A 57,436-nucleotide genomic window follows, 5' to 3' on the forward strand; every position below is an offset into this window, starting at 1 on the left:
GGTGGCGGCATAATCGCGGCGGAAATCCACTTAACGAAACGCCCGAAACTGTTCAGACAAACCGAACCACCTCTATGCGCCGGATGTGCTCGTCAACAATGCAGGCATTCAGACCTGGGGATCCTTGCTTGAGCTTTCGGAAGATGATTGGGATGATGTTATTCACACCAATCTGAAAGGCTGCTTTCTCAACACCCAGGCTGCTGCACGACGGATGATCGAAGTGGGTAAAGGTGGTTCGATCATCAATATTGGATCTGGCTGCAACAAGCTCGCTTTCCCAAATCTCGTTTCCTATACCGCATCCAAAGGTGGCATCGAGCAATTCACCAAAGTTTCAGCCGTTGAACTTGGGCCAAACAGCATCAGAGTCAATTGTGTGGCGCCGGGAGCCATCCTCAATGAGCGCACTATGGAAGAACAGCCAGACTACGCAGCAACCTGGAGCCGGATAACCCCTTTGCGCCGTGTTGGTCGCGTTGAGGATATTTCTGGCCCGGTACTGTTTCTGGCTTCTGACGCTGCAGGTTTTATTTCCGGCCAGACGCTTTGGGTTGATGGAGGGGTATTTTCTCAGGCTAACTGGCCCTATGGGTCTTGATGCAAAATATTCCAGATCACGTGCACGATTGGCCTGTTAATGTGGTGGATTTGAAGTTCCCATCATTATGATGGCATCTGAGCGCATCTGCGGTAGATAAAATTCATCATGGCAGGAGCGCAAATGAACGACTGGACTGAACATTTCAAAGAATTAGACAAACTACCTGCCGCTATGCGCAACGCACTTCTATGCAATAGCAAAAAGTTGAACTTCCCCCATGGCACCCGACTGTTCGGCGCAGGCCAGCCGGCAGAATATCTGCTTATGCTGATTTCGGGCAAAGTAAAGGTCACACAGATTTCCAGCAATGGTCGCGAAGTCGTCCTGTATCGCATCGGTGCTGGCGAAAGCTGCGTGCTGACCTCAGCCTGTATGCTGGCCTATGACGATCTGGCGGCTGAGGGCATCGCGGAAACGGATATCGAGGCCATAGGTATCCCCCGCACCACTTTCGACAATATGATGGCGCTATCAAGCGACTTTCGTGAATTTGTCATGAGAGCCTGGTCACGACGGGTAACCGATCTCCTGTTGGTCATTGACGACCTCGCCTTTCAACGCATCGATCTGCGGCTGGCCACGCGCCTTCTGGCCATGGCTGAAGGCGATACTGTCCACGCGACACACCAGCAACTCGCGACAGAACTTGGTTCAGCACGCGAAGTAATAAGCCGGACTTTGTCCGAATTTCAACGCCGGGGCTGGCTCGAACAGGCCCGGGGAGTGATCAGGATGATCGATCGGCGCCCGTTTGAAAAACTCAAACAAGAACAGGAACTGTAACTAAGTCACAGACATGAATGATCAGGCTATGGCATCAACAACCGCATAAACAGATGACTGAGGTGCCCTGATGATCAAGAATATTGGACAGACCGAACGTATATTGCGACTGATTGCCGGTATTGCCGTCGCAGTGATCGCCTGGTTTTATGGTGGCGATGGAGCCTTATTGGGCTACATCCTGTGGATCATAGCAGCCGTTCTGGTCCTGACATCCCTCTTTGCCGTCTGCCCGGCTTATCGGCTGTTCGGCTTCTCCACTTGTCCGCTAAAAAGAAAATGACCAGCTTTACCCCCCTGACTTCCTTCACCGGAGGCATGCTGATCGAATTGGCTGCCGTTTTGCTAATGGCGCTCCATGGTCGAATTTTGGGCGTAACCGGCATTCTTTCCGGCCTGCTGCGCACAAGCAGAACGCCCGACTGGTCACTACGCGCAGCACTTCTTCCAGGAATGGTGCTCGCGCCCGGACTGATATTTCTGATAACCGGGAATAAGCCTGCAATAGAGATACCAGTATCGATCTTCGCAATAATCAGTGGTGCTTTATTGGCAGGAATCGGCGTCAGCTATGGTGGCGGCTGCACTTCTGGTCACGGGGTCTGCGGCAATGCCCGCTTCTCACGCCGCTCAATCATCGCAACGCTCTGTTTCATGTTGGCAGCCTTTATCACCGTCTATATTAACCGCCACCTGATTGGAAAGTGATATGCGCCTTTTTTCCGCCCTTCTCATCGGCCTGATTTTCGGTATTGGCATCGCTATCTCAGGAATGATGAATCCGGCAAAGGTTCTCAATTTCTTCGATATCACCGGAAACTGGGATCCAAGCCTGGCCTTTGTCATGGGGGGTGCAATTTTAATCGCTATTCCGGGTTATCATCTGGTTCTGGCACGCAAGGCACCCCTGTTTGAGACAAAGTTCCAATTACCGGATACAAAACTGATCGATGCAAAACTTATTGCCGGATCAACCCTTTTTGGTATCGGCTGGGGAATTGCAGGTTTCTGTCCCGGTGGTGCTCTGCCCGCTCTTGGCACCTTGCACCCAAAGGCTCTTGTCTTCGTCGCGGCTCTGATCATTGGCTTGCTGATCGCAAAGGGTATGAAAGCACTCACGGCCCGTTATCTCGCCAGATCTGCCTGAACTTCAGAGGTTCCAGACCATTTGTCCGACGCACCCTTTATACAGGCCGCACAATGCTTTCAATATGCAGTCGGACCATATCCTCAGGGCTGGAGCTATGTCACATGCGCAAGAGCTATCGCATCGGCAACGTCTTCATAACGCTCATCCAGCGTTGCTGTTGCCACGCGAATGTGATTGCTTGGACCTATATGAAACTTGCTTCCGGAATTGACCGCAATGTTTCGTGCCGCAAGCGTAACCATTGCAAATGACTCAGAAATAACCGGCACCCATAAGGATAATCCCTCACCCTCCTGAATATGAACCCCCCGTAATTGCAATGCATCTACCAGCCTGTCGCGTCGTTGTTTATAGATTGAGCGGGCTGATGCGAGGGATTGTGCCGTTTCAGGCTGTCGTAAAAGCCACGCTCCCGCCGCTTGCAGGATACGGCTGGTCCATGCTGCACTAAAACTGCGATAAGACTGTATCTGCTCGACGATCGTCTTGCTGCCTGAAAGAACAGCCAGACGCAAATCCGGGCCCAGTGTTTTTGAAAAAGAAAGAACATGAATCACCCGATCCGGGAATTCATTGCCCAGCGAGTGACGTGGCGAGCTTGCAATATCTCCGACACCATCATCCTCAATAATCAAGACGTCACTGTCACGCAGAACATTGGCAAGTTCCATAAAACGATCCGGCGTTACCGTACGGCCTGTCACAGAATGAAGACGTGGCTGAAACAAAAATGCAAAAGGCTTATAACGCATTGCCTCCCTGAGCGATGAAGGAATTGGACCGTGCTCGTCGCATTTGACTGGAATGATGGGGGTGCCCTGATGCTCAAGAATATCAAGAAGACGCATTGCGGTCGGCTCTTCAATCGCAACCGGAGCGCCGGAAATTGCCAATGCATGAATCGCAGTATAGATGGCATTATAGCCACCATTCATTGCCAGAAAAGCTTCTGCATCATAAGGCCATGTTTTGCGCATTTCAGCTTCCAGCTCAGGCAGAATACGGCTGCGATGATAGCTATTGAGTTCTTCTGCCGAAGCAGCATAAGCTAGCGCTTTTTCTAAAGGCGGCAAGATCGCTTGATCAGGAACTGCCATGGTCAGATCCAATGCGCCGGCAGCATATCGCCCCGAACTTGCAAAGCGCTCAGGCTTGGCGACAAACCGGTCCCCGCTTACCCATGTGCCGTTTCGCCCCCTGCCAGTGATAATTTTCTGCTTGCGAAGCTCGCTCCATGCTTCCGAAAGAGTTGCCGGACTGACACCGAGTGAAAAAGCAAGATCACGGATCGGAGGCAGCTTTGCACCCACCGGAATCACGCCAGCCCGGATCAAGGCACTGGTTTCTAATGCAATTCCGCGAATTGTACGGTTGTTTATCTTTTCAGCAAACCAGTTTGAATCATAAATGTTGTTCATTTTCGGACCATATTTAATGTTCAATAACGTAATAACATTTGATCATTATAGAGTGAACATTTTAATCTGGCTTATTGACATTTTTTTGAGACGGTAACTTAAATGAAACTGCGTCTACGAATTGCCCTGCGTGACTGGGATTATATGACGCCACTGGTTCTTGGCGATATTTCTTCGAGCAAGCTTGATCTTCAGATCGACCGGGTTGGCACACTGGTTTCGCATCTGGGCAAGGATAAGGACCATGAGGCGGCGGAAATTTCATTCAGCCGCTACACGCAATTGCGCCATGATGGCGATGACAGCATCGTGGCTATTCCCAATTTTATCATGCGCGGTTTTCGTCATCGCTGCATCATAACCATGGGTGATAGCCCTATCACGTCTCTCGGCCAGCTTGCCGGCAAGCGCATCGGCGTTACCGGCTGGCGCGACTCAGGCAATACATGGACCCGCGCTGCCTTGCGCCGTGAGGGCGTCGAAGTAAAAGATGCAATGTGGTATGCTGGCCGCCTGACAGAAGCCCACCCGGTTACGGATCGCCTTGACGGCTTTGGTCAGCCCGGCTTGATCGAAGCCTGCCCCGAAGAACGCCCGATGGTGGATCTGCTGCGAGAAGGCTTCCTGGATGCGATCTTCACGCCATTTATGCCTAACGGCTATTTCGAACCAGGTTCGCCATTCCGTCAGGTTCTGACCAATTTCCGCGATGAAGAGCGCCGCTATTTCGATGATGTCGGTTATGTACCGGGCATGCATCTGATCGGCTTTAAAGCTGAGGTCGTGGAAAAAGATCCATGGATAATCGCTGAAGTGAGCAGAATGATCGATGCATCACAGCAAATGTGGACGGAAAAACGCCGCAAATATGCTGAAACCACACCATGGATGTTTGATGAAGTGCTCAAAACCTCGCGCGATCTGCCTGGCGGATGGGATGCCAATGGTTTTGCCGTCAACCACAAGATGATCAACGATTTTGCCGCAGAACTCCACGCGCAAGGCATTATGAAAAATCATATGTCGCCTGAAGAACTGTTTTCATACGATACAGATGGAAATCGGATCTGACACCATTCAGGCATTGGTAACATTGCAGAAACTTGGCTTGTTAACACAAGGAAAATGAACATGTTGCGTATAAAACTCATTGCTCTCGCTTTAGCTGGTGTGGCTCTCACTGGTATCGCCAAAGCGCAGGAAACAGCCATCAAGCTGGAAGTGAACAAGGAATTGCATGAGCGTCTGCCCGCCGACATCAAGGCTGCTGGCAAGATGACATCCGTCAATAACGGTTCGTTTCCACCCTATGAAATCGTAACCGGAACCCAGATGACAGGCGCCAGTGCCGATCTGACTGATGCGCTCGGTCAAATCCTCGGCATAAAGATCGAACATGCCACCGTAGGCGGCTTGCCTGCACTTCTGGCTGGCGTCAACTCCAACCGTTATCAGCTCGCTTTTGGTCCGGTAGGTGATTACAAGGAACGTGAAGCTGCTAATGATTTCGTCGACTGGGTACAGGAATATGTCGTTTTTGCCACGCTGAAGGGAAACCCGAAAGGCATCACGTCACTTGACACAGCCTGCGGTCAGCGGATTTCAGTTATGGCAGGCGGTTCTGCCGAGCGCGTAATCAAGGTTCAATCGGAAAAATGCGTAGCTGAAGGCAAAAAGCCGGTTGAAGTCCAGTCCTATACCGATCAGCCTGCTTCTATCCTTGCAGTCCGCTCCAAACGCGCCGATGCTTTTTTCTCTTCACAGGCTCCTTTGACCTATTTTGTTTCTCAGGCAAATGGCCAGCTGGAACTTGCAGGTGTTGGACAGCATAACGGATTTGGAGACATCTATCAGGGTGCTGTCGTGCCGAAAGGTTCACCCCTCGGTCCATTGCTGCTCGATGCCATCAAGGTTCTGATGAATAATGGCGCCTATGCAACGATCATGAAAAAATGGGGCCTTGAAAATAACATGATCAAGGAACCCGGTATCAACCTTGGTGGACAGCTTCCCAAATGAGCGTGGATAACAATATACAGGCAGCATCTTCGGGTGCTGCAGATTTTCGCGATGTTGTAACAGCCCATACACCTTTTCGGTATGGCCGCCTTGCCCTCTGGCTGATCGTAGCGATCATCGTCATTGATTTTGGCTGGATCGTTGCCAAAAACGAAAATTTCGGCTGGCCCATTGTTGCACAATATTTCTTTGATCCAACTGTTTTAAGCGGCCTTTATATCAGCCTTGGACTGACAGTCATCGCTATGGTGCTTGGTGTTGCGCTCGGTTTGCTGATTGCCATCATGCGCATGTCCAATGATCGGCTGGCGAGCGGCTTCGCCTCGCTGTTCATCTGGTTTTTTCGCGGCACACCATTGCTGGTGCAGCTGATTTTCTGGTATAATATGTCAACGCTGTTTCCAGAAATTTCGATTGCAATTCCCTTCGGCCCTGCATTGGCGAGCTGGGATACCAATTCATTGATTACGCCGATGACTGCTGCAATTGTCGGTCTTGCGCTCAATGAAGCGGCCTATATGGCGGAAATCATCCGCGGCGGACTGCTCTCGGTTGACCGCGGACAGGCCGAAACGGCTGAAGCCTTTGGCATGACAAAAGCACGCGCCTTGTGGCGGATTATCATCCCGCAGGCCATGCGTTCAATCGTGCCACCCACCGGCAACCAGCTTATCAGCATGATCAAGGCAACATCACTTGTCAGTGTCATTGCCATGGCCGATCTGCTCTATTCTGTGCAGTCGATCTATAATCGCACTTTTGAAATCATCCCGATGCTGATGGTCGCAGTTATCTGGTATCTGCTCATCACTTCGATCCTCAATATTGGCCAGAACTATATTGAAGCCTATTATGGCCGCAGTGATCGCCGCAATTCAACAGCGCTGAAAGCCGATGCATCCACACAGGAGGCAAGCCATTGACCCCCGTTATGAATGCAAAGCCCCTCGTACAGGCGCGTAATGTACATAAATCCTTTGAAGACCTCGAAGTGCTCAAAGGTATAGACCTCGATGTCATGCCGGGTGAAGTTGTTGTCATTCTCGGGCCGTCTGGCTCGGGTAAATCGACTTTTCTGCGTTGTATCAACCACCTTGAAACCATCCAGAAAGGCTTCATTGAGGTTGATGGCGAACAGATCGGTTATCGGGTCAGGCATGACCGGCTGGAAAAACTGTCCGCCAATGCCATAGCCAAACAGCGCCGCAAGATTGGCATGGTTTTTCAACAGTTCAATCTCTATCCGCATATGACTGTATTGCAAAACATCATTGAAGCACCGGTCGGTGTTCATGGTGAAAGCCGCAAGGATGCGATTGCAAATGCCCGTCAATTGCTCAAGCGTGTCGGCTTGTCGGATAAGGAAGCAAACTATCCGCGCCAGCTTTCCGGTGGGCAGCAACAGCGCGTTGCAATTGTCCGCGCATTGGCGATCAAGCCGAAACTGATGCTGTTTGATGAACCGACTTCGGCACTGGACCCGGAACTTGTCGGAGAAGTTCTTTCAACCATGCGCGATCTGGCAAGTCACGGCCTGACCATGATCGTCGTCACCCACGAAATCGGCTTTGCCCGTGAGGCAGCGGATCGGGTTGTCTTCATGGATGGTGGCATTGTCGTTGAACAGGGCAAGCCGGAAGATGTGATCGACAACCCCAAACATCCGCGCACACAGGCATTCTTGTCGCGCTTCCTCTGATTTTACGTTCGGCCCCGCTCTCAGGAACGGGGCCTTTCTCATAGAGAGCGTTCTGGCTGATCCAATCAGATCGCAACGCGCTCTAATGCGCAAATTTTTCCGAAGACTGGATTTATCATGCTCGCACAAGACAATCTTTACGCTCGAATTGCTGATTTCGAACCAATGGAAGCGGAACTCAAGGCGATACGGCAGCATTTGCACGCGCATCCGGAACTTTCCTTTGAAGAAGCTGAAACAGCCCGTTATGTCGCTGAAAAACTTGAAAGCTGGGGCTACACCGTTACCCGTAATGTTGGTGGTCATGGCGTCGTTGCAACGCTGAAAAATGGCACTGGTACAAAAAGCATCGGTATCCGTGCCGACATGGACGCCTTGCCTATTTTGGAGGAAACGGGCGCACCATATGCCAGCACAGTATCAGGGAAAATGCATGCATGTGGACATGACGGCCACACGACAATGCTACTGGGGGCGGCCCAATATCTTGCGCGTACCAGAAATTTCGACGGCACCCTGACACTGATTTTCCAGCCTGCAGAAGAAGCAGGACAAAACAGCGGTGCCCAGCGGATGATTGCCGACGGGCTGTTCGAGCGTTTCCCAATCGATGCAATCTTCGGCCTGCACAATCATCCGGGCATGCCTGCGGGTGCACTCCTGACCCGATCAGGCCCGATCATGGCAGCAGGCGACACTGTAGAAATCACTGTCATTGGCAAGGGAGGACATGCATCGCGCCCTCATCTGACCATTGATCCGGTTCTCGTTGCCTGCAATCTCGTCGTCACATTGCAATCCGTTGTCTCGCGCAATATCGATCCTACGCAAACAGCAGTTGTTACCGTCAGCACGATTCATGCCGGTGAAGCTTCGAATGTCATTCCAAATACAGCGAAAATCGCAATGAGTGTTCGCTCTTTTAACCCGGCTATTCGTGCTTTTCTTGAACAACGTATCCGTAAACTTGCGACAAGCGTTGCAGAAGGCCATGGCGCATCTGTCGAGATTGATTATGAACATGGCTATCCGGTTGTGGTGAATTCGGAAAAAGAAACTGCTTTTGCCCATCAGGTCGCAGAAGAGCTGATAGGCAGCGAAAATGTTTCGACTTGTCCTTTGCTTCCTGGCAGCGAGGATTTTGCCTATTTTCTGGAACACCGGCCCGGAAGCTTCTTGCGGCTTGGTAACGGGATAGATTCCAGCATCCTCCACAGTTCAAAATATGATTTTAATGACAACAGCCTGACAACCGGAGCTGCAATGTGGGCGCGTCTGGCGGAACGCTATCTTGGCGCATAGACGCATAAGGACTGGACATATATCCAAAAGTAAAATCAGGGTGATTATTTAGGGTCAGGACCCATTAATTTAACGGGAATGGTGTGAGGCCATCCGCTCGGATTTGATAAGAAAAGACGAAGAAAATGTGGTTCATTTTCAAGACTTTTCGACGAAGTAGGCCGGGCGGATGAACCACATCCTTCGGACATCGAAATGACGTGACGATCTGCTGCGTCGAGCCGCTCAACCGGGGGAACTACCCCGGTCCTCACGTCTCTCTCTTTGAATGTTCGGGCAAATCTGGTCATTTCAGATGCCATTCTCATCAAATTAATGGGTCCTGACCCTAGCACCGGCATTTGCTGGAAATAGCACCTCAAATGACCAGTCCTTTATGCAATCGATTTGCTTATTTTCTGTTTGTGTTCCATGTCCTCTGGAAAGATATCGCTTTAGTTTCTATCATATCAGTTCGATCATCTTATCCAGAGGACAATTTTGTTATTTGAAATAGTTACGGTGGTTCTGCTGACGATTCTTAATGGCGTTCTTGCAATGTCGGAACTCGCAGTTGTTTCCTCGCGTCCTGCTCGTTTGCGCGTTCTGGCTGATAAAGGCAGCCGGGGCGCACTCATAGCAATCGAGCTTGCTGAAAACCCGGGCCGGTTTCTCTCCACTGTGCAAATCGGTATCACCCTGGTCGGCATCCTTTCCGGCGCTTTCTCCGGTGCAACACTGGGTGCACGTCTGACCGGGTGGCTTCTTGGTCAGGGCATATCCCCTTCCATCGCCGATGCGCTCGGTGTTGGCTCTGTCGTGGTTCTGATCACCTATCTCTCGCTGATTGTCGGTGAACTCGTACCCAAACAGATTGCATTGCGTGCACCGGAAATCGTAGCAAGCCGCGTTGCGCCAACAATGAAACTGCTTTCAAAATTGGCAGCCCCCCTTGTCTGGTTGCTCGATACTTCTGGCCGTCTGGTATTGAAAATGCTCGGTCAGTCAGGAAAATCAGGTGACGGAGTAACGGATGAAGAAATCAAATCGGTCCTTGCAGAAGCCCACAGCGCAGGCGTGATCGAAACGGAAGAATCACGCATGATTGCTGGCGTGATGCGGCTGGCCGACCGCAATGCACGCGGATTGATGACCCCGCGCATGGATGTGGAAATGATTCATATCAATGATAGTTTCGACGAAATCCGTGAGCAATTACAATCCAGTAGCCGATCCCGCCTTCCAGTGCGCGGAGAGGATTCAGATGAAATTATCGGGGTTTTGCAAATACGCGATTTTTTCAATCAATTGTCTTTGAAAAATGAAGTAAATATCCGTGACATAATTAAAGAGGTCCCGGTCGTATCCGACTTCTCCGATGCGCTTGACGTTGTTGAGGCCATTCGCGGAACACCAATCCATATGGTTCTTGTCTATGATGAATACGGCCATTTCGAAGGCGTCATCACAGCTGGCGATGTAATGGAAGCCATTATAGGCGCCATGCAGGAAGACCATTTCGAGGAAAAACCTATCGTGCGCCGCGCTGACGGCTCCTATCTTGTATCCGGCTGGATGCCAATCGACGAGTTTTCGGAGTTTCTGCACTTTGAAGTCGATGATGACCCTGAATACAATACTGTTGCAGGTCTTGCGCTGGAAGAATTCAAACATTTGCCGGAAGTCGGTGAAACTTTCACCAGGAACGGCTGGATTTTTGAAGTTGTTGATCTTGATGGACGCCGTATCGACAAACTTCTGGTTTCAGCCGAAAATCCGGTTGTGGAAGTAAAATAATATCTTTTTTTCAGATGCTTAAAACCATATACGGCCTCTTTTTCAGAGGCCGTAATCACTCCATTTCCATCAGTCCTTAACGAATTATTTACCACGTTTGTAGGAAAGTGATTTCAGCAAATCATTGCGTCGATCCGTTCGTGAATTCGACTTTCGGCTGTTTCTGTTTTTGGAAAAGTGAATTTCACATGGCAAATAATCATCAGGAATCCGGTTCTCGTTCTATTATCGAAGAACTAAACGCCCTGCGTGAGCGTCATGTCTCGCCAAAATCAAACGCAATGAATGAATTGCACAATACACTGACCGAGCTGGAAAAACGTCTGAGTCAGATGGGAAAATTCACGTCTGAGCCGGACCATTATGAAGCGGTGAAACCCGACCTTTACGCCTGCCCGGAACCAGACCGGGCACACCGTTTTGCCAAGCCCGCAACACAGCCGGCCGAGACAGACAGCCTTCGCCAGATCAATTCACGTCTGGACGAAATCAGCCATGCAACTATTGCCGCAACGCGCTACCAGAACACAGATCATGAAGATGTTTTGAGACTGGAACGTATTGAGCGCCGGTTAACTGAGCTGACACAGCAGCTGGACAATTCTGTCGCCGAGCAGAATGCGGATATGCTTTTTCGCCGTCTTGGCGAACTCTCACAGCGTATTGATTCACTCAATGAAAATGCGCATCTGCCGGAACAGGCAATCGACCAACTGGCGCAGCAGATCAATCTTCTTGCGCATCAGCTTGCTAAGGTTATGGAAAATCTTAGCAATGCTGATTATCAAAGTGTTGATGCACGCCTTGAAGCAATTGCTCAGAAACTTGCAGCAGCGGAAAACTCTGCACAGGAGCCTCATCCCGCCCTGCTCGAAAAAATGGACAACCGCTTTAAGGACTTGACCGCGCGTCTGGACGCCCAATATGCAAGCCATTATGCGCAAGGCGGCATGCTTCATACACTTGAAGGCCGTCTTGATGACATTTCGCAGCAAATTTCGCTCAATCTTTTACAGACACCACAATCAGCAGAAATAGCGCTTGCTGAAAATGAGGCTATTCGTAACCTTGAAGGCCAGATTGCAAATCTCGCTCATCAGCTGGGCAAGCCATCGTCTGAATTTGCAGAAATAAAGCCTCGCCTTGATGCAATAGAACGCTCCATATCAGATAATCGTGAAACGCTACTGGATGCAGCACGCAAAGCGGCAGAAACTGCTGTGGCCCATGTCCTCGAACATGGATCAAAGCACGACACCACAATTGCATTGCAACTTGCCAACGATATGAAATCGCTGGAAGCCATCGCTCGCAATGCTGAAGAGCGGAATGGCAAGACATTTGATACCGTGCACAGCACATTGGTCAAGATCGTTGATCGGCTGGCCAATCTTGAACAGCATATTGATGCCCTGCCGCGTGCCGCGCAAGAAACATTCAAAGCAAAACCTGTTGCTAATCCATATTCAACAGCACCACACGCAGCCACATTCCCCGCATCTTCAATTGCAGATAAGGCGACAACACAGCATAACAGGATGCCAGCTTCGGATGAAAAGCTGGGTAAACTGACACCAAAAAACCGTAAGGAACCAGAACTCAACACCTCTGTGGATTCAGCACAGCCAGACAGTGACACTGTTCTTGATCTCAACACGATCATGAAACGGGTCCGTGAAGAACGCAAGCTGACCGACAGCGTGAAACACGACACTCATGCAAAAGCCGATCTGATCAGTGTTGCACGACGGGCCGCGCAGCAAGCTTCCGAAGAAGCTGCCAGGATTGATCAGGCGTCTGAAAAAGAAACAGAGAAAAAGAAAAGCTCCATCACGGATATTTTCAACCGTCAGCGTAAGCCTATCCTTATGGCCATTGGCGCAGTCGTGCTGGCAATTGCAGGCTTGCAGGTTGGAACGGCTTTCATAAAGCAGAATGAACGCTCAGATATCATCACGCAAACCCTCACACCCGAGATTGATAAGAACACAACAGCTTCTGTCACCCCTGCTCAAACAAGCCTCACTGCCCCTGTCGAGCAGCCGGTACCAGAGGCCGTTTTGCCTCAGACCACGATTGTCAAACATGAACAGGAAAGCAATCTGGCTATTCCAGAACAGCAGCAACTGAACCTTTCGGATACGCCATCCGTTCATGAGCCGGATACTTCTGTTCTTGATGTTCCGGCTGATGTGGGAACTTCAGCTCTGCGTGAAGCGGCAGCCAATGGCGATGCGCATGCGCTGTTTGAAATCGGCAATCTCTATATGGAAGGCCGTGGCGTTAAAGAAGATCTGGCAGAAGCAGCAAAATGGTATGCAAAATCAGCCGCACGCGGTTTTGCTCCGGCGCTTTATCGGCTTGGAAACTTCAATGAAAAGGGGCTTGGTATGCCCCGGAATATCAGCAAGGCTATCGACTGGTATCAACAATCCGCACAAAAGGGCAATGCCAGCGCCATGCACAATCTCGCTGTGTTATTTGCTTCCGGTGCCAATGGCTCAGCAGACAATGCGTCCGCTGTTCGCTGGTTTACTGAAGCGGCAGAACTTGGCGTCAAGGATAGTCAATATAATCTTGGTATTCTTGCCGCTCAGGGACTGGGAATGCCGGTCAATCTTGAAGAAAGCTATAAATGGTTTGCACTTGCAGCCCAGGCTGGCGACAAGGATGCCGCTGAAAAACGCGATCAGATTGGTGCAGCCATGAAACCTCACCAACTCGAACGCGCAAAGAACATAGTTGAACTCTGGAAAGCCAAGCCACTCAATCAGGAAGCCAATTCGCTCGAAATTCCTGAAAACTGGTCGGATTCCAAACCGGTTGCCCATGCACCGATTGATATGAAAAAGGCAGTTCGCAATATCCAGCTCATTCTACAAAAGAATGGCTATGATGTCGGAACAGCCGACGGCATCATGGGTAACAAAACCCGCAATGCCATTTCGGAAATTCAAAAGGCCAATGGACAGGAGCCAACCGGTGAGGTCAACCAGCAGCTTGTCCAGCTTCTACTTGAAAAAAATAAATAATTATTCAATCAGCAACGAGGCAATCAATATCAGGGCCATAATAATTCACAATACTGGCCCTGATATCAAAATAAGACAAAGCTTTAACTCTGCAAGCGACGGCAAATTTCATCCAGCTGTTCAAGTGAACTATAACGGACTTTCACTTCTCCGCCACGTTCACGGTGATTGATCTCAACTTTCATACCAGTGACATCAGACAGCAACTTTTCAAGGGCTTTGGTGTCAGCATCTTTTTCAGCCGGTGCAGTTTTGTTCGGCTTGGATTCTACGCCATTGCGTGCTTGCGACAAGGCTTCAACCTGCCGCACAGACAGACCTTCCTTGACAATGCGTTCCGCTAATGCGGTCGGATCATCCATAGTAATCAGACTGCGGGCATGACCGGCAGACAAAGCACCATCCGAGATAAAATCCTGCACACGTTGCGGCAATTTGAGAAGACGCAGCGTATTGGCGACATGGCTGCGGCTCTTGCCAATAACTTGGGCAAGATCATTCTGTGTATAATCATGATTATCAATAAGCTGTTGATATCCCATCGCTTCTTCGACTGCGTTGAGATCCGCACGCTGTACGTTTTCAACAATTGCAATTTCAAGCGCTACACGATCATCCACATCGCGGATGATGACCGGAATTGTATCAACCCCTGCACGTTGTGATGCACGCCAGCGACGCTCACCGGCAATCAGTTCATAACGATCCACCTCTCCCGGCGCTGGACGAACCACGATAGGCTGAACGACGCCATGCTCCTTGATCGACTGAGCCAGATCTTCCAGCTCCACCTCTGAAAACATCCGCCGCGGGTTACGCGGATTTCGGGTTACGAATTCAATGGGAACATTCCGTTCGCTGGAAACAGGAATTTTACGCTCTTCCGCCGGGCGGTCGATTTCACCAATCAGTGCGGCCAAGCCGCGGCCAAGGCGCTTTTTTGAAGGATCATCGTTCATCGTCGGCAGTTCCTGAAATTGTTACGGTGTCGAATCAATTGTAAGCATCATATCAATGATACTGGCTACTATGCAGCTTTAAGCTGCCGCTCACGCTGAATTACCTCGGAGGCAAGCTGCAAATAAGCCTGGCTGCCTGCGCATTTCAAATCATAGAGAATTGCTGGCTTACCATGAGATGGCGCTTCCGATACGCGTACATTACGCGGAATGACTGTACGATAGACTTTTTCACCCATAAATGCACGAACATCATCAACAACCTGCGAGGCAAGATTGTTACGGCTATCGAACATTGTCAGTACAATACCCTGAATTGTCAGCTCGGAATTCAGGCTTGAGCGCACCTGATCAACGGTCTGCAAAAGCTGGCTAAGTCCTTCCAGTGCAAAAAATTCGCATTGTAAAGGCACCATAACGGAATCAGCCGCAGCCATTGCATTAAGTGTCAGCAAGTTGAGAGATGGCGGACAATCGACAAGAATATATGAAAATTTACTGGCGACAGCAGAATCAAAGCGTAATGCATCGCGCAGGCGACGAGTACGATCTGGTGCCTGAGCTATTTCCATCTCAATCCCAAGAAGATCAAGTGTCGATGGCACAATATAAAGATTTGGGACATCGCTTTGCATCGCAGCATCATTTGCAGAAGCATTTTGCGTCAGCACATCATAAGACGACAATGGCCGATTAAGTCGATCAATACCAAGCCCTGTACTTGCATTTCCCTGCGGATCAAGATCAACAATCAGCACCGTTTCACCAATCGCGGCCAGAGCTGTTGCAAGATTAATGGCAGTCGTGGTTTTGCCAACACCGCCCTTTTGATTTGCAATGGTTATGATCCGGGATCTCTTGTTCATTACCGTCGCCCTACTGGTTTCCGCCATATCAATACTGATTTAATCAGAGATACGTTTTAGATTGCTAACCTCAAGTATCACCGAACTGGTATCGATAGCACTTTCATGTTGTATCAGATCATAACTCCAACCGACACGGCTTTCATCGATTTCCCTCTGATAATCCCGACCTTTTTGAAAAAGCGCCTTTGAACCATTGCTCAACCATGGTTCAGCAAGTTCAAAAAGAACACTCAGAGACGCAAGCGCACGGGCTGTAATTACGTCTGGCGCCTCTATTTTTTCCCACATAGCTTCAATTCTTGCGCCGTGAATACGGGCTGGCACGCCCAGATGCCCGGAAGCAGTGCGCAAAAATGCAGCCTTTTTGCCAGCGCTCTCAACAAGATCAATAGAAGCACCCGGCTTATCTTTCAAAAAACAAGCCGTCACAATCCCGGGAAAACCACCGCCGGACCCAAGATCGAGCCAGCGTTTTGCATCAGGGGCCAATGGATATATTTGTGCACTATCGAGAATATGGCGGTTCCACAAATCCGCAAGCGTAGAGGGAGATGCCAGATTGATCGCTTTTGACCACTTGCGAAACAATTCCTCGAAAGCGATCAAACGCTCAGTTGTTTCACGTGAAACAACCGGAACAATCTTTTTCAAGTTCAAATATCGGCTATCCACAATCATGCTACGCCTTTCACATCGCTCAATTCTAAAGCGACATGCTCAGCTGCGCCCTGTTTCTTGATATGCGTGATCAACAAGGCAAGCGCCGCAGGTGTGATGCCTTCCAGACGCTGCGCCTCGGCCATAGTCGTAGGCCTGCGTTGCTTGAGCTTAAACTTAAGCTCATTCGAAAGGCCGGAAATTACATCAAAATCCAGAGTTTCAGGAATAAGCAGGCGCTCTTCCCGCTCCATCACTGCAATGTCAGTTTGCTGGCGATCCATATAAACTGAATATTGCGCTTCAATTTCCAGCGATTCACATGTGAACCTATCAATCTCATTCAGCTCTGGCCAAATAGTCTGCAACTTCTGCAAATCAATATCCGGATAAGAAAGAAGATCATAAGCTGACCGCCTCACCCCATCCTGATTAAGATGAAGATTATAACGAGCTGCCTGATTTGGCGTTATCGTCAATTGCTTTGTGATATCCTGAGCAGCCAATAATGCATCTTGCCGTGCAGAAAATTTCTCGCGACGTTCAGAACCAAGAATCCCAAGCTGATCAGCAAGCGGTGTCAGACGCTGATCAGCATTATCTGCTCGCAGCGACAGACGAAACTCAGCCCGTGACGTGAACATCCGATACGGTTCACTGACACCACGCGATATCAGATCATCAATCATAACGCCTATATAGGCTTCGGTCCGTTGTATAATGACTGCTTCGCTGCCCGCTGCCCGTCTGGCAGCATTCAGCCCTGCAAGCAAACCCTGCGCACCAGCTTCTTCATAGCCGGTCGTTCCATTGATCTGGCCTGCGAGAAACAAACCTGCCACACGGCGGGTTTCCAAACTGCGTTTCAGCTCTCTCGGATCGATAAAATCATATTCAATTGCGTAGCCTGGCTGCAACATAATCGTTTTTTCAAGACCCGGAATGGTCTTGATATATTCAAGCTGAACCTCTTCAGGCAAAGAAGTCGAAATACCATTGGGATAAACAATATGATCATCCAGACCTTCCGGTTCGAGGAATATCTGATGTCCGTCTCTATCGCCAAACTTGACAATCTTATCTTCTACTGACGGGCAATAGCGTGGTCCAATACCCTCGATTGAGCCGGAATACATTGCCGAACGATGCAGATTGGCCCGGATAATCGCATGTGTCTCAGGCGTTGTGCGTGTAATACCGCAGTCAATCTGCGGCGTTGTAATCTTGTCAGTCATCAGCGAGAATGGAACAGGGTCATTATCTGCTGACTGCATATCAAGACTTTGCCAGTCAATAGTCCGTCCATCCAAACGCGGTGGCGTGCCGGTCTTTAGGCGCCCTACAGCAAAACCCAGTCCCCGCAAAGTATCTGACAACCCAAGCGCTGGATTCTCACCCATACGACCAGCCGGGATTTTCTTTTCACCAATATGGATAAGACCATTCAGAAATGTACCCGTGGTCAAAACAACCGCAGCACAGGAAATCTCACGGCCATCTGTAAGAACCACACCAGCAATGGTGCCATCAACAACGTGGATATTCGATACACCGGCTTCAACAACTGTCAGATTTTCTTGCGCCGAAATAAGTTCCTGCATCGCAAGTCTGTAAAGCTTTCGGTCAGCCTGTGTACGCGGACCACGCACAGCCGGACCTTTGCGGCGATTGAGAAGCCGAAACTGGATACCGGCTTTATCCGCAACACGACCCATCAAGCCGTCAAGAGCATCTATCTCACGGACAAGCTGCCCCTTGCCGAGACCGCCGATCGCAGGATTACAAGACATAACGCCTATTGTATCAAAATGGTGCGTCACAAGTGCTGTACGTGCACCAGCACGTGCAGAAGCTGCCGCCGCCTCACAGCCCGCATGTCCACCACCGATAACAATGACGTCGAAAGCAGTCGCTTCGGCAGAACTTTTGATGTTCATCCTGATACATCCGAATCCAATTTAGAAAGAAATCTCTTTGACATGTTTATGCTTATAACGAAAGGGAAAACCCCTCATGTCATGATCAACTCTTTGATAATTTTTGAAAGAATCCGACTCACGGATTGATATTGGAGTCAACAAGCCATCAAAGATTCCACAGATGTTTCACGTGAAACATTTCTCACAGTCATTGCCGATCCAGTGGCTGTTTCACGTGAATCACTCATTTTCCGATACAGAATTGCGAGAAAATAACACCCAGAATCTCTTCAACATCAACATCTCCTGTAATGCGTCCAAGATAATGTGAAGCCCTGCGCATATTCTCGGCACGCAGTTCCAAGGGCAAGTCTGCACGCTCAACGGCTATATCAATTTCTGAAATCGTTGATTGCAAAAGATTGATATGTCTCTGCCGCGTCGGTACCGCATCATTAATCTGGCCAATACGCTCTTCTGCAAATTGTTTCAAAGCGTCAATTAATAGATCAAGCCCATCTGTGCTTTTTGTTGAAATACCATACTGCCAATGACCACGATCATGGGCAACAAGATCAGCTTTGGTTCCAACTATCCAGATATCTGCATCACCCTTCTCAAGCGATACTGATACTGGATTTTGCATATCTTCAAGAAGAAGAACAAGATCAGCTTCAGCTGCCCGCTCGCGAGCACGTTCAATTCCGATACGCTCAACCTGGCTTGTCGTCTCGCGCAATCCTGCAGTATCCGTAATATAAACCGGAATACCAGCGAGATTCAGTTTAACTTCCAGAAGATCGCGCGTCGTGCCAGCCTCTTCAGATATAATTGCAATCTCACGCCCTGCCAGAAAATTCAATAGACTTGATTTACCAGCATTAGGCGCCCCGGCTATCACAACATGCAAACCGTCACGCAACATTGCGGCACGCTTGCCGCCTTCAATATGTTGAATTATTTCACTGCGCAGGATTTTAAGTTTTTCCCAAACCAGTCCAGAGACAGAGCCGGGCACATCACTCTCATCAGCAAAATCAAGTTCCGCTTCAATAAGAGCACGGGCTTGGAGAAGGTTCTGACGCCAATCTGTATATAATTGACGCTGCGCACCGGAAGCGACCTGCAAAGCGAGACGACGTTGACCTTCAGTTTCCGCTGCAATCAGATCAGCCAGGCCTTCGGCAATGGTCAAATCCATTTTACCATTGGTAAAAGCGCGACGGGTAAATTCGCCCGCTTCTGCGATACGACAATCTGGAAAACCAGCCAGTTCCTCGAGCAGCTTTTCTACAACAGCAATACCGCCATGGAGATGAAATTCTGCACAATCTTCACCGGTAAAACTGTTAGGTCCCGGAAAAAACAATGCAAGACCTTTATCAATTGCCTCACCGCTACGTCCATAAAAGGTTTTATAAGCGGCATATCTCGGCTCTATCATCACACCAAGAATTGTTTCGATAACGAATCGAACTTGCGGGCCAGATATGCGCACCACAGCAACACCGGATGGAAGACGCCCACTCGATAAAGCGAAAATCGTATCGATAAGATGTTGCCGCTCGCTCATTTGATTTTCCGTTCTATATTATTAATCACACGCATATTCATTTAGAGCACAACCCGAAAACTGGGAAGCCAACTTCGGAACAAGATGTGCGTAAATACAATTAGATAGAGCATTTGATGAGATTAAACTTAATCCGGAAAAGCTCCAGGACAGGAAAGATAAGCCTTATGACCGATATCAGCAGCAACAGGCTTCGCAATGCGCCCAGTGCTTATCTGCGTCAGCATGCCGATAATCCGGTTCATTGGCAACAATGGGGAAAAGAAGCACTGGACGCAGCACAGAAACTTAATCGTCCGATACTTTTATCTATAGGTTATGCCGCCTGCCACTGGTGTCATGTCATGGCTCATGAGTCTTTTGAAGATCCAGCCGTCGCCGCCGTTATGAATGAGCTGTTTATCAATGTGAAGGTTGATCGCGAAGAACGACCGGATATTGATCAGATTTATATGGCAGCCCTTGGTGCAATGGGACAGCAAGGCGGTTGGCCGCTTACCATGTTTTTGCGTCCTGACGGTAAACCATTCTGGGGCGGAACTTATTTTCCACCCAAAGCACGTCATAATCTACCCGGATGTATTGATGTGCTCCATGCAATTAACAATCTCTGGCAGACCAATAAAGAAAAAATTAACCATAATGCAGAGGTTGTTTTCAGCCACCTAGAAACCCGTCTTGCTGCGCAAAGTGAAGCCAGTCCAAATGAAATCGCACATTTTGACACTATAGCCGATCGCATCAATGCGATGTTTGATCCTGTTCGCGGTGGCATTAATAATGCGCCGAAATTCCCCAATGCTCCCTTCATGGATGCTTTGTGGCTGTCGTGGCTCTATAGCGGCAATAGCAATCATCGCGATATATTCCTGCTATCTCTCAAAACGATGCTGCAAGGCGGCATTTACGATCATCTGGGCGGTGGGCTTTGTCGCTATAGTGTCGATGCTGACTGGCTGGTGCCGCATTTTGAGAAAATGCTCTACGACAATGCTCAGCTGATCAGGCACGCGACTTATGCCTATGCGCAAACGCAGGATGAATTGTTCCGTATCCGAATCGAAGAGACAATTAACTGGTTGATCCGAGAAATGCAGCTTCCTGACGGAAGTTTTGCGTCAAGCCTTGATGCAGACAGCGAAGGTGAAGAAGGAAAGTTTTATATTTTCACCGAGGCTAAGATTGATGCAATATTGGGTGACCAGGCTGCCGCATTCAAAAACTGGTATGGTGTAAAAGCTGAAGGCAATTTTGAAGGCAGCAATATACTCAACAGGCTTCATGCGGTGAATGAAAAGCCCGAGCTTCCCGCTGACATAAAAGCTTCCAGAGAAAAACTTTTTAATTATCGCAATAGCCGTATTCGCCCTGGTCGCGATGAAAAGGCACTCACAGACTGGAATGCACTGACAATAAGGGCATTGGTAGAAGCCGGTCGCAATTTTCAAAAAACGGAATGGATTGAACATGCCATAACTGCTTATCGTTCAATCATGTCATCCTTTCAAGCTGGACGCATTGCACATTGCCGGATGGATGATGTTTTACTCTACCCTGCCCTCTCATCTGATTACGCAGCAATGATCAATGCAGCGCTTTCACTTTTTGAAGCGACAAACGACAAAGCATTTATCCGCGATGCCATTGCACTCAAAGATGCACTTGATCAAAACCATCAGGACGCATCGAGCAATTACCGCTTGTCAGCAATAGAGGCAGAAGATGTTATTCTACACAGCTATGGAGATTATGACGAAGCCATTCCTTCTGCCACCAGCCAGATTATCGAAGCATTGACGCGGCTGTTTTTAGCGACCGGTGATATGGATTTGTATCAGCAGAATGAACGTCTGGTTGAACATGCTTCAGGCCGTGCACGAATACAGCAATATGGGCAGATCGGAATTCTCAATGCGAGCCGTTTCGCGGCTGAACCGCTCTCTCTGGTAATTGCTGATACAGCCGAGAATAGCGACCTTGTAACAGTTGCAAGGCGCAATCCAGATCCAAGACGATTCGACAAATTTGTTGCATATAAAATGGGTGCACCGATAAAGCTTCCCACAGGTGGCACAGCAAATGCGGATAAACCTTCATCATGGCTCTGTAAGGGGCAAGTCTGTCTCGCACCAGTGGAGACAGCGGCTGCCCTTGAAATTCTGCTCAAAGCCCATTCCTGAGCCTAACAAATACAAACGCCGCGCTGATTTCTCAACGCGGCGTTTTTGAAATGATATTCAAACAGAACTTAAGTGTTCATTGAATCGAAGAAATCGCCATTGCTCTTGGTCTGCTTCAACTTGTCGATCAGGAATTCAATTGCATCGGTGGTTCCCATCGGCGCAAGAATACGGCGCAGAACAAATATTTTCTGCAGATCAGCGCGTGGAACAAGCAGATCTTCCTTACGCGTACCAGATTTGAGAATGTCCATGGCCGGGAAGATACGCTTGTCGGCAACCTTACGGTCAAGAACGATTTCCGAGTTACCCGTCCCCTTGAATTCTTCAAAGATCACTTCATCCATACGCGAACCGGTATCGATCAGCGCGGTTGCGATAATGGTGAGCGAGCCGCCCTCTTCGATGTTACGTGCCGCGCCAAAAAAGCGCTTTGGACGCTGCAACGCATTTGCATCCACACCACCGGTCAGAACCTTGCCTGATGACGGAACAACGGTGTTGTATGCACGACCAAGACGGGTAATAGAATCAAGAAGAATCACCACGTCACGGCCATGTTCGACAAGGCGCTTGGCCTTCTCAATAACCATTTCAGCAACCTGAACGTGGCGCGTTGCTGGCTCATCAAAGGTTGAAGAAACAACTTCACCCTTCACCGAGCGCTGCATATCCGTCACTTCTTCCGGGCGCTCGTCTATTAAAAGAACGATCAGATAGCATTCAGGATGATTTGCAGTGATCGAATGCGCGATATTCTGCAACAGAACCGTCTTACCGGTACGTGGTGGAGCAACGATCAAGCCGCGTTGGCCTTTACCAAGCGGAGCAACAAGATCAATAACGCGCGAAGACAAGTCTTTATTGGTCGGAACTTCGAGTTCCATTTTGAAACGCTCATTCGGATAGAGCGGTGTCAGATTGTCAAAATGGACCTTGTGGCGGATTTTTTCCGGGTCTTCAAAATTGATCGTATTGACCTTAAGAAGGGCAAAATAACGTTCACCTTCCTTTGGACCACGGATCGGACCTTCAACCGTATCGCCGGTTTTAAGCGAGAAGCGCCGAAGCTGGGAAGGTGAAATATAAATATCATCCGGGCCGGGCAGATAATTGGCGTCAGCTGAGCGCAGGAAACCAAATCCGTCCTGCAACACTTCGACCACGCCTTCACCGATAATTTCGACATCCTGAGCAGCAAGGCTCTTAAGGATTGCGAACATCAGTTCCTGCTTGCGCATGGCGCTTGCATTTTCAACTTCAAGCGTATCGGCAAATGCCAGCAGCTCGACCGGAGTTTTGTTTTTAAGTTCTTGTAGTTTCATTTCCTGCATGGGTGAGGAACTCTTTTGAAATATAAAAGGAAAATGCAGTTGTCCGGAAAGAAGGGTCACTTGGGTCGTGACCGGCATCGAAGGCCTGCTATCAAGGTGGGAAGAGGACTCACTCATACCGGTTTACAGCATGAAGAGCAAGTATCAGTTAAAGATTGATGCGAATTTGTTCAAGTGTAAAAAGGTTGAAGCCCGATATTTTTTCGGGCTTCTTTGAAAAATCAAAATGGTTTCACAATGACCAGAATGACAATCAGGATCATCAGCACAGTTGGAATTTCATTAACAATGCGCCAGTGTTTGGCTGATTTTATATTCTTGTCTTGAGCAAAAAGTCGTGTGGCTTTCGATAAATATCCATGAAGGCCGGACATTAGCACAACAAGCAGAATTTTTGCATGCAGCCATCCGCCTTTAAAATCAAAAATCTCCCATGCAAGCCAAAGGCCTGCAATCCATGTTACAACCATAGCGGGATTAATTATAAAACGCAGCAACCTGCGTTCCATGATTTTGAAGGTTTCAGATGTTTCTGAACCCGGTATAGCGGCACAATGATAAACAAAAAGTCGCGGTAAATAGAGTATTCCTGCCATCCAGGCGATCACCGCAATAACGTGGATCGATTTGATCCAAAGATAAGCATCTGCTGGATTCACGTGAAACAATCCCCATAAGCCAAGTATCACTACAGCCAGAGCAATAATGATACGGATCAGCGCGGCCTTGCCGCTATTTGTTGTGTCAGAAGCTTTCATTTTCAGCCTCCACGAACCCGGTCGATCATTCGCTGCACATTCTCGATCGGTGCCTGCGGTGTAATTCCATGGCCAAGATTGAAGATCAACGGACCATTTCCAAGATTTTCGAGGATCACATCAACACCTTCATCCAAAGCCTTGCCCCCTGCAACAACGCGCAACGGATCAAGATTACCCTGAATAGCACCTTCCTTTTGCAATTCCTGAGCAAATGAAACCGGCACGGACCAGTCAAGACCCAGAACATCAACACCGGTCTTTTCGCGATAGCCGGCGTAAAGCATTCCGGCGCCTTTCGGAAAACCGATAATGCGCGCTTCCGGGTAAACTGCTCTCACCTTTTGCACGATACGCGCTACAGGACGAATGCAGAAGCGTTCAAAGCAATCTTCATCAAGAACACTCGACCATGAATCAAAAATTTGCACAGCATCAGCACCCGCATCAAGCTGCTGAATAAGATATTCCGCTGAAACATCTGCCAGATCATTCAAAAGCTTTTCAAAAGCCTCCGGGAAACGATAGGCAAACAGACGGGCCGGAGCCTGATCCGGGGTGCCATGACCAGCGATCATATAGGTCGCAACGGTCCAGGGAGCGCCACAGAAGCCCAACAGCGTTGTTTCCTCAGGCAATTGCTTGCGTAGCAGACGAACCGTCTCATAGACCGGCTCTAGCCTTTTAGAGACACCTTCCGTTTCAAGCCAGAAAATTTCATCTGCATCAATCGGTGTCATCAAAGGTCCCTTTCCTTCTTCAAAGCGAAGGTCACGTCCAAGGGCATGCGGGATCACAAGAATGTCTGAAAACAGGATGGCTGCATCAAAACCATAACGACGGATTGGTTGAAGTGTCACTTCAACAGCAAGATCAGGCGAATAACAAAGGTCGAGAAAGCTTCCAGCCTGTTTGCGTATTTCACGATATTCAGGAAGGTAGCGGCCTGCTTGTCGCATCATCCAGACTGGAGGTGGAAACACTGCTTCACCGTCTATGACTTTCAAGACTTTGCGCTTCATTGCATTTCACCCTGTCTGATTTTCATTATCTTGTGTGAAAGTTTTCCCGTGCTTTCTTCATAAAGAAAGGAGGAATCTTGAATCTGTTTATTCTTAGAGTCTGTTGGAATCGGGGATTAAGCTTTATCCGGTTTTTACCCACAGCTCTGTTCTGGCTCAACTTTGCCTGTGTGATCATTCACCGATCGGTTTGCCAAAAGCAATGAAAACTCAAATCATTCATTGAATCTAAGGAGTTACCAATTGCCGCACTTTGGCACTCTTTGTGGACAAGCTGGGCATATCGCAGACATTTTCCAAATGTTACGAGTCTTGTCCACAAGCGCTTTCTAAAGCTTCCCACATGTGCGCTCGCTGTGGATGACTTGCCAAGTTTCCCACTGCCTGTCATGGCTTGTGAATAAAGCCTCCAAATTACGCACAGCCGTCAACAGGGAGGGGAGAAAACTGTGACCAGAACACTTTCTTACTTTCATCTTCATCTGATTTCTGATGCGACGGGAGAGACTCTCCTTGCCGCAGGGCGTGCTGCTGCTGCCCAATATGCCAATGCGCGTGCGATCGAACATATTTATCCGCTCATCCGCACCGAGAAACAATTGTTCAAAGTTCTGGAAAATATCGACACGGAACCGGGTATTGTTCTTTATACGGTTGTCGATCAGAAGCTGGCTGCAATCATTGATGAAACCTGTGTGCAAATGGGTGTTCCAAGTGTTTCTGTGCTGGAACCGGTGCTCAATACATTTCAGTCTTATTTAGGACCGCCCGCGCATCGCCGCGCCAGTGCGCAGCATGTACTGAATGCTGATTATTTTCGTCGCATTGATGCGCTTAATTTTACGATGGAACATGATGACGGGCAATTACCGCTCGATATAGAAGAAGCGGATGTCATTCTTGTCGGGATTTCGCGAACCTCAAAAACGCCGACCAGCATCTATCTCGCCAATCGCGGTATCAAGGCGACCAATGTGCCGATTGTTCCGGGTATCCCCCTCCCCGAACAGCTTCTTACTGCGAAACGTCCGTTGATTGTCGGTCTGGTGGCAACGGCAGAGCGTATTTCACAGATCAGGCAGAACCGCCCATTAGGTAATATGCCTTCATTTGATACCAGTCTTTATACAGATCGTATTTCAATTTCCGAAGAACTGGCTTATGCCCGCAACCTGTGCAACCGGCATGGCTGGCCAATCATTGATGTGTCGCGCCGCTCAATTGAAGAAACAGCAGCCGCAATTCAAGCGCTGCTGCGAGATGGCAGGAAGGACGAACAGCTATGACTACAAAACTTATTCTCGCTTCCAAAAGTCCGTTTCGCTCAGCGCTTTTGAAAAATGCCGGCATCACCTTTTCAGCTGAAAGTGCCGATATTGACGAGCGCTCGGTGGAAGCACCGCTTTATAAATCAGGTGCCACAGCGGAAGAGGTTGCGCAGGTTCTGGCCGAGGCAAAAGCCTTGTCTGTGAGTGAAAACAATTCTGATTCTGTGGTGATCGGTTGCGATCAGATGCTTTCGCTTGGTGACGAGATTTTCCACAAGCCTGTGGATATGGAGGCAGCACGCCGCCAGCTTTTGCAATTTTCGGGCAAAACCCACCAGCTTAACAGCGGCGTAGTGCTGGTTAAAAACGGCGAGACGCTGTGGCGTCATGTCAGCGTGGCGCATATGACAATGCGTGATCTCGATCCGGGCTTTATCGGGCGCTATCTCGGGCAGGTTGGAGATATTGCTCTTTCCAGTGTTGGTGCTTATCAGATCGAAGGTCCGGGCATTCAGTTGTTCTCGAAAATCGATGGCGATTATTTCACAATTGTCGGACTTCCACTCTTGCCGCTGCTTGATGAATTGAGGAAGGAAAACCTGATCGATGGCTAAAAAGGCATTCGTCACCGGCTTTCCGATAAAACATTCGCGCTCACCGCTCATTCATGGCTTTTGGCTGAAAGAATATGGCATTGAAGGCTCCTATGAAGCCATTGAAGTGAAGCCGGAAAATTTCGCTGAGTTTGCTTTATCATTGCAGAAAAACGGCTTTGCCGGCGGCAATGTTACGATCCCGCATAAGGAAATGGCTTTTGCAGCCGTGGAAAGCCGTGATAGCGCTGCGCTTGCCATTGGTGCGGTCAATACGCTCTGGTTTGAAAACGCAAAGCTCTGCGGTGGCAATACCGATGCCTATGGTTTTAGCGCTAATCTTGATGCCTTGGCGCCGGGCTGGGACAATGCGGATGTGGCTTTGGTTCTGGGCGCAGGTGGTGCGGGACGCGCAATTGTGCATGCCTTGCAGACACGCGGTTTCTCACGCATTGCGATTGTTAACCGCACACTGAGCCGCGCTGAAGAACTGGCAAGTCATTTTGGTCAAGGTGTCTTTGCTTATAGATGGGATGCAGCACAGGCTTTGGTCAAAGATGCGGGGCTGATCGTCAACACGACATCGCTTGGTATGAGCGGTCATGGGGATGCAGAGGATTTTCCGCTTGATCTGGGCGAAGCACAAAAATCAGCCGTTGCAACCGATATTGTCTATATTCCGCTGAAAACTCCGTTTTTGGCCAAAGCAGAAGCGGCAGGCCTTAAAACTGTCGATGGGCTTGGCATGTTGCTGCATCAGGCGGTTCCGGGTTTTGAACGCTGGTTTAGCAAAAGACCGCAAGTCACAGACGCGCTGCGTGAACATATTCTGGATGATATGAAAAAGGCTGGCGCTTTATGATCATCCTCGGACTGACCGGCTCCATCGGTATGGGAAAAACCACTGCATCCAACATGTTCGCGGAAGCGGGCGTACCGGTTTACAGTGCTGACGATGCCGTGCATGCGCTATATGCGGGTCGGGCAGCTTCCTTGATCGAAGCCGCCTTCCCTGGCACGGTTCAGGATGGCAGGGTTGATCGGGCAAAATTATCCGCAGCAGTTCTTGGTAAGCCGGAAGCGCTTAAAAAGCTTGAATCGATCATTCATCCGCTTGTGCATGAAGAAGAAGCGGGTTTTCTCGCACGGGCGCGGGCGGACCATGCCGATATTGTTTTGCTCGATATTCCGCTGCTTTTTGAAACAGGTGCTGAAAGCCGTGTGGACAAGGTGGCTGTCGTTTCAGCCCCTGCCGACATTCAGCGTGAACGTGTTCTCGCACGCCCCGGCATGACAGATGAGAAGTTCAACGCCATCCTTGTCCGGCAAATGCCGGATGCACAAAAGCGTGCGCGTGCTGATTTCGTCATCGATTCTTCGGCAAGTTTTGAGGATATGCGCTCGCAGATCATAGCTATTATCGCTCAATTGCGTGGAAAGCCTTTTGATCAATCCTGATTGCTCGTCTGGCTATGTTATAGAGAACAAAACTATTTGAGAGGTTTTTCCATGCGTGAGATCGTTTTTGATACCGAAACCACTGGCCTTGAGCGGTTGGAGGATCGTGTTATTGAAATCGGCGGCGTGGAAATGATTAATCGCTTCCCCACAGGAAAAACCTTCCATAAATTCATCAATCCGCAGGGGCGCAAAGTGCATCCCGACGCACTTGCTATTCACGGCATTACCGATGAACAATTGCTCAAAGAGCCAAGCTTTGCAGAAATTGTCGACGAATTTCTGGAATTTATCGACGGTGCACAGCTCGTCGCGCATAATGCCATGTTCGATCTTGGCTTCATCAATGCGGAACTCAACCGTCTGGGTAAGCCGGAAATCGCTGTTGATCGCATCGTTGATACGCTGGCGCTTGCACGTCGTCGTAATCCGATGGGTCCAAACTCGCTTGATGCGCTTTGCAAGCGCTATGGCATCGATAATTCGCACCGAACCCTGCACGGAGCTTTACTCGATTCTGAGATTCTGGCGGAAGTCTATATTGAGCTGATTGGAGGCAAGCAGACAGCTCTCGGCCTGACTACATCAGGAAATTCAGGCAATAATAGTGGTTCGGATAATAATAGCCATATTGTTTTGCGCCAGCGACCAACACCGCTGCCACCACATATTTCAGAAAAAGAACGTGCTGCCCATGATGCTCTGGTGGCCAAAATGGGCGATAAGGCGATCTGGAAAAAATACTTGAGCTAATTCAAACATAAAAAACCCCGTTAGAAACGGGGTTTTTTATCAGATAAAAGCTGAAATCAGCTCTTTACTGCATTTTTGGCTTCTTCTTCGGCCATACGGGCCTGGAACATCTGCGCAAAATCGATCGGGTCGATCATCAGCGGCGGATAGCCACCATTGCGGGTTGCGTCAGCAATGATCTGACGGGCAAACGGGAACAGCAAGCGCGGGCATTCGATAAACAGCAATGGAAGCATATGTTCCTGTGCAATGCCCTGAATGCGGAAAACGCCGCCATAAACCAGTTCTGTGTTGAACAGAACATCCTTGCCGTCGACAGCCTTGGCTTCAAGCGTTAGAACAACGTCAAAATCCGTTTCTGAAAGCGGATTGGCGTTTACATTCACATTGATATTAATCGAAGGAGCCTTTTCACGCGGGCGCAGCGACAGAGGCGCACCTGGACTTTCAAAGGAGAGGTCCTTGATATATTGGGTCAGAATGTTGAGGGATGGCTGGACAGTTGCACCATTGCCATTTTTTACTTCGCCCGCTGCGGCCTTATCGGTTGGCGTTTTTGCCATTATGGAATGCCTTCTATTTTAAAGTTATTAAACTCTTTGCCTATAAAGCAGTGCTGCTTGGCTAGCATGTGCGGACAATTGAGGCAAGGAACGCTTTTTAGGTTAGTATTTCATCTATTAGTACATCAATAAGGATTAATCCTTGCGGTCTTGATTCCATGGTGAATTCTCATTCGACTTGGAAGAATAATCTTCCGGGTCGAGATCAATAATATTATCGTCTTTGCGTCCGGAAGAACTATAGGCTTCTGAATAGCGGGTGGAGGCGGTTGCAACGACCAGACGATTTCGCACAAACCTGTTCCAGACAAGATCACGCACAAACGGTATAAAAAGCAACAGACCTATAGCGCTTGTGACAAAGCCGGGAACAATGAGCATAATGGCTGCGACCACGATCATCGCTCCATGCATCATTTCGCGATCCGGCACGCGACCGGCTGCACTTTCTATCCGGATTTTTTGCAAAAGCCCGAAGCCCTGTACCCGCAGCAGAAAAAAACCAAGCATGGCGCTGAGCACAACAAGACCAAGCGTTGCCAGAACACCGATTTCACTGCCGACGATCACAAAGCCGGCAATTTCGATAAACGGCATTGCCAGCATGACAAGAGGGGCAAAAGAAGAAGACACGGCAGTTATGACCTTATGTTGAAGGATGTTTGTAAAAAAGAAACGGAATTGAAACAGTCTATCATGGATTAACACATAGGTATGCGCGATCAGGATTTGAATGATCAATCAAGCCGATCTATATGTATAGGTAAAGAAATTGGTGGCGCGAGCGGGATTCGTGATCGTTATCCGTTAACTGGTGGCAGGCAGTATGGAATTTTTTGATTTTGGCACGATATTCTTCTTCATTGCAGCGGTGGTGATCTTTCTTCAGCTGAGGAATGTTCTTGGCCGTCGTACAGGAAATGAAAAGCCACCCATCGATCCTTATACCACCGCTCGAAATGCTGATGCACAGATCAGTGGTACCGATGCTGATAATGTGGTTTCGCTGCCGCAACGTTCCGCTGAAAAAGATTTCACGTCAATCGATAAGATTGCGCCGGCAGGCACACCGATCAATGATGGCTTGCGCTCTATCCGGGCAGCGGATCCCTCTTTTGATCCTGCAAGTTTCGTCGATGGTGTGAAAATCGCCTATGAAATGATTGTCATGTCTTTTGCCGATGGCGATCGCAAGATTCTGAAAAATCTTCTTTCAAAAGAAGTCTATGAGGGTTTTGTTGCGGCAATTGATGAACGCGAAGCCCGTGGTGAAAGCGTGCGTTCAACTTTTGTGGGCATCGACAAGGCGGAAATTGCCAATGCGGAAATGAAGGGTTCTGAAGCGCATGTGACGCTGAATATCGTCAGCCAGATGATTTCTGCTACAATTGATAAAGATGGCAATGTGGTTGACGGTGATCAGGAAAATGTCGTCGAGATCCGTGATCTGTGGACCTTTGCCCGTGATACACGTTCGCGCGATCCAAACTGGAAGCTTGTCGCAACAGAAGCCGAAGACTAAAGAGAGTTTACGATTCAGGGCCGCTTATCCAGCGGCCCTTTAAGTATGCTACAAACGGATGCGGCTTATGCATAATCTGGCGAACATCATACGACCGGTCAGTTTTTCAGATTGTCCGGGATGGTATCAGGATGATCAGGCTCTGGCCTTTTCAGCCTTTCGTCGTTCAGCCGATTATGCGAAAAATAATCACTATAAGAGTGGCACTCTCGGCATCAGCTTTGAAGCATTGCAAGGGGCTTTCACTGCGGCACGCCTGCTCGATAATCCCGATACAGCACAGGCGCGTGCGTTTTTTGAAAATCATTTTGTCCCCTGCTGCATTGATGCAGAAGGATTTGTGACGGGTTTTTACGAGCCGGAAATTGAAGCATCGCGCATACCAGATGCGCATTTTACGGTGCCATTTCTCAAAAAGCCGGATGATCTTGAGAAGCTTACAGACCAAAATCGCCCCGTGGGAATGGATGTTTCTTATACTTTTGCGCGACAGACGGCCAATGGCCTTGAAGAATATGATGATCGCCGGGCAATCGAGCAAGGCAGTCTGAAAGGCCGCGGGCTGGAACTTGCCTATGTGGCTGACCGGGTTGATGCATTTTTCGCGCATGTGCAGGGTGCAGCACGCCTCAGGCTCACGAATGGTCACTATATGCGGATCACTTATGCCGCAAAGACCGGCCACCCCTTTACTGGCATTGGCCGCATTCTGGTGGCTGAAGGCGAGATTCCGGCTGAGCGGATTTCCATGCAGACCATTCGACAATGGCTGAAGGATCACCCTGAAAAGGCTGATGATCTGATTTGGCAGAATCGATCCTATATCTTTTTTCGGGAAGCCGTTGTCGATGATCTGAATGCCGGGCCGATTGCAGCCGCCAAGGTCCCACTGACGGAGGGACGTTCCATTGCTGTGGACCGGCTTTTGCATACATTCGGAACAGCTTTTTATGTATATGCGCCAGATGTTACAGAATTTGACAATGCGCCCTTCTCCCGGCTCATGATTGCACAGGATACCGGAACGGCCATTGTCGGTCCGGCGCGTGGCGATCTTTTTGCAGGTTCGGGTGATGCGGCTGGTGAAATTGCTGGCGGCATTAAAAGCAAAGCTGATTTTTACGCGCTGGTTCCAAGCGCTCTGGTAGTATGAACCATGGCAGCAAAGAACGAAGAACCTGAAAAAGATTATCTCCGTCCTGAAGACCGCATTCTTTGGGAAACGGTTGCTAAAACGGCAAAGCCTTTGGCTGGTAAAAAGCTTCAGGCTGAAGAGCTTGTAGTTTTCAGTGCTTTGATGGCGCAGGAGGTTGAGAAGAAGCCTGCGAAAAAGGCATCTGCGCCTGCTTTAGATACAGTCGAACCTAAAAAGAAAATCACCGCTCTTAAAGAAATGCCGATTCACAGTTTTGACCGGCCAACGCACCGCAAAATTTCCAAAGGGCGCGTGGATATTGAAGCGCGTATCGATTTGCATGGGCTGACGCAGAACGACGCTTATGATTTGCTCTATGGTTTTCTGCTCAGCGCTCATGGGCGTGGGCTGAAACATGTCATGGTGATTACCGGCAAAGGCCGTTCATTTGGTAGCGAAGGCGTTCTCAAACAGGCGGTTCCACATTGGTTTTCAACACCACTGTTTCGGCTTCTTGTCAGCGCCTATGAAGATGCAGCGCATCATCACGGCGGCAATGGTGCGCTTTATGTAAGGCTGCGCAAACAAACCCAAAATGGAGGTTTTTTACGATGACCCCGTTTGGCAAGCGTTTGCGTGAGTTGCGTGAAGAGCGCAATGTGACGCAAAAGGAAATGGCGGCCGCTTTGCGGGTGTCGCCTGCTTATCTTTCAGCGCTGGAACACGGACGGCGCGGCCAACCGACATGGGATATGCTGCAACGCATTATCACCTATTTCAATATTATCTGGGATGAAGCGGAAGAATTGCAGAACCTTGCTTCTGTGTCTCATCCGCGAGTGGTGATCGATACGTCTGGTCTGTCGCCGCAAGCAACCGAGCTTGCCAATCTGCTGGCACGAAATATCCGCATTATTGATCGCGAGACGATCAAACATTTGAGCGATGAGATTGAAGCCGCACGCAAGCGCCGTCGTGGTTTGAAAGCCTAAAATAGCGCTTTCAACTCATCAAGCTTGGAATTGACCAGCCAGCCATAATAATTTTCCTGCGGCATGAGCGGAGCCTGACCAGATGCCTTGCGCTTTGCATTTTCATTGGCCAGTGCGCGTGCCCGCATATCTGCACCACCGGTATTATAGAGCGTTGCGGTAATGCCGGGGTTTTTGGAAATATCAAAATCGGCAATCTGACGATAGGCTGTGATCGACTGTTTGAGCGTGGCCGCGATATAGGGCAGCGTCAGATCAGGGTCCATGATGGTTTTATAGACTGCATTGCCGTTTTCAGCATTAAGCTTTGGCAGGCCGGAGACGCGATTGACCATATCCGACATCTGCAAAGCGGTGAGCGGATTCATCTGACCAAGGCCGAATGTCTGGCCGGCATAAAACGGCTGGAAGAACACAGCGCTGAAACGATTGTTCGGATAGGATTTACCGCTCACCGATTTGCCACGAAACTGCTTGTTCCAGATATTTTCGCGACATGCCCATAGCGAATAGCTGTCTTTGAACTTGAGGCATTCGGAGAATTCCGGGCGCTTTACAAACTGGCCGATGCTCTCGCCATTATAGCCAAAATTCACGCCCTGATTCATATAGGACATCGCTTTGACGTAATAGGTCTGCAAACGATCATAGACATCGACATTATAGGTATGTTCGCCAATGATTGCGCCGACAATATGGATCGGATCAATGCCATAAGCCGAAGCGGTCGATTTGATCTTTGAGCGCAATGAAGCATCTTTTTTCAGAAGGCTGTAAATCTTCTGATACTTCTTTTCATAAGTCGTGCTCAGTTCCCTGGTGCGTTTGGCAGATGCGCCGGGAATGGGTGGCTGTTCCGCATTGCGATTGCCGGGAGGCACCGAAATGGCTGCAAATGCGCTTTGGCAGGAGAAAGCAATGGCAAGGCAGATGCCTGCAATACGGTTCAGTCGGCTGGTCATTGCGCGGAAACGGCCCCAATATGGCAAATCATGCGTAAAAGTTAGCGCAAAGTAAAAAACCCCCTCGATGAAGTCGAGGGGATTTTTGCTTTTCAAAATAATGCAACCGAAGCGTGGCTTTCAGGTCACTTTATATTTTAGAGAATGAAACGCGACAGATCAGTGTTGCGTGCAAGATCACCGACAGTCTTGCGGACATAATCGCCGTCAACCTTGAATTCCGAACCGGCCTTGTCTGGAGCGGTGTAGGAAATATCGTCCAGAACCCGCTCCATAACTGTTTGCAAGCGGCGTGCACCGATATTTTCAACCGTCGAATTGAGATCAACTGCAATATCGGCGAGAGCATCAATCGCGTCGTCGGTAATATCGAGGTTCACCTCTTCCGTCGCCATCAGGGCAATATATTGCTTGATCAGGCTGACTTCGGTTTCAGTGAGAATCCGGCGGAAATCTTCGCGCGTCAGCGCACTTAATTCAACGCGGATTGGCAGGCGTCCCTGAAGTTCCGGCAGCAGATCGGAAGGTTTGGAAACATGGAACGCACCCGATGCGATGAACAGGATATGATCGGTTTTCACCGGGCCATATTTTGTTGCAACGGTGGTGCCTTCAACGAGCGGCAGCAGATCGCGCTGCACACCTTCGCGTGAGACACCTGCCCCCATTCCACCTTCGCGCGAAGCAATCTTGTCGATTTCGTCGAGGAAGACGATACCGTCATTTTCGGTCGAGCGCAGGGCTTCCTGCACAAGCTGATCCTGATCGAGCAGCTTGTCAGACTCATCATTGATCAGAATTTTGTAGGATTCCTTGACCGTGGTCTTGCGCATTTTGGTGCGCCCGCCCATGGCCTTGCCGAAAATATCGCCAATATTGATCATACCGATATTGGCGCCCGGCATGCCGGGGATTTCGAAATTCTGGCCGGAACCTGTATCCGCAACCTCGATTTCGATTTCCTTGTCGTCCAGCTCACCTTCACGCAGCTTCTTGCGGAAACTGTCACGGGTAGCCGGGCTTGCGGTTTTGCCAACAAGACCGTCAAGCACGCGCTCTTCAGCATTGATATGTGCTTTTGCTTTCACCTCTTCGCGCTTTTTTTCACGCACGAGACCGATTGCAGCTTCCACCAGATCGCGGATGATCTGCTCAACATCGCGGCCTACATAGCCCACTTCGGTAAATTTGGTGGCTTCAACCTTGATGAAAGGCGCACCGGCAAGTTTGGCCAGGCGACGGGATATTTCCGTTTTGCCGACGCCGGTTGGTCCGATCATCAGAATATTTTTTGGCATGACTTCTTCGCGCATCTGGCCTTGCAACTGCTGGCGGCGCCAGCGATTGCGCAGAGCGATGGCCACGGCACGCTTGGCGTCGTTCTGGCCGATGATGAAGCGGTCAAGCTCGGAGACGATTTCGCGGGGAGAAAAATTGCTCATGATTATAACCCGGTTTGCCACTGCCTGATGAACTCGAACGGATGCAGCAGCATGATCACGTTGAGCTTATGATTGTCGTGCTGGAATTATTGCGCGTCGAGGCTTTCAACCAGAATGCTGTGATTGGTATAGATGCAGATATCTGCGGCAATCCCCATCGCTTTGCGGGCGATTTCCTCGGCATCCAGATCTGTATCGATCAAAGCGCGTGCCGCAGCCAGTGCATAATTACCGCCCGAACCGATGGCCATAACACCATGTTCAGGTTCAAGCACGTCGCCTGTTCCGGTCAGCGCCAATGTGACTTTGCTGTCGGCAACAAGCATCATTGCTTCGAGTTTGCGCAGATAACGGTCGGTGCGCCAGTCTTTTGCCAGTTCCACGCTGGCACGCATCAGCTGGTCAGGATATTGTTCAAGCTTGGCTTCAAGGCGTTCAAGCAGGGTGAAGGCGTCAGCAGTGGCGCCGGCAAATCCGGCAATGACATTGCCCTTGCCAATACGGCGCACTTTTCGCGCATTACCCTTCATGACGGTATTGCCGAGCGAGACCTGCCCGTCACCGGCGATAACGACCTTGTTACCCTTGCGAACGGTAACGATGGTCGTGCCGTAAATTGTTGTGGGATTATGTTCAATCATGGATCACTCCTTTGGCGGCTTCAACACTTCCAAAGGCAAGTGCAAAAGCCCCTGATATGGGCCAGAACCCTTACTCTGTTTTTCAAGAGCTAACTGAATCGGGTTTCGTTGTGAATATTTAAGAACCGTCTGGCAAAATGCAAATTAAGAAAACCTAGTGGATTGAATTTGACATTTGAATCCCGGTTACCCTCACTGCTAGTTCAAATGTCAAATTCGTAAAATCCACTAGAAACATATACTTGGCTAGTGGTTTTTGGATTCCAACATTTGCCCTCATGGGTGGAGTAACGGGATGCAAATGTTGGAATCAAACCACTAGTGTGGTGGATTTGAGGTTCCTATCATTTGTCTTGCATTCCCGTTTAGGAACTTCAAGTCCGTAAACCACACTCGATTCAATAGTTTACTAGTATGGCTTTAGACCCGAAATTCGCTCAGTTAATTGCAATACAGTGATACGAATTTCGGGTCTGCCATACTAGAATAGTGGCGCATGTGCTAAAAGCATTGGCAAAAGCGGCCAGCTGTTCTAGAAGGCGAAAAGATTTTAAGTGAGGAAATGCAATGACGGCTGAAAGCGCCCGCAAAGCAAGTGTCGAACGTTCGACCAAGGAAACGAGCATTGCCGTTTCTGTCGATCTGGACGGCAACGGCAAGTTTGACATTACCACAGGTGTCGGCTTCTTCGATCATATGCTTGAGCAACTTTCCCGCCATTCGCTCATCGATATGCGCGTGATGGCCAAGGGCGATCTGCATATTGATGATCATCACACGGTGGAAGATACCGGTATTGCGCTTGGTCAGGCTGTTGCGAAAGCACTTGGTGAACGTCGCGGCATTGTGCGTTATGCCTCGATGGATCTGGCTATGGACGACACATTGACAGGTGCCGCAGTTGATGTATCGGGCCGGGCATTTCTGGTCTGGAATGTAAATTTCACGACTGCCAAGATTGGCACATTTGATACCGAACTGGTGCGCGAATTTTTTCAGGCTTTTGCGATCAATGCTGGTATTACGCTGCATATCAACAATCATTATGGTGCCAATAATCACCATATTGCCGAGTCGATCTTCAAGGCTGTGGCCCGGGTTCTGCGTGTGGCGCTTGAAACCGATCCGCGCCAGAAGGATGCAATTCCATCGACCAAGGGGTCACTGAAGGGATAATCCTTTCCGAAAGGAAATATCTCCGAAAGGAAACATCATGGCGCAATTCGTCGTTCTGCAGAAAGAAGGCACGAACAGTGCTGAAGACTCTGTCTTCGTGCGCGACGGATTTTATACATTGGCGCTGATCCTGCCCGTCGTCTGGTTGTTTTCGCAACGGCTGTGGTTTGAGGCTTTTGCTGTTTTGGGCATCACGATCCTGCTTGGATTTGCTGGCTCCATGCTGGACATATGTGATGCTGTGCCGCTGATCACGCTGCTGTTTTCACTGTTTGTGGCGCTGGAAGGCGCCAACTGGAAGATCGCAAGGCTGAAGCGTCAGGGCTATGTCGAAAAGGCCGCTATTGATGCATCTGACCTTGAAGAAGCCGAAATTCGTTATTTCTGCGCTCTTGAAGATGCAGCCTCTCCTGTTCATGCGCCAGCGCCGGAATGGGCGCATGAGACCCCTCGTCCCACATATTCCTCATTTGGCTCGACGATTGGATTTGTCGGTCATCGCGGAGAAAACTGAAAATGCGTGTTGCAATTATCGACTATGGTTCCGGCAATCTTCGCTCGGCCACCAAGGCCTTTGAGCGTGCCGTACTGACAAGCGGTGTGAAAGCTGAAATCGAACTGACAGCGGATGCGGATCGTGTGGCGAGCGCTGATCGTATCGTGCTGCCGGGTGTTGGTGCTTATGCCGATTGTCGCCGTGGCCTTCATGCTGTGCCGGGTATGGTCGAGGCGCTCAATGATGTGGTGCTCAAAAAGGCGCATCCGTTTCTTGGCATCTGTGTGGGTATGCAGTTGATGTCAGAACGCGGTCTTGAAAAACAAGTGAGCGAAGGGCTTGGCTGGATCGCGGGTGATGTGCGTGAAATGACACCATCAGACCCAACGCTTAAAATTCCGCAGATCGGCTGGAACAGGATTCACGTGAAACAATCCCATTTGGCGCATCCGGTGTTCGACGGTATCGAGACCGGCGAGAATGGCTTGCATGCCTATTTCGTGCATTCCTATATGTTTGACGCGAAGAACGAAGCAGATGTGCTGGCTGTCACTGATTATGGTGGCGATGTGACCGCAATGGTCGGTCGCGACAATATGATTGGCACGCAGTTCCATCCCGAAAAGAGCCAGTTGCTTGGCCTTTCGCTTATTGCCAATTTCCTGAAATGGAAGCCTTGAAGATATGATTCTCTTCCCCGCTATCGATTTGAAAGACGGTCAATGCGTGCGCCTCAAGCTTGGCGACATGGATCAGGCGACCGTTTACAATGAAGACCCCGCATCTCAGGCCAAAGCTTTTGAGGATCAGGGCTTTGAATGGCTGCATGTGGTCGATCTCAACGGTGCCTTTGCCGGCGAAAGCGTCAATGGCAAGGCTGTTGAAGCGATTTTGAAAGCGACCAGAAATCCGGTGCAGCTTGGCGGCGGTATCCGTACACTCAAGCATATCGAAAGCTGGCTTTCCAAAGGCCTGAAACGCGTTATTCTCGGCACCATTGCCGTGCGTGATCCGGCGCTGGTGATCGAAGCCTGTAAGGAATTTCCGGGACAGGTTGCAGTTGGCATTGATGCCAGGGGCGGCTATGTCGCGGTTGAAGGCTGGGCTGAAGCTTCCGAGCTTGGCGTGGTGGAACTTGCGAAAAAGTTTGAAGGTGCAGGCGTCGCAGCCATCATCTATACCGACATCGATCGTGATGGTGTGCTGGCTGGCATCAACTGGGATTCCACACTTGCTCTCGCAAATAGCGTTTCCATTCCGGTGATTGCATCGGGTGGCCTCGCTTCGATGGATGACATCAAGCGCCTCGCCGCACCCGATGCAGCCAAGCTTGAAGGCGCAATTTCTGGTCGTGCGCTTTATGATGGACGTATCGATCCGGCGGAAGCATTATCCCTTTTGAGGGCCGCATCATGACACTCAAAGCACGTGTAATTCCCTGCCTTGACGTTAAGGATGGCCGCGTCGTCAAGGGTGTGAATTTTGTCGATCTGATTGATGCCGGTGATCCGGTTGAAGCCGCGCGTGCCTATGATGCGGCGGGTGCGGACGAATTGTGTTTCCTCGATATTACGGCGTCTTCTGACAATCGCGAGACAATTTTCGATGTTATTGCGCGGACAGCAGAACAATGTTTCATGCCGCTGACTGTCGGTGGCGGCGTGCGTCAGGTGGCCGATATTCGCAAGCTGCTCCTGGCTGGAGCCGACAAGGTTTCAATCAATACGGCTGCGGTGAAGAACCCGGAATTTGTTGCGGAAGCGGCCGATAAATTTGGTGATCAGTGCATCGTCGTGGCCATTGACGCTAAAAAGGTGTCGGGCACGGGTGAGAGTGATCGCTGGGAAATCTTTACCCATGGCGGCCGCCAGACGACCGGCATTGATGCGGTGGAATTTGCGCAGAAGGTGGTAAGCCTTGGCGCGGGTGAGTTACTTCTGACCTCAATGGATCGTGATGGGACCAAAGCAGGCTATGATATTGCATTGACGCGCACTATTGCCGATAGCGTGCGGGTTCCTGTCATTGCTTCTGGGGGTGTCGGCAATCTCGACCATCTGGTCGAAGGGATTCGCGACGGTCATGCGACGGCAGTTCTTGCAGCATCGATCTTCCACTTTGGCACTTATACCATTGGCGAAGCCAAGCGCTATATGGCCGAGGCTGGTATCCCGATGCGCCTTGATCCAGTCCGGTAAAAACAAGATTTAAGGAAATCCGATGGCAAAGTTCACACTTTCCGATCTTGAACGCATCGTTGCGGAACGCGCATCCTCATTGGATGGAACGTCTTATACGGCAAGCCTTTTTACAAAAGGTCAGACGCGCGCCGCAAAAAAGCTTGGTGAAGAAGCCGTGGAAACCGTGATCGCGGCAATTGAAGGTAACCGTGCCGAAGTGGTCACGGAAAGCGCTGATCTGCTGTATCATCTGCTGGTTGTTCTCAAGATTGCTGATGTGCCGCTTGATGAAGTTCTTGCAGAGTTGCAACGCCGCACGGCGCAGACCGGCCTTGAGGAAAAAGCCGGTCGACCGAAAGCCTGAATGCGAGCGGAACGTTATATAAGTGAATTGGCGTTGAGGGAGAGCAGCGACAATATGTGGGAAAAAGTGGATCAGCTAACGCCGTCGCGTTACTCACCTTACCGCTTCTTTTCGGCGCAGGAATGGGCTGGCTTTCGTGCCGATACCCCCCTCACCCTGACTTACGAAGAAGTTAAACGGCTGCGCTCGCTGGGCGATCCGATTGATCTGGATGAAGTGCGGCGCATTTATCTGTCGCTCTCTCGCTTGCTCTATGCGCATGTGGAAGCAAGTCAACTTCTTTTCCGGCAGCGCCAGCAGTTTCTCAATATGGAAGAACGTTTCAAGACGCCTTTCATCATTGGTATTGCAGGCTCGGTTGCGGTCGGAAAATCCACAACTGCGCGTATTCTGAAAGAATTGCTTGCCCGCTGGCCTTCAAGCCCCAAGGTCGATCTGGTGACAACGGACGGCTTTCTCTATCCCAATGCGGTTCTGCGTGATCAGAACCTGATGGAGCGCAAGGGCTTTCCTGAAAGCTATGATGTTGGCGCGGTATTGCGTTTTCTATCGGCAATCAAAGCGGGTATGAGCCATGTGCGTGCGCCGCTTTATTCGCATTTGAGCTATGACGTGCTGCCCGGCGAATATCAGATTGTCGACAAGCCTGATATTCTGATTTTTGAAGGCATCAATGTGTTGCAGGTGCGCGATCTGCCGGAAGACGGCAAGATGGTGCCCTTTGTATCCGACTTCTTCGACTTCTCGATCTATATCGATGCGGAACCGGAGCTGATCCACAAATGGTATATTGATCGCTTCATGCGGTTGCGTGAGACAGCTTTTGTCAATCCGCAATCCTTCTTCCATCGCTATTCGCAGCTTTCCGAAGAAGCGGCCTATTCTATCGGCGAAGGCCTATGGAACAATATTAACATGAAGAACCTGCGTGAGAATATTCTTCCCACCCGCCCCCGCGCAGATATTATTTTGCGCAAAGGCAGCGATCATCTGATCGAAGAAGTTGCCCTTAGAAAAATCTGAAATGAAAAAGACCGGTTTAACCGGCCTTTCCTTAGAGCGCGTTCCGAAAAGTGTGAAACGGTTTTCGGTCAAAGATGCGCGTTAAAACAACTATTTAGAGCGCCGATCTGATTCAATCAGATCGGCGCTCTAATGGTTTTAGCTTTCGAGCGGCGGAATACGCAGCACCTGGCCCGGATAGATTTTGTCCGGATGCGTCAGCATTGGCTTGTTGGCTTCAAAGATAATGTCATTCTTTGCGCCCTTGCCCTTGCCATATTGTGCTTCGGCGATTTTCCAAAGATTGTCGCCCTTCTTTACCGTATAGAATACGGGCTCGGCACCGGTTGTCCCGGAGCTATCGACTTTGAGTTCCGAAGCTTCCACTTTGGAAACGCCAAGCGAGTTGCCGACTGCGATAACTGCTTTTTCAAAGGCTGACTGATCTTTAACATTGCCAGTCAGGACAGCTTTGTCGCCCTGCACGCTTACCTGCACGCCATCGGTGCCAAGATTATGCGAATCGAGTTCCTTTTTGAGGTCATCGGCTTTGGGTTCATCTTCGCCGAAACCAAGTTTGGTTCCGACTGATTTCACGAAATCGAAAATTCCCATAGGGCAACTCTCCTTGTTGTTGCTACTTTATCGTTGCATCATATTCACTATCGAGGCCAGTGAAGTTTCCGGTCAGTCAATAGTCAGTAAACTACAGCGTCAGTCAAATTGGTCAAGCCCATGTTAAATCTGAATTGTCTAATAAGTTCGGATACTTAGAGTTAGGAGCTTAATCATAAGAAACCTTGCCGCGACCTTTCTTGATATCTGAGCGGCCGGATTTGGCCTTGAGGCGACGTTCAATCGAGCCTTTGGTCGGTTTCGTTTTTCTGCGTGGCGGTGGCGGTGGTTCCGCTGCCTGTGTGATAAGAGCAATTATCCTTGTGCGTGCATCTTCCCGGTTTCGCTCCTGGGTGCGAAAGCGATTGGCTTCAATCAGGACATCACCATCTTTGGTGCCTTTCTGACCGGCCAGTTTGAAAAGACGGATGAGAACATCTTCCGGTAGATTGGAGCGTGCTGCATGAAAGCGCAATTGCACAGCGGTTGAAACCTTGTTGACGTTCTGGCCACCGGGACCGGATGAACGAATAAAACTTTCCTCCAGATCATCCTCAAGGATCGTCAGGCGGTTTGTTATGCGAATGATTTTGCGGCTCTCTTCCATAAGGGCAAGTGATACACCGCTTTTTATCCATTGCAAAAAGAAAACCCGGCCTTTCAGCCGGGCTTCCGCTCCTCCTCAGGATATTCCTTTGTTTATTCAGCCGCGACCTGGATCATTGGTGCTGCATTTTTTACGTCATGATCGACATGGCTTTCGAATTTCTCGAAATTGCTTACGAACATATCGACCAGTTTTTTGGCCTGTGCGTCATAAGCTGCCTTGTCGGCCCATGTTGAACGTGGATCGAGAATGGATGTATCCACGCCCGGCACTTCAACCGGAACGGCAAAGCCGAAATTCGGGTCAATGCGGAATTGTGCATTGTTGAGCGAACCATCGAGTGCAGCTGCGAGAAGTGCGCGGGTCGCCTTGATCGGCATACGTTTTCCAACGCCGTAAGCACCGCCCGTCCAGCCGGTATTGACCAACCAGCAATTAACCTTGTGCTCTGCAATCAGCTTGCGCAGCAGATTACCATATTCCGACGGATGGCGTGGCATGAATGGAGCGCCAAAGCAGGTCGAGAATGTTGCTTCCGGTTCTGTTACGCCCTTTTCCGTGCCTGCAACCTTGGCCGTATAGCCGGACAGGAAGTGATACATGGCCTGTGCAGGGGTTAGTCTGGCAATCGGAGGCATGACACCGAAAGCATCAGCGGTAAGCATGATGATATTCTTTGGCTGATTGCCGGTGCCGGTTTTGGAGGCATTGGGAATATAATCAAGCGGATAGGCGCAACGGGTATTTTCTGTGAGCGAACCATCATCAAAATCCGGCTCACGGTTTTCATCAAGCACTACATTTTCCAGAACCGTACCGAAACGCTGCGTGGTCGCATAGATTTCCGGTTCGGCTTCAGCTGAGAGACGGATAGTCTTGGCATAGCAGCCGCCTTCAAAATTGAAGACGCCATTTTCACCCCAGCCATGTTCGTCGTCACCGATAAGCGTGCGGCTCGGGTCAGCTGAAAGGGTGGTCTTGCCTGTACCCGAAAGACCAAAGAAGACCGCCGTGTCGCCATTGGGACCCTCATTGGCCGAGCAATGCATCGGCATCACGCCTTTGGCGGGCAGAATGTAATTCAAGGCTGTGAAGACAGATTTCTTGATTTCGCCAGCATAGGATGTTCCGCCAATCAGAACAATCTTGCGGGTCAGGTCGACTGCGATCACCGTTTCGCTGCGCACGCCATGGCGCTGCGGGTCTGCCTTGAAGGATGGCAGATCAATGATTGTCATTTCAGCGACAAAAGAGGCAAGTTCCGAGTGTTCTGGCCGGATCAGCAGATTGCGGATGAACAGTGAATGCCATGCATATTCGGTAATCGTGCGCACATTGAGCTTGTTGCCTTTGTCAGCGCCGCCGACAAGATCCTGGACGAAAAGCTCCTTGCCTTTTGCATGCTCAATGAAATCGGCATGAAGCAGATCAAAAGCTTCTGCTGTCATGGGTTTATTATTGTCCCACCAGACATGATCTTCGGTGTTTGCATCGCGAACGACGAACTTGTCTTTTGGCGAACGACCCGTGTGCTGGCCGGTGCGTGCAACAAGTGCACCCTGTGCTGAAAGCTCTGCTTCGCCGCGACGGATCGTCTCTTCATAGAGCCGCGCCGGCCCAAAATTATAAAAGACTGCGGACAGTTCCTTCAATCCTGAAGTGGAAATGGAAGCGGCAATATTATGGGTGCCGATCTCTTTCATGGTCTCTCCGCCATCTGGTTCAAAATTTCGTTGGTCCCGGTCAGTTTTAAACGGGATGGCTGTCAGAAACAGATTTATTAAATTAAATCAAATATTTAATCGATTTAAAAAATTGAAAATTTTTTTAAATCGTTTCGTTTTGATATTGGAGTCATGATTCACAGTCTGGAATTGTTCTCATTTGCATTAACCACCGGAAAAGATTCTTCCGAAGGACTTGCCTGTAAGTTAAGCCGTTGCCACATTTTGTACCTAATTTGTACTGCACAAGCGGGGCGACTATTATATGATCAATACGCTTAGGCGCGTTTGGTGATTTGCACCGCTGCTTTTACGGGGCGGTTAACAAAGGAGAAGGTCCGCATGAAGGAAGCTTCGGCAACGCAGACGATTGCGCTGGTCGACGATGACCGCAACATTCTGACCTCCGTTTCCATTGCTCTGGAGTCGGAAGGTTATCGCGTCGAGACCTATACGGATGGGGCTTCCGCTCTGGATGGCCTTTCGGCACGGCCACCGAATCTGGCGATTTTCGATATCAAGATGCCGCGTATGGATGGCATGGAATTGCTGCGCCGGCTGCGTCAGAAATCCGACTTGCCTGTTATCTTTCTGACCTCGAAAGATGACGAGATTGATGAATTGTTCGGTCTGAAGATGGGCGCGGATGATTTTATTACCAAGCCATTCTCGCAGCGTCTTCTGGTCGAGCGTGTAAAGGCGGTTCTGCGCCGCGTTGCTGCGCGTGACGGGACTGCAAAGCCTTCCGGCCAGCAGGCCAAGTCGCTTGAGCGCGGCCAGCTTGTCATGGATCAGGAGCGTCATACCTGCACCTGGAAGGGCGAACCTGTCACGCTTACTGTGACCGAATTCCTCATCCTTCATTCGCTTGCACAGCGCCCCGGTGTTGTGAAAAGCCGTGACGCGCTGATGGATGCAGCTTATGATGAGCAGGTCTATGTGGATGATCGTACCATCGACAGCCACATCAAGCGTCTTCGCAAGAAGTTCAAGTCGGTTGATGACGACTTCGAGATGATCGAAACGCTTTATGGCGTTGGTTATCGCTTCCGTGAAGCGTGATATAGCGATTATATTCGCCAGACATTTTTAGTCTGGCGATTTGTTGAAGAAGGCAAGATTGCAGCGACATGGTCGCCGAAACCCGCAAAGATAGCGCAATGACTATGAGAGAACGCAGGGCACGGCGGCAACGCTCGCTGTTTCTGCGTCGTCTTTTTGCGCCTTTTAACCGGTTTCTTGGCCAGTTTCTGTTTTCAAGCCTGACGCGTCGTATTCTGTTTCTCAACATAGCCGCCCTTGGCGTGCTTGTTTCCGGCATTCTTTATATGAATCAGTTCCGTGAGGGACTGATTGATGCAAAGATTGAGAGCTTGCTGACACAGGGAAAGATTATCGCTGCCGCAATTTCGGCTTCGGCAACGGTCGATACCAATTCTTTGATGATTGATCCTGAAAAGTTGCTGGAACTTCAGGCCGGGCAAAGCATAACGCCTTCTCCCGATTCACCCGATAACTGGGAATTCCCGATCAATCCTGAAAAGGTTTCTCCGCTGCTGCGTCAGTTGATTTCGCCAACCAGTACGCGCGCACGCATTTACGATCATTATGCCAATCTGTTGCTTGATTCCCGTTCACTTTATGCGCCGGCATTTGCCTCTGGTGGCTCGGTTTTCCGCTATGACCTTCCGCCGATTGATGAAGACGCGCCAAATATTTGGGAGCGTTTTACCGCCTGGTTCTCGCGTCTGTTTTACGGTGGTGGTTTGCCGCTTTATCAGGAACAGCCGGGTGGTAATGGCCTTGCCTATCAGGAAATTGTCAATGCGCTGAGCGGTTCACCGCAAACAGCGCAGCGGCGTAACCAGCAAGGTGAACTGGTGGTTTCTGTTGCCGTGCCAATTCAGCAGTCCCGTGCAATTCTTGGTGTATTGCTTTTATCCACCGAAGGCGATGATATTGATAAGATCGTTCAGGCAGAACGCATGGCGGTTTTCCGGGTCTTCGGCGTCGTTGCGGCTGTTATGGTGATATTGTCTCTGTTTCTGGCTTCAACCATTGCAAGCCCCTTGCGAAAGCTTGCTGCGGCGGCGGATCGTGTGCGGCTTGGCGTAAAAAGCCGTGAAGAAATTCCTGATTTTTCGGCACGTCAGGACGAGGTAGGGCATTTGTCGACCTCGATCCGTGCGATGACCGATGCGCTTTATACACGGATTGAGGCGATTGAAAGTTTTGCCGCCGATGTGAGTCACGAGCTTAAAAACCCCCTCACCTCCTTGCGCAGTGCCGTTGAAACCCTTCCGCTCGCGAAAAATGAAAACTCACGCAATCGCCTGCTCGATGTTATTCAGCATGATGTCCGCCGGCTTGATCGTCTGATTACGGATATTTCCGATGCGTCGCGTCTGGATGCGGAACTTGCGCGTGAGCATTCTGATCGTGTCGATATGAAGAAATTGCTCAATAATCTGACCAATGCGGCGCGTGAAGTGCGGCGCAACAAGATTGGCACCGAGATCGTTTTCAATACAGGCAAGCTGCCTGCCGGTAAGAAAGGTTTCTTTGTGGCAGGTCATGATTTGCGGCTTGGACAGGTTGTCAGCAACCTGATCGAGAATGCCCGCTCTTTTGTCCCGGAAGATACAGGCCGCATCGTGGTGACACTCAGTGGTGAAGGCAATCGCATACGCATTCTCGTTGAGGATAATGGTCCCGGTATTCCAATTGAAAATATTGAACGTATTTTCGAGCGTTTCTATACAGATCGTCCGACTTCGGAAGCTTTTGGCCAGAATTCCGGTCTTGGTCTTTCGATCAGCCGCCAGATTATCGAAGCCCATGGCGGCACCTTGAGCGCTGAAAATATCACCAGTCCGAATGATCCGGATCAAATGCTGGGTGCTCGCTTTATCGTTGATCTGCCAGCCACGACATGAGCCTGATATGACGCCGGAAGAGCACAAGAGCGGACTCCATGCAACAACCGTACAATTGCGGGGGTGTGGCGTCATGCTGATGGGGCAATCGGGTGCAGGAAAAACAGAGATAGCGCTCTCGCTGATTGAGCGTGCCTCTATGCGCGGCGAACCGGCTTCGCTTGTTTCTGACGATCGTACTTTGCTGCATGTGGAGGATGGCAGGCTCATAGCCAGCGTTCCTGATTCTCTCGCTGGAGGCGTCGAGATTCGCGGTGCTGGCTTATTCACTGTTGCTTATGTGAAACAGACGCCTCTCGATCTTGTTGTCAATCTGGTCAGCCGCGAAGAGGCTGAACGCTACCCCAGTGGTGAAAACTGGCAGTTTGAAGCTATTGAAATTCCGCGTCTTCTATTGCCTGCACTCTCGTCAAACAGCGATTCTACCGCGCTTTCGCGTGCTATCGAGGCTTATCTCTTTTATAAACCATGGCCATAAATTTCTGTTTGAAAAATGCCTGCGGCTGCGGCATTTTGCTTTTTTTAAGGCAAATGTGAAATTTTTCACTTGCTATCATGATTTGCCCTGCCAAGATGCACAACTCGTCGGCTGGGTTCCGGCGAGTTTTTGTGTCATCTGCGCTCTATGAATGGGTATGGCGGCGGGCACGTGACAGGAGCTTTTAAAGTATGATCGGACTCGTGCTTGTTACGCACGGAAGGCTGGCCGAAGAGTTTCTTCATGCTGTAGTGCATGTGGTTGGCCCGCAGGACAATTTCGAGACCGTATGTATCGGTGCCGAAGATGATATGGAACAGCGTCGTCGTGATATCGTCGATGCTGTGGGCCGTGCCGATAATGGTAGTGGCGTCATCGTTCTGACCGATATGTTTGGCGGAACTCCGTCCAATCTTGCGATTTCTGTGATGGAAGAAGGCAAGATCGAAGTTATTGCAGGTGTGAATCTGCCTATGCTGATCAAGCTTTCCAGTGTTCGTATCGGCGGGGATATCAAGACAGCCCTGCGTGAAGCGCAGGATGCAGGACGCAAATATATCAATGTTGCAAGTCAGGTCCTGACCGGAAAGTAATTCATGCATCCCACTGTGCTTGTCACTGGCGAATATGATGCCGATAGCGCTGCGGTCCGGTCTTTCGAGATCGTGAACAAGCGTGGACTGCATGCACGTGCATCCGCAAAATTTGTGCAACTGGTAGACGGCTATAATGCGCATGTGCGCGTCAGCAAGGATGGTGTGAGCGTGGGCGGCACATCAATCATGGGGCTGATGATGCTGGCAGCTTCCCCGGGTTGCTGCATTGAAGTTCGCGCATCGGGTGAACAGGCAGAAGCGGTGCTTGATGCGCTGCAAGCCCTCATTGCCGACAAGTTCGGTGAAGAAGCCTGAAATTCTATGATCTTCACAAGTTGATATGCAGACATAAAGAACTCTTTATGTTGCGTTGTGTAGTTTGTTTGAATCTGCTAATCAGTTCGCCAAGCTGAAGCCTGTTGTTTTTTCTTTTGTAAATCAGGCTTCAAAATCAATTTGATTGGAGCAGATGATGACCGCAAATCAGGATTTTGTCGTTAAGGATCTTGGTCTGGCCGATTGGGGTCGCAAGGAACTTGATATTGCTGAAACTGAAATGCCGGGCCTGATGGCTGCACGCGAAGAATTCGGCAAGTCGCAGCCGCTCAAGGGTGCGCGTATTTCCGGCTCGCTGCATATGACAATCCAGACAGCCGTTCTGATTGAAACGCTCAAAGCGCTGGGCGCTGATGTGCGTTGGGCATCGTGCAATATTTTTTCGACGCAGGACCATGCTGCGGCAGCAATTGCAGCGACCGGTACGCCGGTTTTCGCCATTAAGGGCGAAACGCTGGAAGAATATTGGACCTATACCGACAAGATCTTCCAGTGGCCGGATGGTGAACCATCAAACATGATTCTCGATGATGGTGGCGATGCTACCATGTATATTCTGATTGGTGCGCGTGCCGAGGCTGGCGAAGACGTTCTTTCCAAGCCGGAAAGTGAAGAAGAAGAAGTTCTTTTTGCCCAGATCAAAAAGCGTATGGCTGAAACGCCCGGCTTCTTCACACGCCAGCGTGATGCGATCAAAGGCGTCACCGAAGAAACCACCACGGGCGTCAACCGTCTTTATCAGTTGCAGAAAAAGGGCCTCCTGCCCTTCCCGGCAATCAACGTCAATGACAGTGTCACCAAGTCAAAATTTGACAATAAATATGGCTGCAAGGAATCGCTGGTTGACGGTATCCGCCGCGGTACAGACGTCATGATGGCTGGCAAGGTTGCTGTCGTTTGCGGTTATGGTGACGTTGGCAAAGGCTCGGCTGCATCGCTGGCCGGTGCGGGAGCGCGTGTAAAGGTTACGGAAATTGATCCGATTTGTGCGCTTCAGGCTGCAATGGATGGCTTTGAAGTTGTGACCCTTGATGATGCGGCTCCAACTGCTGATATCGTGATTTCGACAACCGGCAACAAGGACGTCATCACGCTTGATCATATGCGTAAGCTCAAAGATATGGCGATTGTCGGTAATATTGGTCACTTTGATAATGAAATTCAGGTAGCGGCCTTGCGCAACCTGAAATGGACCAATGTGAAGCCACAGGTTGATCTGGTTGAATTCCCGGATGGCAAACGCATTATTCTCCTTTCGGAAGGACGCTTGCTTAATCTTGGCAATGCAACCGGTCATCCAAGCTTTGTCATGTCGGCATCCTTTACCAATCAGGTTCTTGGTCAGATCGAACTTTTCACGCGTACTGATGCGTATAAAAACGAAGTCTATGTTCTGCCAAAACATCTTGATGAGAAGGTCGCACGTCTGCATCTCGACAAGCTGGGCGCTAAACTTACCGTGCTTTCTGAAGAACAGGCGGCTTATATCGGTGTTACACCGCAAGGCCCGTTCAAGTCGGAACACTACAGGTATTAATTGCCTGTTAACCATACTGCTACATCTTGTAGGCCGGACAGCATAACGCTGCCCGGCCTTTATTTTTACGTGTAACATGCTTCACGTGGAATCCCCGGGAGGGTATTGTGAAGACGAATCAATGTGTTTTGACGGGTGTTTGCGTTCAGCGTTTTTTGCCATTTTGGTCGAAAAACGGTTGGGCTGTTCATTCGTGAAACATGTCTGGCTCTTTGCATAAATGTGATGTTGAAGAGACAGAATGACGTTTTTTGAAATACGGCGGCATCTTTTAAGGATTGGCAGTCGGGCGGCGGAGACACGGAAAATATGCCAGGAGTCGGCTCAACGCAGAGTTTGCGAAGAAAGCCTGTAATCAGCGCAGACAGGCAGCTGAAAGCATCGCTTTCACTTGGCCTTCGCCCTCTCAAACGGGTTATTCTCAAGACTTCGGCTTCTTTTTTAGCACTTGTTGCGGCTGTTCCGGCCTTTGCACAAGATTCTGAAAATCCGGCACGTATTGCCCTGCCTTTTGGTGGCAGTGTTGGCGCTTTTGAAGTCATCCAGTTTTCAATATTTCTGGGTGCTATGGGGGCCGCTCTTCTTTCGGCTGGATGGCTGATCCGTGATCGCTCCAAAACTGCCAATGAAAACAAACAGTTGCTTTCACGTCTTTCGGACATGAATCTGGTGGCTCAACGCAACGAAGCACTGCTTAATCTTAAAGATCAGCGTGCTGTCATTTGGGATGCGCATGCCGAACGTGCCGATTTGGTTGGGCAGTTACCTTTTGACAGTGGTGCGCCACTTGACCGCTCGCATTTTCTGGCTTTTGGCCGCTGGTTGCGACCGCAATCGGTTGCAGCACTTGAACGGGCAGTCTCTGCCTTGCGTGAACAGGCTCATGCTTTCGATCTGACGGTTGAAACGAACAATGGTACGCTGCTTGATGTCTATGGTCGTACCTCTGGAAGTTTTGCAATCGTCCGTTTTCTCGCCCTTCAGGGTGTGCAGGCGGAACGCGCAGCACTTCAGGCGCAAAATCGCGAGCTTTCAGAAAAGCTGGCGCTTCTTCGCCACCTGCTCGATCGCCTTGAACAACCGGTCTGGGTGCGCGGTGCAGATGGCCGTCTGGAATGGGTCAATGCCGCCTATGCGCGTGCTGTTGATGCTGTTGATAGCAATCAGGCGACTTCTGAGCGTCGCGAGCTGTTTGGTGCACAGGCGCGTCAGCGTCTGGAGCGTGACCGCTTTGCCGAACCGGATCTTTATGAAAAGCTGCCTGCCATTGTGCGTGGTGATCGTCGTATTTTTGATGTGACTGATGTAAGTTCCGAGGCCGGTTCTGCCGGTCTTGGCTTTGATTTGAGCGAAATTGAGCAGGTGCGTGAAGAATTAAACCGCACCTTGAAAAGCCATGCCGAGACGCTTGATCAGCTTTCCACTGCTGTGGCGATTTTCGATCCTGATATGAAGCTTCAATTCTTCAATCAGGCTTTTGTGTCGCTCTGGTCGCTTGATACAGCCTGGCTGGAAACCCATCCGAGCAATACGCTGCTGTTTGATCGTCTTCGTTCGGAAGGCAAGCTGCCGGAACAGCCGGAATGGCGTAAATGGAAGGATTCCATGCTTGCAGCCTATCGTGCGGTCGAGCCGGAAGAACATATGTGGCATCTGCCCGATACCCGTATCCTGCGCGTGGTGGCCAATCCGCATCCGCAGGGCGGCGTGACATGGTTCTTTGAGAACATGACTGAGAAGTTTGAGCTTGAAGGTCGTTACAATACCCTGATCAAGGTGCAGGGTGAAACCCTTGATCATCTTGGCGAGGCTGTCGCGGTGTTCGGCTCTGACGGTCGGTTGCGCCTGTCTAATCCGTCTTTTGCTGATCTCTGGTCGTTGCCGGCGGCCATTACGGTTGAAGGCACGCATATTTCGACCATTTCCAAGCTGTGCAGCCAGCGCGGTGGTGATGGTGTCTGGGATGATTTCATCTCCGCTGTTACCGGCTTTCTTGATGAGCGCAATGGCCATATGGGACAGGTGGAGCTGGATGATGGCGTCATTCTTTCCTATGCTGTGGTGCCATTGCCAAAAGGTCAGACGATGCTGACCTTCATCGATGTCACTGATACAGTGCGTGTTGAACGGGCGCTCAAGGAAAAGAACGAAGCGCTGTCGCTTGCTGACCAGATCAAGAATGATTTCGTGCAGCATGTGTCCTATGAGCTGCGCTCGCCTTTGACCAATATCATCGGCTTTACCGAATTGTTGCAAACGCCAGCCTTTGGCTCGCTTAATGAACGCCAGCTCGAATATCTCGATCATATCGGCACATCATCAGCGGTGCTTCTGACAATCGTCAATGATATTCTCGATCTTGCTACGGTCGATGCAGGCATTATGCAGCTTGATATTGATGATGTTGCCATCATGGACGAGATTTCAGCAGCAAGCAAACGTGTGAGTGAGCGTTTGCAGGAGCATGACATTGCGCTCAATGTCGATATTGCCGATGACGTCGAAAGTTTCAGGGCCGACGCCAATCGCGTGCGTCAGGTGCTGTTCAATCTTCTGTCCAATGCTTCCAATTATGCGCCGGAAGGCTCGACAATTTCGCTACAGGTTGTCTGCGAAGGTACAGATATCCTGTTTGCCGTGCATGATGACGGGCCGGGGATGCCGGGCGATGTGCTTGATACTGTGTTCAAGCGCTTTCAGGCCTATCAGAATGGTGGCCGCAGACGTGGTGTCGGGCTTGGGCTTTCCATCGTGAAAAGCTTTGTGGAGCTGCATGGCGGGCGTGTGGAAATTGAAACCGGTGCGGATATCGGTACAACCGTCATTTGTCGCTTCCCGGCGGAAGCACGCAGCTTCCGTGTTGCTGCCGAATAAGGTAAAGGGGCTTTATGAGCACCCTGATCCGTAATTTGGAATTTTTCCTCCCCGATGAAGCCGCGACGAAGCGCTTTGGCGAAGATTTCGCCTTGGCATTGGCTAAAGGGGATCTTGTTACTTTGTCCGGCGATCTCGGTGCCGGAAAATCCTCGCTGGCCCGTGCCATCATTCGCGCGATTGCCGATGATGAAGGGTTTGAAGTACCAAGCCCGACATTCACGCTGGTGCAGAGCTATGAGGCGCTGCGTATCCCTGTTGCTCACGCCGATCTTTACCGGATTTCGCATGGCGAAGAGCTGGATGAGCTGGGACTTGTCGAGTTTCTTGATGATGGCGTTGTGCTGTCGGAATGGCCGGAACAGGCAGAAGGCTTTTTGCCGGAGCCGAGCTTTGCCGTCACATTGACCCATGAAGGGGCAGGGCGGCGCATTGCAATTAGCGGGCCAGAAGCTGCGATTGTACGTCTTGAACGCACACTGACAATCCGTGCTTTTCTTGAAAACAATGACCGGGCAGGTGCCACACGCCGCTATTTGCAGGGCGATGCTTCCCCACGCAAATATGAGATCATCGACAGTGCGCATGGGGTCGAGATTCTGATGAATGCGCCGTCGATGCCCGATGATCCACCGTTGCGTAACGGCAAATCCTATCGTCAGCTTGCGCATATTGCTGAAAATATTCAGGCTTTTGTGGCTATTGATAATCTGCTTGCGCAACATGGCCTGCATGTGCCGGAAATACGGGCTTTGGATATTGATGCAGGTCTGTTGATCCTCGAAAATCTGGGCACGGAAGGCATTCGTGCACCATCAGGGGAACCTGTGACTGAACGCTATCAAGCGGCGGGGCGATTCCTTGCGCATCTTCACGGGGTTCAATGGCCTGATCATGCGCCGGTTGCAGGCTATCCCGATCACATTATTGCAGGCTTTGATCGCGAGGCAATGATGATGGAAGTGAGCCTTGTCGGTCAATGGTATGCGCCTCGCATCATGGGGCGTAAGCTGACAGATGCGGAAATACAAGCCTGTGAAGCGGCATGGAACAAGGTTCTTGATGACATTGCTGATTGCGAAAAAAGCTTGCTTTTGCGCGATTATCATTCGCCAAACCTGTTTTGGTTTGCGGATGCAAAAGGCATAAATAAAATCGGAACAATCGATTTTCAGGACGCGATGATCGGGCCTGCTGCCTATGATGTGGCTTCACTGGCGCTTGATGCCCGCGTGACGATTACGCCGGAGCTCGAAAAGGCAGTGGTTGATGCCTATTGTGATGAACGCCGCAAGCTTGGCCATGCTTTTGACGAAGTGGCTTTCCGCAAGGCCTATGCTGCGATGGGGGCACAGCGCAATGCCAAGCTGCTGGGCCTGTTTGTGCGTCTTGATGAGCGTGATGGCAAACCGCATTATCTTGCGCATCTGCCGCGTATTCACGATTATCTTGACCGCGTTTTAAAGCATCCGGTTATGGCGCCGGTCGCCCGCTGGTTTGATGATCTCGCATTGCTGGAGAAACAATGACACGTCCTGATACAGCAATCATGCTTGCGGCAGGCCTTGGCAAACGCATGCGCCCGATCACCGAAACCAGCCCCAAGCCTTTGGTCAAGGTTTCCGGCAAGCCGCTGATCGACTGGGGGCTGGATGCGCTGGCATATGCAGGCGTTGAAAAGACAATCGTCAATGTGCATTATTTAGCCGACCAACTGATTGATCATCTAGGTCACCGTTCAGCGCCAAAAATCACGATCTCCGACGAGCGGGATCTGCTGCTCGATTCCGCAGGTGGCATTATCAATGTTCTGCCACAGCTTGGGATGAAGCCTTTCTATGTGCTCAATGCCGATACGTTCTGGGTGGGCGATGAGAAGCAGCCGAATATTACGGCGCTGGCGCATGTCTGGGATAGCGCCCGCATGGATATACTTCTCATGACGGCAAGGCTCGATCAGGCAACCGGTTTTGAGGGCAAAGGCGATTTTATTGCAGATAATGAAGGCCGTTTGCGCCGTTTGCGTGATGTTGCCGGTGATCCCGTTATCTATGCCGGTGCTGCAATCATCCACCCGCGCATTTTTGAAAATGCACAGACAGGTGTTTCATCGCTTAATCGCTATTTTGATGAAGCCATTGCAGCCGGACGGCTTTATGGTATGCCCATGACCGGGCATTGGCTGACTGTGGGAACCCCGGAAGCAATTGGCGAGGCGGAGGCTGTGCTATCGGCTTTGGCGTGAAGAGGGAATTGATATGAGAGCACCAAAACTGTTTTCCATTCCTTCTGGTACGCCTTTTTTGCCAGCTTTTGCCAAGGCACTTCTGGAAGGCCGTTTGATCGAAGGCTTTCCCGGCAATGCCGCTGATCCGCTGGCATTGGCGAATGCAACCATCTATGTGCCGACGCGCCGTGCAGCGCGTGCGCTTCGCTCCATTCTGGTTGATATGAATTCGGCTAAATCTGCAATCCTTCCGAGCATTCGCCCGCTGGGCGATGTGGATGAAGATGCGGCTTTTTTCAATGCGGCTACATCCGGCATATTCGATCTCAATCCGCCCATTGGCAAGGCTGAACGGCTGTTGCTTCTGGCGCGGCTTATACGCCCGTGGCGTGAATCGCTGCCTGCGCATGTGCGGGCACTGTTTGGCGTCGATGATGTTTCGGTTCCCGCAACAACCTCTGATGCGATTTGGCTGGCGCGTGATCTGGCAAGCCTTATGGATCAGGTTGAAACCGACAATGCCAAATGGAGCGAGCTTTCAAGCATTGCGCCTGATGATCTTGCCGACTGGTGGCAGGTCACGCTTGGTTTCCTTGATATTGTCACCAAAATCTGGCCGGAAATTCTTGAAGAACGCAAGCTTTCAAATCCGGCTGCGCACCGCAATGAACTGATCTGGGGCGAGGTGCGGCGACTGCGTGATCATCCGCCTCAAGGCCCAGTGATTGCTGCGGGTACCACAGGCTCTATTCCCGCAACCGCTGAGCTTGTCTCAGTGATTGCCACGCTGCCGCAAGGTGCTGTGGTTCTGCCGGGGCTGGATCGTGATCTTGATGAGGGCGCATGGAATCTTCTGGGCGCATCAGACGATAATCCGTCAACCTTCGGCCACCCGCAATATGGTCTCCATAAGCTATTGCAGACTATTGGCGTTACCCGTGATGATGTCGGGCATATTGAAGATATGCCGGTTAAAAAGCGCGTTCTGGAGCGCGTGGTCAGCGAAGCCTTGCGTCCGGCGGAAACCACCGATGCATGGAGCCTGCTGGAGCGTGATACGCAGATGCACTCACAGGCATTGCTTCAACATGCTGGCCATATTGATCTGATTGAAACCGCTAATGAGCGTGAGGAAGCATTGGCAATTGCGCTGGCACTGCGCGATGCGATTGATGATGAAAAAAAGACCGCAGCATTGGTCACTGCCGACCGTAATCTGGCGCGCCGCGTGGTGGCGGAGCTGGCACGTTTTGGCATTGACGCCGATGATTCCGGCGGTCGTCATTTGCGCGATATTGAAACCGCGACGCTGATGCGTCTCATGGTTGAAACCGTGTTTAATCCCGGTGATCCGGTGGCATTACTGGCGCTGGTCAAACATCCGATGCTGCGGCTGGGCGGCAAACGCATCGAGCGCCGGCTGGCTGCGGAAACACTTGAGTTGCTGGCATTTCGTGGTGGAACGGGCCGGGCATCAATTCTCGATCTGCCTGCATTTTTTGACCGTCGTATGGAAGAGAGTGCCAATCAGTCATGGCAACCGGCATGGCATTCAACTGTCTCGCCTGACATGATCGAGGCCGCGCGTGCACTTTGCGTGAGCCTTTCTGAAGCTGTGGCGCCATTGGCACCTTTTGCAACCATTAACCGGCGAACGGAAATAGGTGAGATCAGCCGCGCCACTGTTGAAGCACTCGAAAATCTGGCGCGTGACGAAAATGACAGCGTCGCACGCTATTATTCGGGCGAGCATGGTGAGAAGCTTGCTTCTTTCCTGCGGCAATTGGTGTCGAGCGAGGCGGGACTGGATTTTGAGGCCATTGAATGGCCAGCCATTCTCGAAGCACTGATGTCGGACGAAACCGTCAAGCCGCATCCGGGCGGACATCCACGTGTTTTTATCTG

56 protein-coding genes and 1 pseudogene (1 of these 57 cut by a window edge) are annotated in these 57,436 nt (G+C 50.2%); 39 read left to right on the forward strand and 18 right to left on the reverse strand.

Annotated features, from left to right (window positions below; translation table 11 throughout):
• Positions 1-76 precede the first annotated feature (76 nt).
• From FHY56_RS15405 to FHY56_RS15425, 5 genes and pseudogenes are all read left to right on the forward strand, one after another.
• Positions 77-601, forward strand: a pseudogene (locus FHY56_RS15405) (SDR family NAD(P)-dependent oxidoreductase); the annotation flags it as partial.
• A gap of 123 nt (positions 602-724) precedes the next feature.
• Positions 725-1,387: a Crp/Fnr family transcriptional regulator gene (locus FHY56_RS15410; protein ID WP_193556797.1), complete on the forward strand. Its 663-nt coding sequence runs from the start codon at positions 725-727 to the stop codon at positions 1,385-1,387.
• 70 nt (positions 1,388-1,457) lie between these two features.
• Positions 1,458-1,670: a YgaP family membrane protein gene (locus FHY56_RS15415; protein ID WP_140906046.1), complete on the forward strand. Its 213-nt coding sequence runs from the start codon at positions 1,458-1,460 to the stop codon at positions 1,668-1,670.
• On the forward strand, positions 1,667-2,095 hold the full coding sequence (locus FHY56_RS15420) for a YeeE/YedE family protein (protein WP_140906047.1): 429 nt from the start codon (positions 1,667-1,669) through the stop codon (positions 2,093-2,095). The genes FHY56_RS15415 and FHY56_RS15420 overlap by 4 nt, the downstream gene beginning before the upstream one ends.
• Position 2,096: 1 nt before the next feature.
• Positions 2,097-2,534 (forward strand): DUF6691 family protein, encoded by a 438-nt coding sequence (locus FHY56_RS15425; protein ID WP_140906048.1) that lies wholly within the window; start codon positions 2,097-2,099, stop codon positions 2,532-2,534.
• A 95-nt stretch (positions 2,535-2,629) separates the two neighbouring features.
• Here the strand turns inward: FHY56_RS15425 and FHY56_RS15430 are convergent, their stop codons facing one another.
• On the reverse strand, positions 2,630-3,955 hold the full coding sequence (locus tag FHY56_RS15430; RefSeq protein WP_140906049.1) for an aminotransferase-like domain-containing protein: 1,326 nt from the start codon (positions 3,953-3,955) through the stop codon (positions 2,630-2,632).
• Positions 3,956-4,057: 102 nt separating this feature from the next.
• Here FHY56_RS15430 and FHY56_RS15435 point away from each other — a divergent pair, with 102 nt between their 5' ends.
• The 7 genes from FHY56_RS15435 (at position 4,058) to FHY56_RS15465 (ending at position 13,783) form a co-directional block, all read left to right on the forward strand.
• The gene (locus FHY56_RS15435; RefSeq protein ID WP_140906050.1) at positions 4,058-5,026 is read left to right on the forward strand and encodes a nitrate ABC transporter substrate-binding protein; all 969 of its coding nucleotides are present in this window, start codon (positions 4,058-4,060) and stop codon (positions 5,024-5,026) included.
• 54 nt (positions 5,027-5,080) lie between these two features.
• A complete protein-coding gene (locus FHY56_RS15440; protein WP_376890538.1) occupies positions 5,081-5,974 on the forward strand; it encodes an ABC transporter substrate-binding protein in 894 nt (297 codons plus the stop codon).
• Positions 5,971-6,897 carry an amino acid ABC transporter permease gene (locus FHY56_RS15445; protein ID WP_140906052.1) on the forward strand — a complete coding sequence of 309 codons (927 nt, stop codon included), beginning with the start codon at positions 5,971-5,973 and terminating at the stop codon, positions 6,895-6,897. The genes FHY56_RS15440 and FHY56_RS15445 overlap by 4 nt, the downstream gene beginning before the upstream one ends.
• An 8-nt stretch (positions 6,898-6,905) precedes the next feature.
• Positions 6,906-7,673 carry an amino acid ABC transporter ATP-binding protein gene (locus FHY56_RS15450; protein ID WP_140906112.1) on the forward strand — a complete coding sequence of 256 codons (768 nt, stop codon included), beginning with the start codon at positions 6,906-6,908 and terminating at the stop codon, positions 7,671-7,673.
• A gap of 117 nt (positions 7,674-7,790) precedes the next feature.
• On the forward strand, positions 7,791-8,975 hold the full coding sequence (locus FHY56_RS15455; RefSeq protein WP_140906053.1) for a M20 aminoacylase family protein: 1,185 nt from the start codon (positions 7,791-7,793) through the stop codon (positions 8,973-8,975).
• Positions 8,976-9,455: 480 nt separating this feature from the next.
• Entirely contained in the window at positions 9,456-10,751 is a 1,296-nt protein-coding gene (locus FHY56_RS15460) for a hemolysin family protein (protein ID WP_140906054.1), read from the forward strand.
• A 188-nt stretch (positions 10,752-10,939) separates the two neighbouring features.
• Positions 10,940-13,783: an SEL1-like repeat protein gene (locus FHY56_RS15465; protein ID WP_140906055.1), complete on the forward strand. Its 2,844-nt coding sequence runs from the start codon at positions 10,940-10,942 to the stop codon at positions 13,781-13,783.
• 83 nt (positions 13,784-13,866) lie between these two features.
• Here FHY56_RS15465 and FHY56_RS15470 read toward each other — a convergent pair whose 3' ends face one another.
• From FHY56_RS15470 to mnmE, 5 genes are all read right to left on the reverse strand, one after another.
• Positions 13,867-14,742 (reverse strand): ParB/RepB/Spo0J family partition protein, encoded by an 876-nt coding sequence (locus FHY56_RS15470; protein ID WP_140906056.1) that lies wholly within the window; start codon positions 14,740-14,742, stop codon positions 13,867-13,869.
• A 68-nt stretch (positions 14,743-14,810) separates the two neighbouring features.
• Positions 14,811-15,608 (reverse strand): ParA family protein, encoded by a 798-nt coding sequence (locus tag FHY56_RS15475; protein WP_140906057.1) that lies wholly within the window; start codon positions 15,606-15,608, stop codon positions 14,811-14,813.
• 39 nt (positions 15,609-15,647) lie between these two features.
• Positions 15,648-16,289, reverse strand: coding sequence for a 16S rRNA (guanine(527)-N(7))-methyltransferase RsmG (gene rsmG / locus FHY56_RS15480; RefSeq protein ID WP_140906058.1), 642 nt, complete (start codon positions 16,287-16,289; stop codon positions 15,648-15,650).
• Complete coding sequence (gene mnmG / locus FHY56_RS15485) at positions 16,286-18,205, reverse strand: tRNA uridine-5-carboxymethylaminomethyl(34) synthesis enzyme MnmG (RefSeq protein WP_140906059.1); 1,920 nt, start codon at positions 18,203-18,205, stop codon at positions 16,286-16,288. Before mnmG ends, rsmG begins: the two co-directional genes overlap by 4 nt.
• A gap of 226 nt (positions 18,206-18,431) precedes the next feature.
• Positions 18,432-19,760: a tRNA uridine-5-carboxymethylaminomethyl(34) synthesis GTPase MnmE gene (mnmE, locus tag FHY56_RS15490; protein ID WP_140906060.1), complete on the reverse strand. Its 1,329-nt coding sequence runs from the start codon at positions 19,758-19,760 to the stop codon at positions 18,432-18,434.
• Between the two features lie 167 nt (positions 19,761-19,927).
• Between mnmE and FHY56_RS15495 the strand changes: the two genes are divergently transcribed.
• Positions 19,928-21,940, forward strand: coding sequence for a thioredoxin domain-containing protein (locus FHY56_RS15495; protein WP_140906061.1), 2,013 nt, complete (start codon positions 19,928-19,930; stop codon positions 21,938-21,940).
• 68 nt (positions 21,941-22,008) lie between these two features.
• Here the strand turns inward: FHY56_RS15495 and rho are convergent, their stop codons facing one another.
• The 3 genes from rho to hemE form a co-directional block, all read right to left on the reverse strand.
• Positions 22,009-23,274, reverse strand: coding sequence for a transcription termination factor Rho (gene rho / locus FHY56_RS15500; protein ID WP_140906062.1), 1,266 nt, complete (start codon positions 23,272-23,274; stop codon positions 22,009-22,011).
• A gap of 221 nt (positions 23,275-23,495) precedes the next feature.
• Positions 23,496-24,032 carry a protoporphyrinogen oxidase HemJ gene (gene hemJ, locus FHY56_RS15505; RefSeq protein ID WP_140906063.1) on the reverse strand — a complete coding sequence of 179 codons (537 nt, stop codon included), beginning with the start codon at positions 24,030-24,032 and terminating at the stop codon, positions 23,496-23,498.
• A 2-nt stretch (positions 24,033-24,034) separates the two neighbouring features.
• The gene (hemE, locus tag FHY56_RS15510; protein ID WP_140906064.1) at positions 24,035-25,054 is read right to left on the reverse strand and encodes a uroporphyrinogen decarboxylase; all 1,020 of its coding nucleotides are present in this window, start codon (positions 25,052-25,054) and stop codon (positions 24,035-24,037) included.
• A gap of 449 nt (positions 25,055-25,503) precedes the next feature.
• On the opposite strand from hemE, the gene FHY56_RS15515 reads away from it, so the two are divergent.
• From FHY56_RS15515 to dnaQ, 5 genes are read left to right on the forward strand one after another with little or no spacing between them, the layout of a single operon-like run.
• On the forward strand, positions 25,504-26,340 hold the full coding sequence (locus tag FHY56_RS15515) for a pyruvate, water dikinase regulatory protein (protein WP_140906065.1): 837 nt from the start codon (positions 25,504-25,506) through the stop codon (positions 26,338-26,340).
• A complete protein-coding gene (locus tag FHY56_RS15520; RefSeq protein WP_140906066.1) occupies positions 26,337-26,936 on the forward strand; it encodes a Maf-like protein in 600 nt (199 codons plus the stop codon). Before FHY56_RS15515 ends, FHY56_RS15520 begins: the two co-directional genes overlap by 4 nt.
• Positions 26,929-27,777 (forward strand): shikimate dehydrogenase, encoded by an 849-nt coding sequence (locus FHY56_RS15525; RefSeq protein WP_140906067.1) that lies wholly within the window; start codon positions 26,929-26,931, stop codon positions 27,775-27,777. Before FHY56_RS15520 ends, FHY56_RS15525 begins: the two co-directional genes overlap by 8 nt.
• Positions 27,774-28,373, forward strand: coding sequence for a dephospho-CoA kinase (gene coaE / locus FHY56_RS15530; protein ID WP_140906068.1), 600 nt, complete (start codon positions 27,774-27,776; stop codon positions 28,371-28,373). Before FHY56_RS15525 ends, coaE begins: the two co-directional genes overlap by 4 nt.
• A 51-nt stretch (positions 28,374-28,424) precedes the next feature.
• Positions 28,425-29,126 carry a DNA polymerase III subunit epsilon gene (gene dnaQ, locus FHY56_RS15535; RefSeq protein ID WP_140906069.1) on the forward strand — a complete coding sequence of 234 codons (702 nt, stop codon included), beginning with the start codon at positions 28,425-28,427 and terminating at the stop codon, positions 29,124-29,126.
• Positions 29,127-29,182: 56 nt separating this feature from the next.
• Here dnaQ and secB read toward each other — a convergent pair whose 3' ends face one another.
• Both secB and FHY56_RS15545 read right to left on the reverse strand, forming a co-directional pair.
• On the reverse strand, positions 29,183-29,689 hold the full coding sequence (gene secB / locus FHY56_RS15540; RefSeq protein WP_140906070.1) for a protein-export chaperone SecB: 507 nt from the start codon (positions 29,687-29,689) through the stop codon (positions 29,183-29,185).
• 135 nt (positions 29,690-29,824) lie between these two features.
• Positions 29,825-30,322 (reverse strand): FxsA family protein, encoded by a 498-nt coding sequence (locus FHY56_RS15545; RefSeq protein WP_140906071.1) that lies wholly within the window; start codon positions 30,320-30,322, stop codon positions 29,825-29,827.
• Between the two features lie 193 nt (positions 30,323-30,515).
• On the opposite strand from FHY56_RS15545, the gene FHY56_RS15550 reads away from it, so the two are divergent.
• From FHY56_RS15550 to FHY56_RS15565, 4 genes are all read left to right on the forward strand, one after another.
• Complete coding sequence (locus FHY56_RS15550) at positions 30,516-31,211, forward strand: Tim44/TimA family putative adaptor protein (protein ID WP_140906072.1); 696 nt, start codon at positions 30,516-30,518, stop codon at positions 31,209-31,211.
• A 67-nt stretch (positions 31,212-31,278) separates the two neighbouring features.
• Positions 31,279-32,364 (forward strand): murein transglycosylase A, encoded by a 1,086-nt coding sequence (gene mltA, locus FHY56_RS15555; RefSeq protein WP_140906073.1) that lies wholly within the window; start codon positions 31,279-31,281, stop codon positions 32,362-32,364.
• A 3-nt stretch (positions 32,365-32,367) separates the two neighbouring features.
• The gene (locus FHY56_RS15560; protein ID WP_140906074.1) at positions 32,368-32,961 is read left to right on the forward strand and encodes a Smr/MutS family protein; all 594 of its coding nucleotides are present in this window, start codon (positions 32,368-32,370) and stop codon (positions 32,959-32,961) included.
• Positions 32,958-33,338: a helix-turn-helix domain-containing protein gene (locus tag FHY56_RS15565; protein WP_140906075.1), complete on the forward strand. Its 381-nt coding sequence runs from the start codon at positions 32,958-32,960 to the stop codon at positions 33,336-33,338. Before FHY56_RS15560 ends, FHY56_RS15565 begins: the two co-directional genes overlap by 4 nt.
• Here FHY56_RS15565 and FHY56_RS15570 read toward each other — a convergent pair.
• The 4 genes from FHY56_RS15570 to hslV form a co-directional block, all read right to left on the reverse strand.
• Positions 33,335-34,300, reverse strand: coding sequence for a DUF1402 family protein (locus FHY56_RS15570; RefSeq protein WP_140906076.1), 966 nt, complete (start codon positions 34,298-34,300; stop codon positions 33,335-33,337). The genes FHY56_RS15565 and FHY56_RS15570 overlap by 4 nt on opposite strands.
• A 137-nt stretch (positions 34,301-34,437) precedes the next feature.
• Entirely contained in the window at positions 34,438-35,742 is a 1,305-nt protein-coding gene (hslU, locus tag FHY56_RS15575) for an ATP-dependent protease ATPase subunit HslU (protein ID WP_140906077.1), read from the reverse strand.
• A 2-nt stretch (positions 35,743-35,744) separates the two neighbouring features.
• On the reverse strand, positions 35,745-35,795 hold the full coding sequence (locus FHY56_RS15580; RefSeq protein WP_235889518.1) for a hypothetical protein: 51 nt from the start codon (positions 35,793-35,795) through the stop codon (positions 35,745-35,747).
• A gap of 33 nt (positions 35,796-35,828) precedes the next feature.
• The gene (gene hslV, locus FHY56_RS15585; protein ID WP_140906078.1) at positions 35,829-36,383 is read right to left on the reverse strand and encodes an ATP-dependent protease subunit HslV; all 555 of its coding nucleotides are present in this window, start codon (positions 36,381-36,383) and stop codon (positions 35,829-35,831) included.
• A 567-nt stretch (positions 36,384-36,950) separates the two neighbouring features.
• Here hslV and hisB point away from each other — a divergent pair.
• From hisB to coaA, 7 genes are read left to right on the forward strand one after another with little or no spacing between them, the layout of a single operon-like run.
• Positions 36,951-37,559: an imidazoleglycerol-phosphate dehydratase HisB gene (gene hisB / locus FHY56_RS15590; protein ID WP_140906079.1), complete on the forward strand. Its 609-nt coding sequence runs from the start codon at positions 36,951-36,953 to the stop codon at positions 37,557-37,559.
• A gap of 37 nt (positions 37,560-37,596) precedes the next feature.
• Positions 37,597-38,073: a DUF2628 domain-containing protein gene (locus FHY56_RS15595; RefSeq protein ID WP_140906080.1), complete on the forward strand. Its 477-nt coding sequence runs from the start codon at positions 37,597-37,599 to the stop codon at positions 38,071-38,073.
• A gap of 2 nt (positions 38,074-38,075) precedes the next feature.
• Entirely contained in the window at positions 38,076-38,735 is a 660-nt protein-coding gene (gene hisH, locus FHY56_RS15600) for an imidazole glycerol phosphate synthase subunit HisH (protein WP_140906081.1), read from the forward strand.
• 4 nt (positions 38,736-38,739) lie between these two features.
• A complete protein-coding gene (gene hisA, locus FHY56_RS15605) occupies positions 38,740-39,471 on the forward strand; it encodes a 1-(5-phosphoribosyl)-5-[(5-phosphoribosylamino)methylideneamino]imidazole-4-carboxamide isomerase (protein WP_140906082.1) in 732 nt (243 codons plus the stop codon).
• Positions 39,468-40,253, forward strand: a complete 786-nt coding sequence (gene hisF, locus FHY56_RS15610; protein WP_140906083.1) for an imidazole glycerol phosphate synthase subunit HisF — start codon at positions 39,468-39,470, stop codon at positions 40,251-40,253. Before hisA ends, hisF begins: the two co-directional genes overlap by 4 nt.
• A gap of 22 nt (positions 40,254-40,275) precedes the next feature.
• A complete protein-coding gene (locus FHY56_RS15615; protein WP_140906084.1) occupies positions 40,276-40,599 on the forward strand; it encodes a phosphoribosyl-ATP diphosphatase in 324 nt (107 codons plus the stop codon).
• 54 nt (positions 40,600-40,653) lie between these two features.
• Positions 40,654-41,622, forward strand: coding sequence for a type I pantothenate kinase (gene coaA, locus FHY56_RS15620; RefSeq protein ID WP_140906085.1), 969 nt, complete (start codon positions 40,654-40,656; stop codon positions 41,620-41,622).
• A gap of 138 nt (positions 41,623-41,760) precedes the next feature.
• Here coaA and lysM read toward each other — a convergent pair whose 3' ends face one another.
• From lysM to FHY56_RS15635, 3 genes are all read right to left on the reverse strand, one after another.
• Positions 41,761-42,216, reverse strand: a complete 456-nt coding sequence (gene lysM, locus FHY56_RS15625) for a peptidoglycan-binding protein LysM (RefSeq protein ID WP_140906086.1) — start codon at positions 42,214-42,216, stop codon at positions 41,761-41,763.
• A 169-nt stretch (positions 42,217-42,385) separates the two neighbouring features.
• Entirely contained in the window at positions 42,386-42,823 is a 438-nt protein-coding gene (arfB, locus tag FHY56_RS15630) for an alternative ribosome rescue aminoacyl-tRNA hydrolase ArfB (RefSeq protein WP_140906113.1), read from the reverse strand.
• A 92-nt stretch (positions 42,824-42,915) separates the two neighbouring features.
• A complete protein-coding gene (locus FHY56_RS15635) occupies positions 42,916-44,526 on the reverse strand; it encodes a phosphoenolpyruvate carboxykinase (protein WP_140906087.1) in 1,611 nt (536 codons plus the stop codon).
• 363 nt (positions 44,527-44,889) lie between these two features.
• Here FHY56_RS15635 and FHY56_RS15640 point away from each other — a divergent pair, with 363 nt between their 5' ends.
• The 10 genes from FHY56_RS15640 to addB all read left to right on the forward strand — a co-directional run.
• Positions 44,890-45,609, forward strand: coding sequence for a response regulator transcription factor (locus FHY56_RS15640; RefSeq protein WP_140906088.1), 720 nt, complete (start codon positions 44,890-44,892; stop codon positions 45,607-45,609).
• A gap of 68 nt (positions 45,610-45,677) precedes the next feature.
• Positions 45,678-47,483 carry a stimulus-sensing domain-containing protein gene (locus tag FHY56_RS15645; RefSeq protein ID WP_140906089.1) on the forward strand — a complete coding sequence of 602 codons (1,806 nt, stop codon included), beginning with the start codon at positions 45,678-45,680 and terminating at the stop codon, positions 47,481-47,483.
• Positions 47,484-47,490: 7 nt separating this feature from the next.
• Positions 47,491-47,961: an HPr kinase/phosphorylase gene (locus FHY56_RS15650; protein ID WP_140906090.1), complete on the forward strand. Its 471-nt coding sequence runs from the start codon at positions 47,491-47,493 to the stop codon at positions 47,959-47,961.
• Between the two features lie 191 nt (positions 47,962-48,152).
• Positions 48,153-48,554: a PTS sugar transporter subunit IIA gene (locus tag FHY56_RS15655; protein WP_140906091.1), complete on the forward strand. Its 402-nt coding sequence runs from the start codon at positions 48,153-48,155 to the stop codon at positions 48,552-48,554.
• Between the two features lie 3 nt (positions 48,555-48,557).
• A complete protein-coding gene (locus FHY56_RS15660; protein ID WP_140906092.1) occupies positions 48,558-48,872 on the forward strand; it encodes an HPr family phosphocarrier protein in 315 nt (104 codons plus the stop codon).
• Positions 48,873-49,029: 157 nt separating this feature from the next.
• Positions 49,030-50,430, forward strand: coding sequence for an adenosylhomocysteinase (gene ahcY / locus FHY56_RS15665; RefSeq protein ID WP_140906114.1), 1,401 nt, complete (start codon positions 49,030-49,032; stop codon positions 50,428-50,430).
• Between the two features lie 309 nt (positions 50,431-50,739).
• Positions 50,740-53,304 (forward strand): sensor histidine kinase, encoded by a 2,565-nt coding sequence (locus FHY56_RS15670; protein WP_140906093.1) that lies wholly within the window; start codon positions 50,740-50,742, stop codon positions 53,302-53,304.
• Positions 53,305-53,318: 14 nt separating this feature from the next.
• Complete coding sequence (gene tsaE / locus FHY56_RS15675; protein ID WP_140906094.1) at positions 53,319-54,833, forward strand: tRNA (adenosine(37)-N6)-threonylcarbamoyltransferase complex ATPase subunit type 1 TsaE; 1,515 nt, start codon at positions 53,319-53,321, stop codon at positions 54,831-54,833.
• Entirely contained in the window at positions 54,830-55,549 is a 720-nt protein-coding gene (locus FHY56_RS15680) for a nucleotidyltransferase family protein (RefSeq protein WP_140906095.1), read from the forward strand. The genes tsaE and FHY56_RS15680 overlap by 4 nt, the downstream gene beginning before the upstream one ends.
• 13 nt (positions 55,550-55,562) lie before the next feature.
• Positions 55,563-57,436 carry the 5' portion of a double-strand break repair protein AddB gene (gene addB, locus FHY56_RS15685; RefSeq protein ID WP_140906096.1) on the forward strand. It continues 1,264 nt past the right edge of the window, so only the first 1,874 of its 3,138 coding nucleotides appear in the window; the start codon lies at positions 55,563-55,565; the stop codon falls past the right edge of the window.

The organism is Brucella gallinifaecis, assembly GCF_006476605.1.
Taxonomy (GTDB): domain Bacteria; phylum Pseudomonadota; class Alphaproteobacteria; order Rhizobiales; family Rhizobiaceae; genus Brucella; species Brucella gallinifaecis.

What these genes read in the sequence shown, in the direction of transcription:
- FHY56_RS15410 (WP_193556797.1), top strand. Translation starts at nt 725, where the DNA reads ATGAACGACTGGACTGAACATTTCAAAGAATTAGACAAACTACCTGCC.
- FHY56_RS15415 (WP_140906046.1), top strand. Translation starts at nt 1,458, where the DNA reads ATGATCAAGAATATTGGACAGACCGAACGTATATTGCGACTGATTGCC.
- FHY56_RS15420 (WP_140906047.1), top strand. Translation starts at nt 1,667, where the DNA reads ATGACCAGCTTTACCCCCCTGACTTCCTTCACCGGAGGCATGCTGATC.
- FHY56_RS15425 (WP_140906048.1), top strand. Translation starts at nt 2,097, where the DNA reads ATGCGCCTTTTTTCCGCCCTTCTCATCGGCCTGATTTTCGGTATTGGC.
- FHY56_RS15430 (WP_140906049.1), bottom strand. Translation starts at nt 3,955, where the DNA reads ATGAACAACATTTATGATTCAAACTGGTTTGCTGAAAAGATAAACAAC.
- FHY56_RS15435 (WP_140906050.1), top strand. Translation starts at nt 4,058, where the DNA reads ATGAAACTGCGTCTACGAATTGCCCTGCGTGACTGGGATTATATGACG.
- FHY56_RS15440 (WP_376890538.1), top strand. Translation starts at nt 5,081, where the DNA reads ATGAACATGTTGCGTATAAAACTCATTGCTCTCGCTTTAGCTGGTGTG.
- FHY56_RS15445 (WP_140906052.1), top strand. Translation starts at nt 5,971, where the DNA reads ATGAGCGTGGATAACAATATACAGGCAGCATCTTCGGGTGCTGCAGAT.
- FHY56_RS15450 (WP_140906112.1), top strand. Translation starts at nt 6,906, where the DNA reads ATGAATGCAAAGCCCCTCGTACAGGCGCGTAATGTACATAAATCCTTT.
- FHY56_RS15455 (WP_140906053.1), top strand. Translation starts at nt 7,791, where the DNA reads ATGCTCGCACAAGACAATCTTTACGCTCGAATTGCTGATTTCGAACCA.
- FHY56_RS15465 (WP_140906055.1), top strand. Translation starts at nt 10,940, where the DNA reads ATGGCAAATAATCATCAGGAATCCGGTTCTCGTTCTATTATCGAAGAA.
- FHY56_RS15470 (WP_140906056.1), bottom strand. Translation starts at nt 14,742, where the DNA reads ATGAACGATGATCCTTCAAAAAAGCGCCTTGGCCGCGGCTTGGCCGCA.
- FHY56_RS15475 (WP_140906057.1), bottom strand. Translation starts at nt 15,608, where the DNA reads ATGAACAAGAGATCCCGGATCATAACCATTGCAAATCAAAAGGGCGGT.
- rsmG (WP_140906058.1), bottom strand. Translation starts at nt 16,289, where the DNA reads ATGATTGTGGATAGCCGATATTTGAACTTGAAAAAGATTGTTCCGGTT.
- mnmG (WP_140906059.1), bottom strand. Translation starts at nt 18,205, where the DNA reads ATGAACATCAAAAGTTCTGCCGAAGCGACTGCTTTCGACGTCATTGTT.
- mnmE (WP_140906060.1), bottom strand. Translation starts at nt 19,760, where the DNA reads ATGAGCGAGCGGCAACATCTTATCGATACGATTTTCGCTTTATCGAGT.
- FHY56_RS15495 (WP_140906061.1), top strand. Translation starts at nt 19,928, where the DNA reads ATGACCGATATCAGCAGCAACAGGCTTCGCAATGCGCCCAGTGCTTAT.
- rho (WP_140906062.1), bottom strand. Translation starts at nt 23,274, where the DNA reads ATGCAGGAAATGAAACTACAAGAACTTAAAAACAAAACTCCGGTCGAG.
- hemJ (WP_140906063.1), bottom strand. Translation starts at nt 24,032, where the DNA reads ATGAAAGCTTCTGACACAACAAATAGCGGCAAGGCCGCGCTGATCCGT.
- hemE (WP_140906064.1), bottom strand. Translation starts at nt 25,054, where the DNA reads ATGAAGCGCAAAGTCTTGAAAGTCATAGACGGTGAAGCAGTGTTTCCA.
- FHY56_RS15520 (WP_140906066.1), top strand. Translation starts at nt 26,337, where the DNA reads ATGACTACAAAACTTATTCTCGCTTCCAAAAGTCCGTTTCGCTCAGCG.
- FHY56_RS15525 (WP_140906067.1), top strand. Translation starts at nt 26,929, where the DNA reads ATGGCTAAAAAGGCATTCGTCACCGGCTTTCCGATAAAACATTCGCGC.
- coaE (WP_140906068.1), top strand. Translation starts at nt 27,774, where the DNA reads ATGATCATCCTCGGACTGACCGGCTCCATCGGTATGGGAAAAACCACT.
- dnaQ (WP_140906069.1), top strand. Translation starts at nt 28,425, where the DNA reads ATGCGTGAGATCGTTTTTGATACCGAAACCACTGGCCTTGAGCGGTTG.
- secB (WP_140906070.1), bottom strand. Translation starts at nt 29,689, where the DNA reads ATGGCAAAAACGCCAACCGATAAGGCCGCAGCGGGCGAAGTAAAAAAT.
- FHY56_RS15550 (WP_140906072.1), top strand. Translation starts at nt 30,516, where the DNA reads ATGGAATTTTTTGATTTTGGCACGATATTCTTCTTCATTGCAGCGGTG.
- mltA (WP_140906073.1), top strand. Translation starts at nt 31,279, where the DNA reads ATGCATAATCTGGCGAACATCATACGACCGGTCAGTTTTTCAGATTGT.
- FHY56_RS15560 (WP_140906074.1), top strand. Translation starts at nt 32,368, where the DNA reads ATGGCAGCAAAGAACGAAGAACCTGAAAAAGATTATCTCCGTCCTGAA.
- FHY56_RS15565 (WP_140906075.1), top strand. Translation starts at nt 32,958, where the DNA reads ATGACCCCGTTTGGCAAGCGTTTGCGTGAGTTGCGTGAAGAGCGCAAT.
- FHY56_RS15570 (WP_140906076.1), bottom strand. Translation starts at nt 34,300, where the DNA reads ATGACCAGCCGACTGAACCGTATTGCAGGCATCTGCCTTGCCATTGCT.
- hslU (WP_140906077.1), bottom strand. Translation starts at nt 35,742, where the DNA reads ATGAGCAATTTTTCTCCCCGCGAAATCGTCTCCGAGCTTGACCGCTTC.
- hslV (WP_140906078.1), bottom strand. Translation starts at nt 36,383, where the DNA reads ATGATTGAACATAATCCCACAACAATTTACGGCACGACCATCGTTACC.
- hisB (WP_140906079.1), top strand. Translation starts at nt 36,951, where the DNA reads ATGACGGCTGAAAGCGCCCGCAAAGCAAGTGTCGAACGTTCGACCAAG.
- FHY56_RS15595 (WP_140906080.1), top strand. Translation starts at nt 37,597, where the DNA reads ATGGCGCAATTCGTCGTTCTGCAGAAAGAAGGCACGAACAGTGCTGAA.
- hisH (WP_140906081.1), top strand. Translation starts at nt 38,076, where the DNA reads ATGCGTGTTGCAATTATCGACTATGGTTCCGGCAATCTTCGCTCGGCC.
- hisA (WP_140906082.1), top strand. Translation starts at nt 38,740, where the DNA reads ATGATTCTCTTCCCCGCTATCGATTTGAAAGACGGTCAATGCGTGCGC.
- hisF (WP_140906083.1), top strand. Translation starts at nt 39,468, where the DNA reads ATGACACTCAAAGCACGTGTAATTCCCTGCCTTGACGTTAAGGATGGC.
- FHY56_RS15615 (WP_140906084.1), top strand. Translation starts at nt 40,276, where the DNA reads ATGGCAAAGTTCACACTTTCCGATCTTGAACGCATCGTTGCGGAACGC.
- coaA (WP_140906085.1), top strand. Translation starts at nt 40,654, where the DNA reads ATGTGGGAAAAAGTGGATCAGCTAACGCCGTCGCGTTACTCACCTTAC.
- lysM (WP_140906086.1), bottom strand. Translation starts at nt 42,216, where the DNA reads ATGGGAATTTTCGATTTCGTGAAATCAGTCGGAACCAAACTTGGTTTC.
- arfB (WP_140906113.1), bottom strand. Translation starts at nt 42,823, where the DNA reads ATGGAAGAGAGCCGCAAAATCATTCGCATAACAAACCGCCTGACGATC.
- FHY56_RS15635 (WP_140906087.1), bottom strand. Translation starts at nt 44,526, where the DNA reads ATGAAAGAGATCGGCACCCATAATATTGCCGCTTCCATTTCCACTTCA.
- FHY56_RS15640 (WP_140906088.1), top strand. Translation starts at nt 44,890, where the DNA reads ATGAAGGAAGCTTCGGCAACGCAGACGATTGCGCTGGTCGACGATGAC.
- FHY56_RS15645 (WP_140906089.1), top strand. Translation starts at nt 45,678, where the DNA reads ATGGTCGCCGAAACCCGCAAAGATAGCGCAATGACTATGAGAGAACGC.
- FHY56_RS15650 (WP_140906090.1), top strand. Translation starts at nt 47,491, where the DNA reads ATGACGCCGGAAGAGCACAAGAGCGGACTCCATGCAACAACCGTACAA.
- FHY56_RS15655 (WP_140906091.1), top strand. Translation starts at nt 48,153, where the DNA reads ATGATCGGACTCGTGCTTGTTACGCACGGAAGGCTGGCCGAAGAGTTT.
- FHY56_RS15660 (WP_140906092.1), top strand. Translation starts at nt 48,558, where the DNA reads ATGCATCCCACTGTGCTTGTCACTGGCGAATATGATGCCGATAGCGCT.
- ahcY (WP_140906114.1), top strand. Translation starts at nt 49,030, where the DNA reads ATGACCGCAAATCAGGATTTTGTCGTTAAGGATCTTGGTCTGGCCGAT.
- FHY56_RS15670 (WP_140906093.1), top strand. Translation starts at nt 50,740, where the DNA reads ATGCCAGGAGTCGGCTCAACGCAGAGTTTGCGAAGAAAGCCTGTAATC.
- tsaE (WP_140906094.1), top strand. Translation starts at nt 53,319, where the DNA reads ATGAGCACCCTGATCCGTAATTTGGAATTTTTCCTCCCCGATGAAGCC.
- FHY56_RS15680 (WP_140906095.1), top strand. Translation starts at nt 54,830, where the DNA reads ATGACACGTCCTGATACAGCAATCATGCTTGCGGCAGGCCTTGGCAAA.